Annotated in this window: 51 protein-coding genes, 5 tRNA genes and 1 pseudogene; 54 read left to right on the top strand and 3 right to left on the bottom strand. The window is 57.9% G+C overall.

The features are described from left to right. The 13 genes from FGQ67_RS07015 to FGQ67_RS07075 form a co-directional block, all read left to right on the top strand. The coding region (locus FGQ67_RS07015; RefSeq protein WP_138340921.1) for an SDR family oxidoreductase at nucleotides 1-542 on the top strand (542 nt) is incomplete at its 5' end. Then, nucleotides 539-1,651, top strand: coding sequence for a glycosyltransferase (locus tag FGQ67_RS07020; RefSeq protein WP_138340923.1), 1,113 nt, complete (start codon nucleotides 539-541; stop codon nucleotides 1,649-1,651). The genes FGQ67_RS07015 and FGQ67_RS07020, both read left to right, overlap by 4 nt. 1 nt (nucleotide 1,652) lies before the next feature. After that, the gene (wecB, locus tag FGQ67_RS07025) at nucleotides 1,653-2,786 is read left to right on the top strand and encodes a non-hydrolyzing UDP-N-acetylglucosamine 2-epimerase (protein WP_138340925.1); all 1,134 of its coding nucleotides are present in this window, start codon (nucleotides 1,653-1,655) and stop codon (nucleotides 2,784-2,786) included. Further along, nucleotides 2,783-4,120, top strand: a complete 1,338-nt coding sequence (locus tag FGQ67_RS07030) for a glycosyltransferase WbsX family protein (protein WP_171025238.1) — start codon at nucleotides 2,783-2,785, stop codon at nucleotides 4,118-4,120. The genes wecB and FGQ67_RS07030 overlap by 4 nt, the downstream gene beginning before the upstream one ends. Further along, nucleotides 4,117-5,472: a glycosyltransferase family protein gene (locus FGQ67_RS07035; protein WP_138340929.1), complete on the top strand. Its 1,356-nt coding sequence runs from the start codon at nucleotides 4,117-4,119 to the stop codon at nucleotides 5,470-5,472. Before FGQ67_RS07030 ends, FGQ67_RS07035 begins: the two co-directional genes overlap by 4 nt. After that, a complete protein-coding gene (locus FGQ67_RS07040; RefSeq protein WP_138340931.1) occupies nucleotides 5,469-6,755 on the top strand; it encodes a hypothetical protein in 1,287 nt (428 codons plus the stop codon). Before FGQ67_RS07035 ends, FGQ67_RS07040 begins: the two co-directional genes overlap by 4 nt. An 8-nt stretch (nucleotides 6,756-6,763) precedes the next feature. Beyond that, nucleotides 6,764-7,843 (top strand): polysaccharide pyruvyl transferase family protein, encoded by a 1,080-nt coding sequence (locus tag FGQ67_RS07045; protein WP_138340933.1) that lies wholly within the window; start codon nucleotides 6,764-6,766, stop codon nucleotides 7,841-7,843. Next, nucleotides 7,836-9,341: a lipopolysaccharide biosynthesis protein gene (locus tag FGQ67_RS07050; RefSeq protein ID WP_171025239.1), complete on the top strand. Its 1,506-nt coding sequence runs from the start codon at nucleotides 7,836-7,838 to the stop codon at nucleotides 9,339-9,341. The genes FGQ67_RS07045 and FGQ67_RS07050 overlap by 8 nt, the downstream gene beginning before the upstream one ends. Nucleotides 9,342-9,350: 9 nt before the next feature. After that, nucleotides 9,351-10,562 (top strand): Coenzyme F420 hydrogenase/dehydrogenase, beta subunit C-terminal domain, encoded by a 1,212-nt coding sequence (locus FGQ67_RS07055; RefSeq protein WP_138340936.1) that lies wholly within the window; start codon nucleotides 9,351-9,353, stop codon nucleotides 10,560-10,562. Next, nucleotides 10,563-10,850: an acyltransferase family protein gene (locus FGQ67_RS10395; RefSeq protein ID WP_138340938.1), complete on the top strand. Its 288-nt coding sequence runs from the start codon at nucleotides 10,563-10,565 to the stop codon at nucleotides 10,848-10,850. It abuts the gene before it with no gap. Nucleotides 10,851-10,989: 139 nt separating this feature from the next. Beyond that, on the top strand, nucleotides 10,990-11,511 hold the full coding sequence (locus FGQ67_RS07065; RefSeq protein ID WP_138340940.1) for an acyltransferase family protein: 522 nt from the start codon (nucleotides 10,990-10,992) through the stop codon (nucleotides 11,509-11,511). A gap of 360 nt (nucleotides 11,512-11,871) precedes the next feature. Beyond that, nucleotides 11,872-11,994, top strand: coding sequence for a hypothetical protein (locus FGQ67_RS10400; RefSeq protein ID WP_271735689.1), 123 nt, complete (start codon nucleotides 11,872-11,874; stop codon nucleotides 11,992-11,994). A 459-nt stretch (nucleotides 11,995-12,453) separates the two neighbouring features. Then, complete coding sequence (locus FGQ67_RS07075; RefSeq protein WP_271735716.1) at nucleotides 12,454-12,768, top strand: sugar nucleotide-binding protein; 315 nt, start codon at nucleotides 12,454-12,456, stop codon at nucleotides 12,766-12,768. Between the two features lie 234 nt (nucleotides 12,769-13,002). Here the strand turns inward: FGQ67_RS07075 and FGQ67_RS10285 are convergent, their stop codons facing one another. Beyond that, the gene (locus FGQ67_RS10285; protein ID WP_212746022.1) at nucleotides 13,003-13,341 is read right to left on the bottom strand and encodes a transposase; all 339 of its coding nucleotides are present in this window, start codon (nucleotides 13,339-13,341) and stop codon (nucleotides 13,003-13,005) included. Between the two features lie 223 nt (nucleotides 13,342-13,564). Between FGQ67_RS10285 and FGQ67_RS07085 the strand changes: the two genes are divergently transcribed. The 41 genes and pseudogenes from FGQ67_RS07085 (at nucleotide 13,565) to FGQ67_RS07295 (ending at nucleotide 49,617) form a co-directional block, all read left to right on the top strand. After that, the gene (locus tag FGQ67_RS07085) at nucleotides 13,565-14,023 is read left to right on the top strand and encodes a Panacea domain-containing protein (protein WP_171025241.1); all 459 of its coding nucleotides are present in this window, start codon (nucleotides 13,565-13,567) and stop codon (nucleotides 14,021-14,023) included. Then, nucleotides 14,020-14,964, top strand: a complete 945-nt coding sequence (locus FGQ67_RS07090; protein WP_138340946.1) for an MnhB domain-containing protein — start codon at nucleotides 14,020-14,022, stop codon at nucleotides 14,962-14,964. The genes FGQ67_RS07085 and FGQ67_RS07090 overlap by 4 nt, the downstream gene beginning before the upstream one ends. Before the next feature lie 370 nt (nucleotides 14,965-15,334). After that, the gene (locus FGQ67_RS07095; RefSeq protein ID WP_138340948.1) at nucleotides 15,335-15,907 is read left to right on the top strand and encodes a hypothetical protein; all 573 of its coding nucleotides are present in this window, start codon (nucleotides 15,335-15,337) and stop codon (nucleotides 15,905-15,907) included. Nucleotides 15,908-16,240: 333 nt separating this feature from the next. Next, nucleotides 16,241-18,037, top strand: a complete 1,797-nt coding sequence (locus FGQ67_RS07100; RefSeq protein ID WP_171025242.1) for a P-loop NTPase fold protein — start codon at nucleotides 16,241-16,243, stop codon at nucleotides 18,035-18,037. Nucleotides 18,038-18,312: 275 nt separating this feature from the next. Beyond that, nucleotides 18,313-19,158: a hypothetical protein gene (locus FGQ67_RS07105; RefSeq protein WP_138340952.1), complete on the top strand. Its 846-nt coding sequence runs from the start codon at nucleotides 18,313-18,315 to the stop codon at nucleotides 19,156-19,158. Nucleotides 19,159-19,169: 11 nt separating this feature from the next. After that, complete coding sequence (locus FGQ67_RS07110; protein ID WP_171025243.1) at nucleotides 19,170-20,378, top strand: AAA family ATPase; 1,209 nt, start codon at nucleotides 19,170-19,172, stop codon at nucleotides 20,376-20,378. Nucleotides 20,379-20,667: 289 nt separating this feature from the next. Continuing rightward, entirely contained in the window at nucleotides 20,668-21,819 is a 1,152-nt protein-coding gene (locus FGQ67_RS07115) for a hypothetical protein (RefSeq protein ID WP_138340956.1), read from the top strand. Between the two features lie 189 nt (nucleotides 21,820-22,008). Further along, nucleotides 22,009-22,284 (top strand): type II toxin-antitoxin system RelB/DinJ family antitoxin, encoded by a 276-nt coding sequence (locus FGQ67_RS07120; RefSeq protein ID WP_055310766.1) that lies wholly within the window; start codon nucleotides 22,009-22,011, stop codon nucleotides 22,282-22,284. After that, on the top strand, nucleotides 22,281-22,580 hold the full coding sequence (locus FGQ67_RS10405) for a type II toxin-antitoxin system RelE/ParE family toxin (protein WP_117641041.1): 300 nt from the start codon (nucleotides 22,281-22,283) through the stop codon (nucleotides 22,578-22,580). The genes FGQ67_RS07120 and FGQ67_RS10405 overlap by 4 nt, the downstream gene beginning before the upstream one ends. A 476-nt stretch (nucleotides 22,581-23,056) precedes the next feature. Then, complete coding sequence (locus FGQ67_RS07130) at nucleotides 23,057-24,169, top strand: hypothetical protein (protein ID WP_171025244.1); 1,113 nt, start codon at nucleotides 23,057-23,059, stop codon at nucleotides 24,167-24,169. Next, nucleotides 24,102-24,914 (top strand): Abi family protein, encoded by an 813-nt coding sequence (locus tag FGQ67_RS07135; RefSeq protein WP_171025245.1) that lies wholly within the window; start codon nucleotides 24,102-24,104, stop codon nucleotides 24,912-24,914. The genes FGQ67_RS07130 and FGQ67_RS07135 overlap by 68 nt, the downstream gene beginning before the upstream one ends. Before the next feature lie 353 nt (nucleotides 24,915-25,267). Beyond that, the gene (locus FGQ67_RS07140; protein WP_138340962.1) at nucleotides 25,268-25,579 is read left to right on the top strand and encodes a hypothetical protein; all 312 of its coding nucleotides are present in this window, start codon (nucleotides 25,268-25,270) and stop codon (nucleotides 25,577-25,579) included. Further along, nucleotides 25,576-25,875 carry a nucleotidyltransferase family protein gene (locus tag FGQ67_RS07145; protein WP_138340964.1) on the top strand — a complete coding sequence of 100 codons (300 nt, stop codon included), beginning with the start codon at nucleotides 25,576-25,578 and terminating at the stop codon, nucleotides 25,873-25,875. The genes FGQ67_RS07140 and FGQ67_RS07145 overlap by 4 nt, the downstream gene beginning before the upstream one ends. A 198-nt stretch (nucleotides 25,876-26,073) precedes the next feature. After that, the gene (locus FGQ67_RS07150) at nucleotides 26,074-26,742 is read left to right on the top strand and encodes a DUF3990 domain-containing protein (RefSeq protein WP_138340966.1); all 669 of its coding nucleotides are present in this window, start codon (nucleotides 26,074-26,076) and stop codon (nucleotides 26,740-26,742) included. Next, nucleotides 26,723-27,412 carry a helix-turn-helix domain-containing protein gene (locus FGQ67_RS07155; protein WP_138340968.1) on the top strand — a complete coding sequence of 230 codons (690 nt, stop codon included), beginning with the start codon at nucleotides 26,723-26,725 and terminating at the stop codon, nucleotides 27,410-27,412. Before FGQ67_RS07150 ends, FGQ67_RS07155 begins: the two co-directional genes overlap by 20 nt. Nucleotides 27,413-27,608: 196 nt before the next feature. Then, nucleotides 27,609-28,121, top strand: a complete 513-nt coding sequence (locus tag FGQ67_RS07165; protein ID WP_171025246.1) for a Fic family protein — start codon at nucleotides 27,609-27,611, stop codon at nucleotides 28,119-28,121. Nucleotides 28,122-28,166: 45 nt separating this feature from the next. After that, nucleotides 28,167-28,955: pseudogene (locus tag FGQ67_RS10290) on the top strand (DUF3825 domain-containing protein). Between the two features lie 138 nt (nucleotides 28,956-29,093). After that, a tRNA-Val gene (locus FGQ67_RS07180) sits at nucleotides 29,094-29,168 on the top strand. Nucleotides 29,169-29,547: 379 nt separating this feature from the next. Further along, nucleotides 29,548-30,705, top strand: coding sequence for a hypothetical protein (locus FGQ67_RS07185; protein ID WP_138340976.1), 1,158 nt, complete (start codon nucleotides 29,548-29,550; stop codon nucleotides 30,703-30,705). 544 nt (nucleotides 30,706-31,249) lie between these two features. Beyond that, nucleotides 31,250-31,322: transfer RNA gene (locus FGQ67_RS07190), tRNA-Ala, on the top strand. Nucleotides 31,323-31,520: 198 nt separating this feature from the next. Continuing rightward, nucleotides 31,521-31,596 (top strand) — tRNA-Ile (locus FGQ67_RS07195). A 623-nt stretch (nucleotides 31,597-32,219) separates the two neighbouring features. Continuing rightward, a tRNA-Ala gene (locus FGQ67_RS07200) sits at nucleotides 32,220-32,292 on the top strand. A gap of 75 nt (nucleotides 32,293-32,367) precedes the next feature. Continuing rightward, nucleotides 32,368-34,401, top strand: a complete 2,034-nt coding sequence (locus FGQ67_RS07205; protein WP_138340978.1) for an ABC-F family ATP-binding cassette domain-containing protein — start codon at nucleotides 32,368-32,370, stop codon at nucleotides 34,399-34,401. Then, nucleotides 34,388-34,684 carry a hypothetical protein gene (locus tag FGQ67_RS07210; protein ID WP_226802852.1) on the top strand — a complete coding sequence of 99 codons (297 nt, stop codon included), beginning with the start codon at nucleotides 34,388-34,390 and terminating at the stop codon, nucleotides 34,682-34,684. The genes FGQ67_RS07205 and FGQ67_RS07210 overlap by 14 nt, the downstream gene beginning before the upstream one ends. Nucleotides 34,685-34,693: 9 nt before the next feature. Further along, nucleotides 34,694-35,377 carry a site-2 protease family protein gene (locus tag FGQ67_RS07215; RefSeq protein ID WP_138340980.1) on the top strand — a complete coding sequence of 228 codons (684 nt, stop codon included), beginning with the start codon at nucleotides 34,694-34,696 and terminating at the stop codon, nucleotides 35,375-35,377. Nucleotides 35,378-35,461: 84 nt separating this feature from the next. Beyond that, entirely contained in the window at nucleotides 35,462-36,274 is an 813-nt protein-coding gene (locus FGQ67_RS07220) for a segregation and condensation protein A (protein ID WP_138340982.1), read from the top strand. Between the two features lie 11 nt (nucleotides 36,275-36,285). After that, nucleotides 36,286-37,014 carry an SMC-Scp complex subunit ScpB gene (gene scpB / locus FGQ67_RS07225; protein ID WP_138340984.1) on the top strand — a complete coding sequence of 243 codons (729 nt, stop codon included), beginning with the start codon at nucleotides 36,286-36,288 and terminating at the stop codon, nucleotides 37,012-37,014. Continuing rightward, entirely contained in the window at nucleotides 37,001-37,978 is a 978-nt protein-coding gene (locus FGQ67_RS07230; RefSeq protein WP_171025247.1) for a pseudouridine synthase, read from the top strand. Before scpB ends, FGQ67_RS07230 begins: the two co-directional genes overlap by 14 nt. Nucleotides 37,979-38,044: 66 nt before the next feature. Then, the gene (cmk, locus tag FGQ67_RS07235; protein ID WP_138340986.1) at nucleotides 38,045-38,731 is read left to right on the top strand and encodes a (d)CMP kinase; all 687 of its coding nucleotides are present in this window, start codon (nucleotides 38,045-38,047) and stop codon (nucleotides 38,729-38,731) included. Between the two features lie 3 nt (nucleotides 38,732-38,734). After that, nucleotides 38,735-39,463, top strand: a complete 729-nt coding sequence (locus FGQ67_RS07240) for a lysophospholipid acyltransferase family protein (RefSeq protein ID WP_138340988.1) — start codon at nucleotides 38,735-38,737, stop codon at nucleotides 39,461-39,463. 2 nt (nucleotides 39,464-39,465) lie between these two features. Continuing rightward, nucleotides 39,466-40,365, top strand: a complete 900-nt coding sequence (locus FGQ67_RS07245) for a 4-hydroxy-3-methylbut-2-enyl diphosphate reductase (RefSeq protein WP_138340990.1) — start codon at nucleotides 39,466-39,468, stop codon at nucleotides 40,363-40,365. Nucleotides 40,366-40,367: 2 nt separating this feature from the next. Next, nucleotides 40,368-41,810, top strand: a complete 1,443-nt coding sequence (locus FGQ67_RS07250) for a DUF512 domain-containing protein (RefSeq protein ID WP_138340992.1) — start codon at nucleotides 40,368-40,370, stop codon at nucleotides 41,808-41,810. Nucleotides 41,811-41,820: 10 nt separating this feature from the next. Next, entirely contained in the window at nucleotides 41,821-43,155 is a 1,335-nt protein-coding gene (gene der / locus FGQ67_RS07255; RefSeq protein WP_138340994.1) for a ribosome biogenesis GTPase Der, read from the top strand. After that, nucleotides 43,148-43,831: a glycerol-3-phosphate 1-O-acyltransferase PlsY gene (plsY, locus tag FGQ67_RS07260; protein ID WP_138340996.1), complete on the top strand. Its 684-nt coding sequence runs from the start codon at nucleotides 43,148-43,150 to the stop codon at nucleotides 43,829-43,831. The genes der and plsY overlap by 8 nt, the downstream gene beginning before the upstream one ends. A 9-nt stretch (nucleotides 43,832-43,840) precedes the next feature. Further along, the gene (locus FGQ67_RS07265; protein ID WP_138340998.1) at nucleotides 43,841-44,848 is read left to right on the top strand and encodes an NAD(P)H-dependent glycerol-3-phosphate dehydrogenase; all 1,008 of its coding nucleotides are present in this window, start codon (nucleotides 43,841-43,843) and stop codon (nucleotides 44,846-44,848) included. Nucleotides 44,849-44,866: 18 nt separating this feature from the next. Beyond that, nucleotides 44,867-45,538: a ribulose-phosphate 3-epimerase gene (gene rpe / locus FGQ67_RS07270; protein WP_138341000.1), complete on the top strand. Its 672-nt coding sequence runs from the start codon at nucleotides 44,867-44,869 to the stop codon at nucleotides 45,536-45,538. A 6-nt stretch (nucleotides 45,539-45,544) separates the two neighbouring features. Beyond that, complete coding sequence (locus FGQ67_RS07275) at nucleotides 45,545-46,723, top strand: cysteine desulfurase family protein (protein ID WP_138341002.1); 1,179 nt, start codon at nucleotides 45,545-45,547, stop codon at nucleotides 46,721-46,723. Next, on the top strand, nucleotides 46,720-47,529 hold the full coding sequence (locus FGQ67_RS07280; protein WP_138341004.1) for a Nif3-like dinuclear metal center hexameric protein: 810 nt from the start codon (nucleotides 46,720-46,722) through the stop codon (nucleotides 47,527-47,529). The genes FGQ67_RS07275 and FGQ67_RS07280 overlap by 4 nt, the downstream gene beginning before the upstream one ends. Beyond that, entirely contained in the window at nucleotides 47,526-48,245 is a 720-nt protein-coding gene (locus FGQ67_RS07285; protein ID WP_138341006.1) for a zinc ribbon domain-containing protein, read from the top strand. The genes FGQ67_RS07280 and FGQ67_RS07285 overlap by 4 nt, the downstream gene beginning before the upstream one ends. A 3-nt stretch (nucleotides 48,246-48,248) precedes the next feature. After that, nucleotides 48,249-49,460: a bifunctional phosphopantothenoylcysteine decarboxylase/phosphopantothenate--cysteine ligase CoaBC gene (gene coaBC / locus FGQ67_RS07290; RefSeq protein ID WP_249934422.1), complete on the top strand. Its 1,212-nt coding sequence runs from the start codon at nucleotides 48,249-48,251 to the stop codon at nucleotides 49,458-49,460. An 80-nt stretch (nucleotides 49,461-49,540) separates the two neighbouring features. Beyond that, nucleotides 49,541-49,617, top strand: a tRNA-Pro gene (locus tag FGQ67_RS07295). Nucleotides 49,618-50,145: 528 nt separating this feature from the next. Here FGQ67_RS07295 and FGQ67_RS07300 read toward each other — a convergent pair. Beyond that, on the bottom strand, nucleotides 50,146-51,117 hold the full coding sequence (locus FGQ67_RS07300) for a DUF6273 domain-containing protein (protein ID WP_138341008.1): 972 nt from the start codon (nucleotides 51,115-51,117) through the stop codon (nucleotides 50,146-50,148). Between the two features lie 496 nt (nucleotides 51,118-51,613). Then, nucleotides 51,614-52,319, bottom strand: a 706-nt coding sequence (locus FGQ67_RS07305) for a DUF6273 domain-containing protein (protein ID WP_212746021.1), incomplete at its 5' end; no start/stop codon positions are given.

A 52,319-nucleotide genomic window follows, 5' to 3' on the forward strand; every position in this document is an offset into this window, starting at 1 on the left:
CACTTTCCGTCTACGGCCAGACCAAGGCCGCCGGCGACATCGCCGTGGCCGGCTGCCCGCGCCACTACATCATGCGCTCCAGCTGGGTCATCGGCGAGGGCCACAACTTCGTGAAGACCATGAAGGGCCTGTCCGACCGCGTCGCCGACCCGGGCGACAAGCTGGACAAGATCACCGTCGTGGACGACCAGCTGGGCCGCCTGACCTTCACGCGCGACATGGCCGAGGCCGTCTTCCACGTGCTGGGGACCCACGCGCCCTACGGCACCTACGGCTGCACCGGCTCCGGAGCCGTGAAGAGCTGGGCCGACATCGCCCGCGCCGTCTTCGAGGCCGCCAACGGCAACGGTGACAGGGTGGTCCCGGTCAGCACCGCCGACTACTACGCCAGCGCCGAGGGCCCCATCGCCCCGCGCCCGATCCATTCCGCGCTCGACCTGTCCAAGCTCGAGTCGGCCGGCTTCCACATGCCCGACTGGGAGGAAGAGCTCGAAGAATACCTGTTTAGCTCTTCTGAAAAAGCAAATATGGAGCAGCTGTGAAAGTACTGATGCAGACCCGCCAAAACGTTTTTGATCTAGCGGGCGGTGACACGACACAACTTGTAAAGACGAAGGAGGCCCTTGAATCAAAGGGTATTGATGTCGACCTGTCCTTGGACTTGCGACCCGATGTTTCTGGATACGATGTGGTCCACTTGTTCAACCTCACGCGGGTCCAGGAAACTTTCATCCAGTCGAAAAACGCCAAGGAGGCCGGAAAGCCTGTCGTGCTCTCCACGATTTACTGGCCGACTGACAGCTTCGAAAAAAGCGCAGCAAACGGCCTGAGAGGTTTTTTGGGAAAACATCTTAGCGTCGATGGAATGGAGCGCCTCAAGGCCTTCGGAAAGTACGTCTTGCGCGGGGAGCGCAGCGAGGGTGCACGCTACCTTATGACACATAGCTTCCAAAAGATGCAGCTCGAGATATTGGACAACTGCGATGTGTTCCTGCCGAATGCAAAGACCGAGATGGACCAGATAGCGGCTCATCTCGGCTTTCGCACCGACAACTATGTGGTCGTCCCCAACGCCGTCGACGTCGAGAGCATTAAGGCCGCGAAAGAGGTTGAATCAACAGGATACGAGCGATTCAGTGGATGGATTGTTTGCATCGGCCGCATCGACATTCGCAAGAACCAGCTCAACCTAATCAAGGCGGTGGAGGGGTCGGATTACAAGGTCGTCTTTGTGGGAAAGAAGTCTCCCGGGCATATCGAGTATGCGAACAAGGTTGTGTCGGAGATAGAAGCCAATCCGAACATGGAATGGATTAAGCAAATTCCCAACGAAGACATCTACAAGCTGTGCCGCGAGTGCCGTGTGAGCGTGTTGCCTAGTTGGTTCGAGACGCCGGGCCTCGTGAGTCTGGAGGCAGCCGCTATGGGGTGCAATATCGTGGTATCTCCCAAAGGAACGACGCGGGATTATTTCGGTGACAGCGCGTTTTATTGCGATGTCAGCAGCCCTTCCTCCATCAGGGCTGCGCTGGATGAGGCTTACGCCGTCAATTACGACGAGGTTTTCGGCCGAAAGGTAATTACGGAATACACGTGGGAGAAGGCTGCTGAGAAAACTCTCGACGGCTATCAACTTGCTTTGAAAGGCTGATATGAAAAAAGTTATGCTCGTCTTCGGCACTCGCCCGGAGGCCATTAAGATGTGCCCGCTCGTGAACGAGCTGAGGTCGCGCCCCGACGAGTTCGACACGGTTGTGACGGTCACCGGTCAGCACCGTGAGATGCTGGACCAGGTGCTTCGCGTGTTCGACGTCAAACCCGCCTACGACCTAGCCGTCATGAAGCCGGGACAGACTCTGTTCGACGTTACGTGCGACGTGCTGCTCAAGCTCAGGGCCGTCCTCGAGGACGAGAGGCCCGACGTGGTCCTGGTTCACGGCGACACCACGACCAGCTTTGCCGCCGCACTCGCATGCTTCTACCTGCAGATCCCGGTGGGCCACGTAGAGGCGGGCCTGCGCACGCACGACATCTACAGCCCCTGGCCGGAGGAGTTCAACCGGCAGGCCGTCGATATCGTGAGCGAGTACTACTTCGCCCCCACGGAGGCCAGCAAGAAGAACCTCCTCGCCGAGGGCAAGCCCGAGTCCAAGATCTGGGTTACCGGCAACACCGGCATAGACGCCCTGCGCACCACCGTACGCGAGGGCTACTCCCACCCCGAGCTCGAGTGGGCGGAGGGCTCCCGACTCATCCTCATCACGGCGCACCGCCGCGAGAACCTGGGCGAGCCCATGCACCGCATGTTTCGCGCCATCCGCCGCGTGATGGTGGAACGCCCCGATACTAAGGCTATCTACCCCATCCACATGAACCCACTCGTCCGCAAGGCCGCCCACGAGGAGCTCGACGGCTTCGACCGCCTGCACATCATCGACCCGCTCGAGGTGCTCGACTTCCACAACTTCATGGCGGCGAGCCACCTCATCCTCACCGACTCGGGCGGCATCCAGGAGGAGGCCCCGAGCCTGGGCAAGCCGGTGCTCGTCATGCGCGACACCACCGAGCGCCCCGAGGGCGTGGCCGCCGGCACGCTGAAGCTCGTCGGCACCGAGGAGGAGGCCATCTACCGCGAGTTCAGTAGGCTTCTTTGCGACGACGAGGAGTACGTCGCCATGTCCCGCGCCTCCAATCCCTACGGCGACGGACATGCGAGCGAGCGGATCGCGGAAGCTTTGGGTCGTTCATCTCTCGAGGCTGGAATACGTGATGGTGAATGTCGATGAATCTTTTTAACTGCGGACAAATCAACGAGAAGCTTAAAGGTTTGTTTTGGAAACTCCCGTTGAGCGCTGAATTTAAAGAAAACCTCAGAGTCAGGCGTTATGAGCGTATTCTCGAACGCGAAGCGGCAGCCGATGCGGGCTCCTTGCGTATTGTGGCTGATAATGACCTTTTGAGCTCTTACGCCGAGTATGTCCTAGAAAGTTATGATGCGCGTGCCGAGGGCTACGTCGGCTATCGAAGGCATGATGAGGCTAAGTCGGACGTGCTGTTGGTGGCATATTATTTGACGCAATTCCACCCCAATGCTCAAAATGACTCCTGGTGGGGACGAGGAACCACTGAGTGGAACAATGTTTGCAAGGCCGTCCCTCAGTTCACGGGGCATTATCAGCCAAGGAAGCCCGGCGAGCTCGGCTATTACGATTTGCGCTTGAAATGCAATATGCAAAGGCAGATTGAGCTTGCGAAGAATTATGGCGTAGGAGCTTTCTGTTTTTACTACTACTGGTTCGATGGTGGTCAGAGACTTCTCGAAGGACCTTTAGATATGTTTCTGGATGACTCAAACCTTGACATGCCTTTCTTTTATTGCTGGGCGAATGAAAACTGGACAAAGCGATTCAGCGGTACGAGCAACGATGTCTTGATGGAGATCACCCAGAGTTCCGAGAACTACACCGCCTTCATGAGGGATGTTGTCCATGATTTCAGCGATGAGCGATATCTCCGAATAGACGGCAAGCCCGTCCTATCCGTGTATCGCCCATCGCTTATTCGAGATCCGGAGCATGTGATTTCTGAGTGGCGCCGCATTTGTAAGGACGAATGCGGCTCAGAACCCTATCTTATTGCCGTGCAAGAGCGTGATACCAACATTGATTGGTCGGCAGTTGGCTTTGATGCCGAGAGCGAGTTCCAACCCAAGCAGGTGCAGCACAACTGTCGCAACATAACCAAACAGGTGCGTCCGTTGCGCGAAGATTTCGGCGGCACCGTCTACGACTATGCGGATTTGGTCGAGAATAAGCGATATGCGACTTGGAGCCGCGATAAGAAGGTCTATCCCGCCGTTATGCCCATGTGGGACAACACGGCCCGAAGGAATCACAGAGGAACGATTTTTCACGGGAGCACGCCTGAGCTATATGGACGATGGCTTGCGGACACGATTGACGAGGTGCGCCGTAGGCGCGACTTAGACAAGAAGGTGGTCTTTCTAAACGCTTGGAACGAGTGGGGAGAAGGTGCCTACCTGGAACCTGATTCACTGTGGGGGTATGCATATCTTGATGCGACATTGCGGGCCATCATGCAGGATGGGCCGAACGAATGAAAAAGAAGAAACTGTTCATTGCCATAACGCTTTCGAACTATCTTATTGACCGTACGGGTACGCCGAAGGTCGTTATGAGTCATCAGGTTGCTGCCAATGACGCTGGCATCAAGTATATTGCCTTATTTCCCATTGGCGGTTCTTCTAAATTTGCAAAGAGGCTTTTCAGCAACTCATTCGGTGTGATATGCGATGGTAAGTTCGCAGGAGTTTTCAGCCTTGAAGCTTTCTTGGCTAGGGTAGGACGTTTGCTCGATGGCGAGTATGAACTGGGATGCATTTACATCCATCACTTCATGGGATGGAACCTTGAATCGATTGCTGGCATAGTATCTTCGTATCCCAAGGTCCAGCTGGTCGTATATGCGCATGACTACTACCTGTGCTGCACAAACTATAATTTGATACAGGATAGTACACAATTATGCGGATCTGCTAGATTGGGCGACGCACAATGCGTGGGATGTGCCTATTACGCTGACAGCATTATTCGTGAAGATTGCATCTGGAGGCTTCTGCACAACGAGCTTCATCGCATAGTATTTGCTTGCCCTTCAAGCGTTGTCGAAAGAATGGTGCAATCTTTCCATCCGGAAGCAAAGGGGCATTGCACGGTAATTCCACATCAAAGATACGTCGGGATTTATCTTGACAACAAGGAGATGCTTCCTCCCAATCATGCAATCAAAGTTGCATATCTTGGGAAACAACAGTCTATAAAAGGCTGGGACTGTTGGTGTCGCCTTGTTGACGCGTTTCGTGGCCAGGGAAAATATGAATTCGTTGTGTTCAACAACGAGACGAAGCCTTTACCTAGCGGAATGAGACGGGTCTTCGTCGAATTTTCACCAGGAAAACCCAATGCTATGATTGACGAGCTGCGACGCGAGAATGTGGATGCTGCTTTACTTTGGTCTCAATGCCTAGAGACGTATTCGTACACCTGCATGGAGGCATATGCCTCAAATGCTTTTATCATCACTTGTCCATCAAGCGGTAACATAGCTGAGTTTGTGAGTATGACGCATTGTGGCCAGGTTCTTTCTTCGGAGCAGGAGCTGTGCCAGCTGCTCGACGAGCCTGATAAGTTGCTGGAGTTGTTGAACGGGTTCCGCGCTAATCACGATGGGGGCGCGATGGCCCTCGCGACCAATGACGCATTCATTGCTTTGGCGAAACCGAGCATTCCAACTGCGCAAAATGCCATCGAAAATGAGAGGCAATGCCGAACCTACAGATTCCGGCTAGACAATTGCTTCTCTTTGCCGCTGCGTATTTTCTATTCATGTCGGGAGCGAAAAAAAATCGAGGCTGCAAATTCACGGAAACGAAAACAAGAGTTCACCATATGAGTATTCTTGAGAAAAAAACAGGGTCGGGGATAGATGCACTGATAATCAGTCTGATTATGGCTAAGGTTTTTCTGCTTGAATACCTTGGTATGGCCGGAATCGTAAATAACGTTATCTTTCTTCTCATTGGAGTTCGCCTTATCTTCAGTGGCTGGAAGATTCCGAAGAAGCTGCTTTTCCTCGTCTGCCTAATTACGATGCTCCTTGTTTTGAGTTACTCTGCTGGGAGCATAGTTCCCGGTAAGACCTCATACAACCTTAAAGCCATACAGACCTTCTTTTTCTATGCGCTCTTCATCGTGATGCTGAAGACCAACAGGTCAGATTTGCTGGATTTCGGCAAGCAGCGATGGATTGTTTTCTTTAACGTTGTCTATGCCGTCAACTGTATAGTTATTCTAATTCAGGTCTATTACCCATATTCTCTTATGGCGGCCGCCCCCATGACGGGCCAAATTCCCTTCTATGAAGACCTGATTTCAGGTCTTTTCATGTATGCTTCGACCCATGCCGTTGCGTTGTTCTCGTGCTTCGTTTTGCTCATTGATTTGAACAGGATACGGGATGGAAGCGGGGAGTTGCGAATCCCCGTCGTTTGTTGCGCGGCGGCGGTTCTTGCTAGCTCACTTGGTATTGCCGCCTTGAACGACAACAAGGCTTTGTTCGCCTTGATGCCCATCGTTCTTCTGCTTTTCTATGCCGAAGGTTTGTCATCGATCAATTTCATGAGAATCGCCAAGGGCCTGATGTTTCTTGCTGTCCTGCTGGGAATTGTCTTCTTGCTGTACATATGCAATTCATCGTTCGCAAACTTTTTTGATGACAATGTCCTGTCGTTATTTGACCTTGTGGAAAGCTCTAGTTCGATAGGAACCGATGCGGTGGGCAGTGGAGAAAGAATTGCAATAATCGGTTATGCCTTAAATTTGGCGTCAAGCTGGCTTTTTGGTATCGGTTTGGGCGCAGCAACATTCCACGAGGGCGCCTTCTGCGGGTTTACTCATTTCGGCCAAGCTGATTTTGGATCGCTGGTCATCCTTCTGGGCGTTTGGTTCCTTATTGCCCTGTTTGCTTTCTATGTCTTCTGCGTGTCTTGCGGGTGTCGGGGGCGCAGGCCATACGTTCTTTATCTTTCCCTTGTTGCGCTTGCGGCAACTGCGACAATCTACACTCAGTGTTTTACGAGGGCAAATAATGCCTTGCTGTTCTTGCTTATAGGGCTTGCGCTCGTCGAAAGGTGGAAGTCCATTGCTCAGAGTACGTCGGCCCTTTCTAAGGAGTGACTGGTAATATGAAGGTCGGAATTGTTACTTTTACATTTGGGGACAATTATGGTCAGCGTCTACAGAATTATGCTGTTCAGGAGCTGCTTCAAAGAAGGGGAGCGGATGCGAGCACGATTCGCCAAAGCGAGCCACGTTGCAGCCTAAAGCACCAGGTTAAAGTTTTTCTTGTCGATAGCTTCGCTGGAAAGAGGGGGGCCAAACGAGCGAGGCATTCAGCGTTTCTTCGATTCGATGAGGAACATATTAAATATGAGCCGAATTATTCTTTGCCGGATTTCCCGCCGAGAAAATCCGATGGTTTCGACGCTTTTGTAGCGGGAAGCGATCAGATTTGGTCCCCTTACATTCCTGATAGCAATGGTGCTATGTTTCTTTGCTTTGCCGAAAGTGTCAAGAAAGTGTCTCTCTCGGCTAGCATTTCTGCACCTGAGCTGCCCATGGAGAAAAAAAGCGCATACAGGGAAAGACTCGCTGCGTTTGATTTCATATCGGTTAGGGAGAAGAACGCCGCAAGATTGATTAGGGAATGCGCTGGGTTGGACGCGGAGGTTTTGATCGATCCAACCCTTATGCTTGACGCTGCAGATTGGGATAAACTCGCCGAAGCGCCTGCGGCTTTACTTCCTAGGCGCTATGCCCTGAAGTACTTTCTCGGTAGTGATTCTCCCAAGGTTGCGATGTTCGACGAATATTGCAAACGAGCGGGATTGGAGGTCGTAGATCTTCTGGGGGATCCTCGGTTCTTTGCCTGTGGACCTTCTGAGTTCATCTACCTCATAAGGAACTCCTCGCTTGTTGCTACTGATTCTTACCACGGAAGCATCTTTACGCTCCTATATCGTAAGCCGCTTCTGATGTTCGAACGCGCAGGTTCGCAATTCGACATGAGCGATCGGTTCGATACCTTGGCTGAGAAGCTTGGCCTAGGTAATTGGCGTGAAGCAAATTGGAATTACCTCGAAAGCGGGGAGCCAAAATCCTTTGATGTTGAGGATAAGCTTCGAATTGAGCGCGCAAAATTCGATTCGTTCCTTAATCGATCCCTGTTCAGCAAATCGAGAAAAGAAATTGTCTATCATGGTTAGCCAACGTAAGACCGGTGCGATACTCGGCTATGCAAACATCATAGTCAAGAACCTGGTCAACCTCGTCTATACGCCCATGCTGCTGGCATTCGTGGGCCAGGCTGACTACGGCGTATACCAGACGTCCAACTCGTTCGTATTCTCGCTTACACTTCTAACCTTCGGCTTTTCCGAGGCCTACATCCGCTTCTATACGCAGGAACGAGCGAAGGGTAGCGAGGGCGACATTCGCAGGCTCAACGGCATGTATCTCATGCTTTACATTGCGGTCTGTGTCGTGGCCCTTGCGCTGGGCCTACTCTTTTCTGCTAATGTTGGGACATTTTTCTCAGATAGTTTCACGGACAACCAGGTGGGACTCGCGGGTAAGCTCATGGTGATAATGTCGTTCAACGTCGCCGTGACGCTTTTTTCAACCGTCTTCGATGCGTACATTCTTGCCCATGAACAGTTCAAGTTTCAACAGTCGAGGCAGATGTTCACATCTTTGGCGACTCCTGGCGTGGCTTTCGTGCTGCTCAATCTTGGGATGGGGGCGGCGGGCGTTGCGACGGCGCAGCTTGCAGTTGCATTGACACTGTTGGTTCTGAACGCCAGGTTCGCAGTCTTAAAGCTTGGCATGAGATTTGATATTTTCCACTTTGACGGGTCTCTCTTCCTCTCGATTGCCGCGTTCAGCGCGTGGATATTTGGTAATCAGATTTGTGAACTGGTTAACCAGAGTGTTCCAAATATGTTACTTGGCGCTCTTACGAGTGCCGTCACCGTATCAGTGTTTGCAATTTCAATTCAAGTTCGTAGCGTCTTCGTTTCCCTTTCAACGGTGATGTCGAATGTCTTTGTTCCAATGATCAATCGTATCGTAGCCACAAGCGATGACAACACTAAACTCACCCGACTCATGACGCGCGTGGGACGCTACCAGATGTTCCTATTCTGCTGGGTGTACTGTGGATTTGTCCTTCTCGGGCGCTTCTTCATTGCCAAGTGGGCGGGCGAGGGCTTCATGGACGCGTACTGGCTTATCTGCGCCATGGCGCTGCCACTGGGAATTCCCCTGTGTCAGAACACAGGAATCGAGATTCAGCGCGCCAAGAACATGCACAAGGCTCGCTCCGTCGTTTATCTCTGCATGGCGGGCATCAACGTTGTGTTCACTTGGGCTCTGTCACCTGTTCTGGGTTATTGGGCTCCGGCCATCGCCTACATTCTGAGCATTTCGTTGGGCAACGGCCTCTTTATGAACTGGTATTACCAGAAGAGGATTGGGCTCGATATGGTTTTCTACTGGCGCCGCAACCTTCCCGTGCTGTTGGTCTCCGCTTGCGTCCTCGCAGCATGCCTGCTTGGATCAGCCTTCGTGCCCGTCACTGGATGGGCGTTGTTCCTCTGCTGGGGTGCTGTCTACACCGTCCTGTTCATGGCCGCTATGTGGGCGTTCGTACTCGATGCCGACGAGAAGAACATGCTCGCTGCTCGCCTGCCGTTCCTTCGTTAGGAGTTCGCTGTGTCTTATGACGAGATGAAGATATCCAAGCTCGGCGATGCCTGTTGTGGCTGTAGTGCATGTGCCGCGAAGTGCCCCAAGTCGTGCATCTCCATGCAGGAGGATAAGTTTGGCTTCCTACATCCCGTTATCGATGCAGGCGCCTGTGTGGGGTGCCATTCGTGCGATTCGGTATGTCCCGCGCTTGGCGGGGGCAAGTGCGACGAAGCTCTCGGGATCCGCTGGGCCAAGGGCAAGTCCAGTGAGCTGTTGGAGGCTTCCTCCAGTGGCGGCATCTTTGGCCTCCTAGCAGAAAGCGTGATCGCGGGCGGCGGTGTTGTCTGCGGAGCCGCCTGGGCCGACGGTTGCCGCCACGTCGAGCATGTGCTGGTCGAGGACGCTGTCTCTCTCGATCGTGTCATGCGCTCCAAGTACGTCCAGAGCCGCGTAGGCAGGGAGGTCTACGCGGGGGTTCGCGATGCAATCCGCTCTGGTCGCCGTGTGCTCTTCGCTGGTACCGCGTGCCAGGTCGCGGGCCTCAAGCGCTATCTGGGAAAGACGGGGGAGAGCGACCTACTCCTGACTGTCGACGTCATCTGCCACGGCGTCCCGGCGCCGCGTCTGTGGTCGAAGTGGATTGACTACAAGAATGCGCTCCGCGGTTCGAACGTCTGCAACGTTAATATGCGGAGTAAGAAAGCCGGATGGCTGTCTTACTCCGCTATGTACGAGTACATAGTGGAGAAAGACCCATCTCCTACTTGTGAATCCACCATTTTCAATCAGGACTGGTACATGAAAGCATTTCTGGCCAACGCGTCGCTGAGGCCCTCGTGCTTCGTATGTCCGGCCAAGAGGGGCTGCGGCTCCGACGTCACTTTGGGTGACTTCTGGGGATTCCAGGGCATCCATCCCGAGGTCGACTATTCCAAGGGTGTCTCAGCCGTTCTCTGCAACACGCTGAAGGGTGAGCGCGCTTTTAATGTAATTTCGAGGCTCACCTGGAACGGTCCGGCAACCCTCGAGGAGGTCATTGCCGGTAATCCTAGTCTTGTCTCTTCCGTTGCGCCGTATCCGAAGCGCGATGAGTTCCTCAAAGACGTAGCCTCTGGAACTTCTATTCCTAACCTTATGTCTAAGTGGGACTTTCGTCCTACACTTATGCAGCGAATTCGCGGTAAGCTTGGTGGTATCAAGCGTCGTCTCAAGAAGATTATTGTAAGGGGCGCTTAGATGGCAAGGGACCGATATCTCCAGGCCCTTCGTGGGCTCGCGATCGCCGCAGTCGTGCTTATTCACTGTCTTCCGCAGTGCCCCGCGACAGTCGCATTGCGACTGCTTCTTAATTTCTCGGTTGCTTTATTCCTTTTCCTGTCCGGTTTTCTGACTGACGAGGATAAGATCAGGGGGGTGCTTCAGCGTCGCGTTCGCAAGGTCGCCGTGCGTATGCGCTTTGGAGTATCGTTTACCTCATCGTGTTTCCGCATCATTCACTGGCATCTGGGATTGTCGCGTTCATAATTGGTTCTGCTTCTGCTCAGATGTACTACCTGCTTGTATACGTTCAGCTGGTATTGCTTACACCGTTGCTGTTCAAGCTCCTTTTACGACATAGGTACTTTGTCTACGCCATAACTCCAGTCTGCTTGCTATTTAGGGAATGTGCTGCTTTGCTGGAGTCGCATTGCCGCAGATACAGGTTCTTTGCCCGTTATGGCTCATCTTTTACGTAGTCGGTCTTGATTGGAAACGTTGGGACAAGTTAATTAGAAAACACACTTTTCGGGTCTTTATAGTTTTCTGCACTTGTCTGGCCTTTCAGGAGATAGCGTCTTTCTGGTGGTATGCTGCTGGTGATTTCAATATGGCAACGACCCAGCTTAAAATCAGTTCACTCGCTACCTCGCTAGCCGCCATTGCCCTATTCATGACAATTCCGGCCTCATTCAAGATGAAAGCATCGACCTCTCCATTTGTTGGACTGGGTAATGCTTCTTTCGGCATCTATCTCTGCCATATCCTTGTGCTTGCTGTTGTGGGGAAGCTGGTCGGATTATTGGCCATGCCGCCAGAGGTTTTGACATTTGCACTTTGGGCGCTAACGCTTATCGGGTCATATTTATTTGTTTCAACTTTAGGACGCCTGTTGCCCAAACAGATTCGCGCTCTCATAGGCATCTAGTTTGACCGAGGGTCGCAGTGGATCTTCGCCGTGCGATGAAGAGTTTACTCGACGATTCCACCGCTTGGTTGCACTGCGTGGGTGGCGACGGCATTTATTGAGAAGCTTGTCTCTTCCTATTGCCCAACGTTGTTGAAGTTCGTTTTATACACTGTTCATAGGTTATGTCACTTCGGCTTGCCCGCGTCTACGAGGGCAAGCCGAAGCCGGTCGTGGGCGTCTACCGCCTGACGATAAAGTCGAACTCCAACAACTTCCGCGCGAGCTCCATCCAGGGCGTCTTGAAGCGCGTGAAGGCCAAGGGCGTGCCCGTGGTGGTCTACGAGTCCACGCTGGACGCTGGAGTTCTTCGGCTCCGAGGTGACCCACGACCTGGAGGCCTTCAAGGCCGGCTGCGACGTGATCGTCGCCAACCGCTGGAGCGACGAGCTCGCGGACGTGGCGGACAAGGTGTACACGAGGGATTTGTTTAAGCGGGACTAGGGAGAGGGACGGCCTGCGACTCTAATCATACGGATTTTACTGATCGTCAAGGAAGAGGGTATATTAGCCCCATCAACCATTTAATATGCTTCGACCCGTAAAGCACAGAGACCTTAAATGCATATGGAGTTCATGCACGTGAGACAATTGTTTCAGCCAAAGAAAGCAAGCTATAAAAATAGAATTTATGACCTGTTTTAGATAGTGGGCCTCTCTGATGAGAAGCAATCGATTGGCTTGGGTGTATTTAAATCAAACTACATGATGCTGATTTGCGGTTACGATGCTTCGAAAAATCATTTTGGAAAATTGGATAAGGACAAGTTGGCTGCATCTGATTTCATTTATTGGATTGATTGAAGGTTGAACCAGTTGCGTCTTCTTCGCTGTGCTCACGGTCTTCTGTCCGTCTCGGCTGCATGGTGAGGCTCGACGGTGTAGAAGCGCGCGAACGAGATCCTGACCTTCACGCGCGACATGGCCGCGGCCATCTTCCACGTGCTGGACGCGAAGACCCCCTACGGCACCTACGGCTGCACCGGCTCGGGCGCCGTGAAGAGCTGGTCCGACATCGCCCGCGCCGTCTTCGATGCCGCCAACGGCAACGGCGGGAAGGTCGTGCCGGTGTCGACCGCCGACTACTACGCCAGCGCCGCCGGTCCCATCGCCCCGCGTCCGGGCCACTCCGCGCTCGACCTGTCCAAGCTGGAGTCCGCCGGCTTCCACATGCCCGACTGGGAGGAAGAGCTGGGGGAGTACCTCAAGATGCTCTAGGCGCTCTTAAATATGCCAGGCACAAGAAAAGCCGCCGTTCCTTAACGGCGGCTTTTCTTGTGCCTGGCGTAAAGTCCTGCGTCGACAAGCGCGGCGTCGGTCGCCAAGCTTATTGGGAGTCTTGCAGATCACTACGGGCGGCAGTGTCCCGAATGTTGGTGTAGGGCTCGGTTCCCCGGGTAGCCGCAGGCTGCCTGGGGAACCGAGAATCACCTGGAATGCCGTCAATCAAGTTCATGTCACGCCGTCTTCCTGCAAAGAACAAAGAATCGGGTTGTCGGCCACGACAGGCGCGATGATCCCGACCGCGTGCTCCGCGGCGATGCCCTCGCAGACGGGCGCGGGCGCGTTGGCCTCGGCGCCTTCCACGGCCCTGCCGATGGAATCGTCGTCGAACCGGCGGCGGCAGGCCCACTCCTCGTCCGTCTCGGCGTACACGGCGCCCATCATCCAGATGGGCGGCTTCCCGCCAGGGAACGCCTGCGTCGCGCGGCTGCGGCGCTTGAGCCCGCGGTTGGCGCGCTCCTGCAGGTTCGAGCGGAAGGAGGTGGTGTGAAGGGCAAGACGTGAAATGGGCGTTGGGCATTGCGGTCACGACGCTCGCGCTCGTGGCGTTCCTGCCGCTCGTGCCGGTCGTCCTGGTGCTGGGGCTGTTAAGGACTAGTGGCGCGTCCGAGACAGAAGTCACCTCTGGAGGGGCCGTCCGTTTATTGTCCGGACGAGCTGAGATGCTTTTATCACAATAAGCACAGATGGGAAGCACATCACTGGTATGATTTGGAAAAGGAGGAAACAGATGAAAGTCCAAATCGGGACAGAGTACTGCGCGATGGAAATCGCCGAGTACGCCGTCAGCAGGCGATATCGCCACAACACGCCCATCAGCAATCTTCAGCTTCAGAAGATTCTTTACTTCCTGCAAGTCATACACGCGAGCGAGACCGGCGAGCTGCTATTCGCCGACCAGTTTGAGGCATGGCCCTACGGCCCGGTCATCAGAGATGTCTACGTTGAGTTCTCTGACTGCGGCGGCTTCCCGATAAAACGCGAGTTCGACACCGAGATAAATGACTCCATCCGCCCGTTCCTAGATGCGGGGGTGGACACGCTCGCCGAGAAATCCCCATGGGAGCTCGTCAGGATCTCACACGCCGAGGGGTCCCCGTGGGACATCATCTACAACCAGAAGCGCCTACACAAAGGAATCATCCCAAATGAGCTGATCATGCAGTGCGCTAGCGAGGTCTATGAGTGACCGAGCAAGACTATGCAAAGGCGGCCGAAAACTTCGGAAGGGTCCTCTCTCTGCTCACCAGCAAAATTGGGACTCTTTCGAAGCCGCCCCTGAAAGTTCCCCCAATAAACGCAGGCAGCGACGACGCACAGAAACGCAAGGCTCTCCGCGACATGCTCGAATCCCTCGCCAGCACGGATGATGCCGCGGCGCTCTCCCAAGAGGACATCCGCCGAGCCTCGAACTTCTTCGCAAAGCTATATGGGGGGAGCGAGCCCTATCGCCATAGATATGCCGACATCTGCGACCTGGTATTTAACGCACTCGGGCAGTCCTCTGGGGACTTGGACGAAGGGGTCCCCTATTCGGTCAACTGCCTCGCCGAGAACATTCGCATCATCCATGAGTACCTGACGACGCATGGACTTTGTGACCAGGCGAAAAGTGTCCTCAAACTCGCCGACCACATCGACCTGGAAAAGACGAGGCTGAGCCACGATATCGAACAGCAGCAGGCCATGCGCGCATTCAAAGCGGCAATCGCCGAAGTGAAAGCGGAAAGGGATGAGGCGGACCAGAAACGCGCAGAGCTGGAAAGGGAGTTTGACGAGCGCCTCGACAAGACGAGGATGGAGTACATCGCGATCCTCGGCGTGTTCGCGGCGGTCGTGCTCGCCTTCAACGGCGGCATTGGGTTCTCGACCTCCGCGATGGGCGCGCTCGGCATCGACGGCGGCATACGCGCCATCGTGCTCCTCGCCGCGCTCGTGGGCTTCGTGCTCATCAACACGGTCTGCATCCTGCTGGTCTTCATCTGGAAGATGTCCTTCAACCACAGGAAGGTGGAACTGGGCAACTGGCCGAGGAACTGCCTGATCGCCGCAGACGTCGCCCTCGTGTTCATTATGGCTACGATGATGGCGCTCTCCCACCCTGGACTCAGGGGGTTCATCGGGCTGTAGTCCGAACGCGACGTCAAGGGCCGCCCTCCGGGGCGGCTTCCCGCTTTTCGCGGCGGGGCGCGATTGATTGGAGGTGGCGCTTGGACGCCGACGAGCCGATGGCGAAGGTAGTGTCGCGATTGTTGGTGTAGGGTCTCCATAAGGCGGAATCTGTAGAAGAAGGAGACTGTAATATCGTGCGCTCCGATGATGATATGCCTGGAGAAGGGTTATACGAGCTCTACTGCGTGCTCTTTTGCCACGGGCTTCACGAGAGGCCTGCGGTCAGAATGCGAGATGTGCGAAGGGAGCGGCGATCCGTTCGCCAAGTAGCGCCCGATGACTGGAAGCCTCTTCTTGAGGCGGCTGCACTCGCGGATGGGTTGACCAAATGATCCCGAATGGCGTTGTAATTAGCTTCAACGGTCAAATCGATTTCGGCACGGTTGTTGCTCTCCTAGCTCTGGCGCTCACTCTCCTCCAGTGGATTGTCTCACTGATACGAGGTCGCCGGGCGACCGCGCGGAGCCAGGCGTCGGCTATCTGTGCCCGTGTGATCAGGATGCCCGAGAGGGAGACGACCACGATTGGCAGGATCAGGGTTGATTTCGGGACACAGTTCGGCCTAGAAGTGATGAACAATAGCAACGACATCGTTTACCAAGTTATCCTCACTGCCGTGCTCGTCCAAGGTGCCGGACCTCAAGACGGGAGGGACGTCGAGGGGAGCGACGGCAGAGTTCTGCTCTCGTCCGTTGCTCCGGGCAAAACCGTGAGGTGTATCGGGCATCTCGATTGCTCGATGCATAAGGCCCTCGGTTGCGAGGTGGCTTTCACCGATCGCTACGGACGCAGTTGGGTGCGCAAGAGCGACGGTCATTTGGGCAGGATTCGATTTAAAACGCCCGTCGATTATTACGGTCTAATGCAGCCTGTAGAGTGGATGGACTTCGATGATCAGTAATCGACATGCTCTGGTTTTGAACGAAAAGTCCCGGAGACGATCGATAGCGATTCTTCTTTGATGATGTAAGCGGCGCTACCATTGGCAGCGCCGCTTCTTTTCTATTTCGCTCGCAGATAGGCCTGCCACGTTGACCACCGATCGCATCCTGACCGATGTGCTCGCGTCGCATCGGCGTCGCCTCAAAACACATAGAGCGGACTGAGCATGGCTCGACTGCCAGCTTTCAATCAAGCTTGTGACATCATTGTTGTGGACGGGGCGGCCTCGGTTGCGGTTTGATCTAGCGCGGCGAAGGAAATCTTTCGCTCTAAGTTTATGCAGGAGGGAATAATGGAGACATGCCGGTCAAAAGAACCTGCTGATCAGCTCATCTGTCATATCGATTCCTATCTCAAGGATAAGGACAATCAATATGCAATTGCACTTGAGGGAGATTGGGGGTCGGGAAAGACCCGATTCATTGAAGAGAAGCTCGCCGAGCATCTTAAAGATGGCGAATACGAACTTGTCCGCGTTTCTATGTTCGGAATTGCTACTGCTGATGATCTATACGAACGCATTGTGATGGCGCTCGTACACCTTAGCGACAAGAGCATGAAGACGCAATCTGCTGCCAAAATGATGGGGGGCGCCCTCAACGGCATTTCGAGAGCTTTTATTAAAAGAACGGGATTATCCTTGAATCTCGCCGTCGAGATACAATCCGTTGCCTGCCTAATGCTCAGAAAGAAGCACTTTCTTGTATTCGATGATGTGGAGAGGCGTTCTGAACATGGCGACGATTTGGCGCTCTTCGGAACGATGAACGATCTTATCGAAAGACTCGGGATGAAGGTCATGCTGGTTTCAAATGCCTGGGGAGGCAGCGATGGGCAACCACTGCGAGCGTTCGATAGGGACGTACGCGAAAAACTAATTTGGAAAGTCTATTCGTTCAGACCTTTCCCGTCGGCATTGGCAAAAGAAATTCTCATGGGAGACTGCCGCCCATCGGAAGACCTTGATATGTATGGTGCCATACTTGCGGGAGTAAAGGCCAGCGGATGCGTAAATGCTCGAGCAATGATACGTGCTCATGAGTTAATCGGAAGAATTTGCAGTCTTGAGGTGGTTCAAGATACAGGAATTGCACCCCAAAACCGGTTTAATGCTCTGCGAGACGCAGTCCATTTTGCTTTGTTGACCTCCATGGGGAGCGCACCCGACATGCCGAAAAACGACGCGCCGGCGGAATTGCTCAGTCCGAAAGCTCTTGAATACGAGCGTGGCGTGGCTCTTTACGAGCAATACTCTGATTTCTCCGTGATAGGTAGGGCTTTCGACCCTTCAGGCGAAGTAACAAAGGATGATCTTGAGCAAGGGTTTAAAGCGTACATTGGAAAAAGGTATCCGAGCAACTGCGATACCCTCGAAATTAGAGAGATCGCTAAAGAGATGCGGGGCGCGTACGCTCTTGATGACGATGATGTAGATGCACTCGCGCAGCATTATTTTAATTTAGTTTCCAGGGGGCATTATTCAGTCGATTGTTTGCACGACGTGTTCGATGTTTATTACCTGCTATCCGATCTCGAATGGGAATGTCCATTTTCGCAAGATGACTTTATCGAATATTGCAAGAAAGTGATCGATGCCGATCCAGACAAAGCTATTGAGCACCTTTCTGGACCAGTATTTTATACAGACGAGAGGCGGGAGAGACGGGAGCTCGCTGAAGTACTTAAGCGTTATGCTCAGACAGAGTTGAATAAAAGGATGTCGACTCAGTTGATGATATCTGAGAGAGCGGAGGAACTGACGGGCAGAGAGCTTGCTCGTCGTCTCAACGATGCAGTGAAACGCGATGTCAAAGTGTTAGTTAATGCTACTCCGAGAGTCATTGTCGAGACATTTTGCAGAGAGGATGCGTCGAATCAGGAAGCGCTTCGCATGTTCTTTGTGCATCTTAATAACGTTCAGATTCCGGGCGGGGCGCCATCGGCGGCTTTAGTTGAATGGATACTTGAGATAAAGAATGCACTGAAAGAAACGAACGTTGAAACGAAAACCGGCGCGATGAGAAGGTGTTGGTTCTTGAGAAATCTTGAGGAGCTTGAGAGCCGATTTGGGCATTCCAGACAGGAGTAACACCGATGCGCCACTTGTCGTGCGCTTCAATGCCAGCGGTCTTGATTTACGCTTGCGCGGTGCCAGCTTGATTTCATTTGTTGCATAGATCGAAGTATGAGCCGGTCGCGCCTTCTTCGCTGTGACCATGGTCTTCTATCCGTCTCGGCTGCATGGTGAGTTCGATTGCTTTTTCGGAGTGGCAATGATACGTATGGTGTGAAACGGATGGTACGCGGATAACGAGGGGCGAAAACAACGACAGCCCCACGCTAAAGGAAAGGAGCGGAGGAACTATGCCAGAAAATAAAATACCAGGCCTCTTCACCGTCTACTACATGAATCAGCAGAAGGTGTTCGAGACGAGGATGCTCCTGGACAACAAGCTCAAGACTACAAGCTCCAAGGAAAACCAGAACGGGACGACAAAGAGAGCATCATTGAACGCCGAAGCGGAGCTCAACCCTCCCTTCCTGACGAAACTCAGGGCAAAACTCGAAGGAAGCGTCAGGCACGAAAAACAAGAGAAGATCGTGGACACCCTCGAATACGTGAACACAAATAGCCGGATGCTCGCCGACATAATGGAGCACTGCAAAGCCCCCGAAAGCGGAACAACGCTTGCAGAAGGCGACCTCGCATACATTGGCGATGTCTCGCTGAAGCTCATCAATGAGGACGAGATTCGAGGCATCATGGCGATCATGAGCGGGACCTTTGACGGAATCACCGTCCACGATGCCGGAGACCTCGACATCGGCCACATGATGCAATCCTTCATAGGAGACGGCGCAGCCTTCAAGCTCAGAGGAAACCGCGCAAGAAGAAGAACGCCGCTGTACGCGAAGATTCCCCTCGACGGAGAAGAGATGTTCGAAAGCGGGTACACAATCGACGACCTGCTCATCGGAAAGGTCGGCATCGTCGGGATATGCAAAGGGAAAATCACCCCGGCTCAGATGAAGAGCCCCTTTGATTACTTCCAGCAGCCAGGCGACCCAAAACGCACGCCGCAGAACGACATTGTTATATGCGGAAAGAACCCGTCACCCACAGCCATGACCGTCGGCGGCAATCGGGCAGAACAGGGCTATTACATAGACATCCTTGCTGTCATTCAGGCAGTGTCCTTCGAGGCTTGATAGGCAACGCCATGCGCAAACTCGTCACATACAACAAATCCCAGTATAAAGCCCTGATCGACCAGCTCGGAGTAGACGGCTTCAAGTTGATGTCACTTCTCGAACTACACGGAAGCGACCAAATCTCCGAGCTCCTTTCCGAGAAAAAGCTCGTCGTGGACGTTTCATCATTCATGGGCTTACTATCGGGCGATCTCCAGCTGGCATCGAAATTCGAGCTCCTCGTCCACCAGCTACCCTTTGGCACCCTCTTCATCGGAGACGATAAAACCGTGAACGAAGGAGCATACCAATTGAGAACCATGTTCGACGACATAATAGACTGCGACATCGAGGTCGATGAGGGCACCCAGAAGGACAAAAGAGGAAAGAGAACACTCGTATCCCTCGACGAACTCGAATTCATGCAAGTCCTCACCACCCTCGAAAGCGAGCTCATAGGCCAGATCGAATTCAAACGCTCCTTCGAATCCCGATCGCGCAGCTTCAGGCTCTTCAATGCGCTCGGCGAGCAGCCAGTATTCTCGCTGCTCCTTCTTGGCCCTTCGGGTGTCGGGAAAACAGAAGTTGCCAAGATCCTCTGCGAGGCAATCGCGCCATGCCAGCCCCTCCCTAAGGTCAATCTCGGGAACTACAGCAGTAAGGACTCTCTCAACTCCCTGATCGGCAGCCCGAGAGGATACATGGGAAGCGAAGAAGGCGAGCTGGGAAAGAAGATCGACTCATCCGATGCCGGAATTCTCCTGGTGGACGAGTTCGAGAAAGCTGAACCCGCCGTCTGGAACTTCTTCCTCGATCTCCTCGAGACAGGATCGTTCACGGACTCCCAAGGGATGGAGCATGATCTCCACGGGTTCATCATCGTGTTCACGACAAACTGCCCCCTCGGGAAGATCGATGAAACTTTCCCGGCGGAACTCCTCTCCCGCTTCAGTTTGATGAGCCTCTTCTCCAAGCTAAGCATAAGCGACAAAAAGCTCTTTGTCGAAAGATACGTCTCCATGTTTGCCAAGAAGTACAGGGAGACTGATCTCAAGGGTTTGCCGACATTGCCGGACGACATCGCCGACAAGGCAAAGGTGGAAATCGACATTGAAGCGACCGAAAACATCCGGATCCTCAAGAACACAACAAGATCCTGGATCAGCGAATTCGTGGAGAAGGCCCGAAAGAGCAGTTCAATCACGACGCCGTCCTCCATCATCCACACCCAAATTTAACGAATATATATTCTTATTGCATCGCATCTACATTACCAAATCCAGATTGCTTGAGATGTCATGACGCAAGTTCAGATTCACTTCGGAGTATCATGCTGTCAATTTGAAGGATGCTACCTGCTTTTAAAGAATCGAAACGGAGGTTGTAAGTCGATTCTTCCTTTCACCGACTGACAAAACGATTTACACCTAATTGTGCACATTGCTCACGCGATTTCTCTTTGCCCCCGCATCGATCTCGCTAGACTAATAAGTGCTGCCACCAGGGCATTTTCTGGTGCACATTCTATTGGCTCCTGCGAAGATCGGAGCGGGTATGTTTGCCGCCGAGTCCCACACCAGCCGTCATCACATCGCGATCGCTGCCATGGCCTGCCTATGCGTCTTGCTGGGCGGGCCTTCCTATGCCGCGGGCGCGGAGAGCCTGCTCATCGCGGGCGCGACGTACCGCGAGCCGGGCGTGTCGGGTCCCGGCTGGGCCTGGACCGATGCCGGCCACCTGGAGCTCGACGGCTACGCGGGCGACGCCATCGGCGCCGACGGCGACCTGGTCGTGACGCTTTCCGGGCAGAACACGGTGACGGAGTCGCATGCGCCCGATGCGGACATCTCACAGTGCGGCATGGAGGTGTGGGGCGACCTGACGCTCCGCGGCACCGGTTCACTGTCGGCATCGGGCTCGCAGTGCGCGATCCACGTCTCGCGGGCGCTCGCGGTGGACGGCTGCGCCGTCGATGCCCGGGCGGACGGGGCAAACGTCACGGACGAGGCCGTGGCCGGCGTGATCGCCGGCGACATGGCCGTGCGCGGCGGCGGGCGCGTCGTCGCCGTCGGTGCCGCGCCCTCCGCCGGCGTGCGTGCCTACGGCGTGTACCTGCAGGATGCGGGCCTGAGCGATGGTGCAGCTGGCTGTCAGCTTTCCGTTGACACCTCGTGGCTCGATGCGACCGGCGCCGACGGCGGCGCTGCGTGCACGGGCGGGTCGCTTGTGTCCGCGCGCTTTGTGTCGCCTGCTGGCGGAACCTTTGGTGCTAGTGGCGTGGTGGATGCCTCCGGTGCGGTGGCACCGCATGTGGTGGTTGAGCCCGATGTCGTCACGCCTCCGGCGGGGGAGAACGATGGGTCCGATGTGCCGGGCAGCGGGACGGGCGCGCCTGATGGTGGCGCCGGTCCCGCTGCAGAGCAACCCGGTACGGAGCCAACGACGGTTGCCGCAATGAAGCCTGCGGCTACGTCGCCCAAGACAAACATAACGACCAAGACGAGGGTGACCAAGACCACGGTGCCTGCGCCGTCCAAGCCTAAAGCCACCAGCGCGACCGCAGCGACACTCCCCAAGACCAGCGACAACAATTGGATCGCCGCATCCTTTACGCTACTCCTGTTGGGACTGGGGCTTCTAGGTGCCGCATATCGCTGTTGGGGCGTGCGGCATACCTAGCTGCAATACAAGAGCCCTGTAGAAGCTTTAAAGGCAACGCTTTCCGAAAGGGAGCGTTGCCTTTTTACTGCATGCAATGTATGAGGTGCCGTACCACTAAAAGGCTTAGTTAATTGATTGTAATTACATAATCTACTAGTGTATGTGCTTTATACTAAGGTTGCACTCACACGATTGGAGGGTCCAAAAATGGCAAGCTCAACATTAACCATTAGGGTTGACGATGACCTCAAACGCGAGGCAGCAGAAGTGGCTGATTACTATGGACTTGATTTGTCGTCCGTGACGCGCGCATTCTTCAAGCAAATGGTCAACACCCATCGCATCCCGTTGACTTTTGCCCCTGAGGAGCCCAATGCCGAAAGCCTTGAGGCCATTCGCGAGGGGGACGCGTTTCTTGCATCTGGCAAAAAAGGACGTTTTGACAATGGCGCCGATCTTATCGCTGCGGCGATGGCACAATGAGCACGTTAACCGCAGAGTTCTCTGCAGCCTTCTCCCGCGATTTAAAGAAAAAAGCAAAGCGCCGTAAATGGGATCTATCCGAGCTTCAAAAGCTAATTGACCTGGTGCTACAGAATACACCCGAGTCAATGGACATATTAAAACGACGTCATAATATGCACCGGCTAAGCGGCAACTGGGCAGGGCGAAACGAATGTCACGTAGCAAACTCTGGCGACTGGCTTGTCATATGGTCATCAAACGAAGAGGTAGCTTTCTTTGAACGCACCGGCAGCCATGATGAGCTGTTCCGATAGCTCCCTTAATATCGACACCACCAAAGCTATCCGGATTTCAAGCAAATGACATCCTATTTGTTCAACATTGTTGGAGATTTAGCTGCGCAATGATGATTGCCTCCCATCCTAGGCTGGAATATCGTCTCCAAACCAGGCCCTGGCAGCGGTTTGCTCTGCAAAAGGTTGCGCAATGTGCTCGCCGGTAGATCCTGCGTGTGGCCATACGCTACCAGACTCTTCCTTTTCATCGACAGGTTCCTTAAAGCGATGGCCCAACACTGTCGATGAGCGGAATGCGGCAAACTGCGCCCCCGCGTTCTCTATCGAGGTGCGTCGATCCTAGGTACGAGGGGTTCGCCCAGATCGAGACGACCTATTAAGGCATCTCTGTCCCTGTCGTCTCGATGAACACCTTCGACCTGACTCATGCCTTACGCGATGTTCGGACAAACTCGGTTATAGCGATTTGCTTTCTCATTAAAAGGGACTGCAAGATGTTTACCGCCATGGCCTGCCTATACATTTTGCTGGGCGGGCCTTCTTATGCCGCGGGCGCGGAGAGCCTCATCATCGCGGGCGCGACATACTACGAGCCGGGCGTATCGGACCCCGGCTGGGCCTGGACCGATGCCGACCACCTGGAGCTCAACGGCTACGCGGGCGAGGCCATCGGCGCCGAAGGCGACCTGGTGCTGACGCTTGCCGGGCAGAACTCCGTGACGGAGTCGCATGCGCCCGATGCGGACATCACGCTGTGCGGCATGGAGGCGTGGGGCAACCTGACGCTCCGCGGCACCGGGACCCTGACGGCGACGGGCTCGCAGTGCGGGATCCACATCTCGCAGGCGCTCGTGGTGGACGGATGCACCGTCGACGCCCGGGCGGACGGGGCCGATATTACGGACGAGGCGGTCGCCGGCGTGATCGCAGGCGACATGGCCGTGCGCGGCGGCGGGCGGGTCGTTGCAGCGGGCGCCGGGTCCGGAGCGGGCGTGCGCGCCTACGGCGTGTATCTGCAGGATGCGGGCCTTGGCGCTGGCGCGGCCGGCTGTCGGCTTTCCGTCGACGCCTCGTGGCTTGATGCGGCCGGTGCAGATGGCGGGGTTGCTTGCACGGGCGGGTCGGTTGTGTCCGCGCGGTTTGTTGCGCCTGCTGGCGGGGTCTTTGGTGCTAGTAGCGTGGTAGATGTCTCCGGTGCGGTGGCACCGCATGTGGTGGTTGAGCCCGATGCGGCCACGCCTCCGGTGGGGGAGACCGGTGGAGAAGGCGTGCCAGGCGGCGGGACGGGTGAGACTGTTGGTGATCCTGCTGCGGGGCAGCCCGGTGCAGAACCCGCGACGGACCCCACAGTGAAACCCGCAGCTGCGATTCCCAAGACAAACATAACGGCCAAGACGACGGTGACCAAGACCACGGTGTCTACGCCGTCCAAGCCCAAGAGCATCGCCGCGAACACAACAGCGCTCCCTAAGACCGGCGACAGCAACTGGATCGCCGCTTCCGTGACGCTTTTCCTGCTTGGTACAGTATTTCCCGGTCGTGAACGGTTACCAGTCGTTTTTCCGCGACCCGAGCACCCGGGTATACCGCGAAGGCGCCACTTTTGAAGACATCCTAGCGCTTTACGAGTTCGACGTAGAGCTCAGGGAGATAATGCTCGATGCACTGCTCAAGGTCGAGGCGAAGATCAGGTCGGCGCTTGCCTACAAGTTCTGCGCTACATATGGCGAGTCCCAGAGTAAGTATCTAGACGCTCGCTGCTACGCGACATCGAAGGGCGCGAAGCGTGTTCTCCCAAAGCTGCTGAACATGCTTGAATATATCGCCAACAAGGATACCAGCCATGAATACCTCGCCTACTACCGCAGGGCAAATAAGAACGTGCCGCTATGGGTCGCCGTGAACGCCATGACCTTCGGACAGATTTCGAAAATGCTCACGGCACTTAGGGACAACGAGAAAACCAAGATCGCCAAGAGGTTCGGGGTCGGAAACCCAAAGGAACTCTCTTCGTTTATCCGTGTGCTCGCCCTCTACAGGAACGTCTGCGCGCATGGCGAGCGCCTCTTCTCCCACAGGTGCCACTTTGAGATTCCTGACACGGCCTTACACGCCAAGCTCGGCATCGAAAAGATTGGGCCGGATTGCGTTTGTGGCATGGTAGACGTCTTCTCGGCAGTGATCACGCTTCGATACCTCCTGCGCGACGACGAGTTCAAAGCATTCAAGGCTAAGCTCGTCAAGTGCGTTAACGGATACTTGTCATTGGATGAGAGCATCGGCGAGGAGCGCCTCCTTGAGGCCATGGGTTTCCCGGCCGAATGGAAGAAGATAACCAGGTATAAAATTTAAGATCGACCCACCTAAAAGCAAAATGGCTTAGGATCTATCTAACATGAACCACGAATCGGTTCATACAGTTGAGGCTGCCAAGAACGTAATAGACGCCGGCCTTCTTGAGCTGTTCGAACGCCTGCAAGCCGTTAAGCATGCAGGCGTTCGAATCTAGGCACGATCCATGACATAAAGCCCGACCAACGCACAACGACAGTTTTCCATGTCAAAAAGACACTGAAGTGTGAGGTGGTTCGAGTCTCGCTAATACAAATAATCAGCAGTTCAGGTCTTATGGGAATAATTCAATTCGCATCACGCTGCATCTAATCTGTTCTTTATACGCGGATGTAGACACTAAGGAGGCAAACATGCTTTGGAGCTATGTTCAGCTTGATGATGGCACCCAGTTTGCCTACTCAGAGAAAAGAGAAAACGGAACCGTTCGCGTAGCCGTCGAACGCCCGGTTGACTTTGGCTTTGACCATGCGAATTGCTTCTTGCCTGCGATCAAATGGTTCAACGTCGAAGAATTTACTGCTGATGACCTCAATTTCTTGACAGAATTTATTAGATCAAACGCCCCGTTTATCTTCGAGCTCGCCGAACGACAAAAAGCCGGCCTGGCGGTTTCGGCGCTGGCCCTCGGACGTTCTACTGTCAATCGCCCAATTGAGACATGATTTCACTTGATTACATATCATCCGCGGTATGCCGCGTGCTGGCTCAATACGACGTCAGCGAAGCATATTTATTTGGCTCGTTTGCCCGAGGCGAGCAAACGCCCGATAGCGATATTGACTTGCGCCTAGTCTGCGGCAACACCATGACGTTCGGCACGCTTTACGAACTCTCCTATAAGCTCGAGAAGGAACTTGGGCGAAAGGTTGATATCGTCACCAACCCACCAGAGCACATGCGCCCGGCATTCCGCAAAAGCATCGAGCAAGATGAGGAGCGTGTCTATGAAGCTCTGTAAGCAGGACGAAGCGTTAGTGTGCTCCGGCGTGATCAGCAAGTCTGAATTTTGTCGCATACTTCCGGACTCGGCGAGCCTTAGAAGCCAGTATTGAACTCAAACTCGGTTCCAGACACCCTCTTGCTATTTGAATACAGGTATCGCTCTAGCGATAGCATGTTATACTATCGCTAGAGCGATACCTGTTAGGAGACTCGCGTGGAACTGTGGCATGGTTCTCAGAAAATCATTGAGACTCCCCAGCTTGGCCTGGGGAAAATCCATAACGACTATGGACAGGGATTCTATTGCACAGAGAGCCTCGACCTTGCAAGGGAATGGGCATGCTCGCGAGATGCCGATGGCTTTGCGAATCGCTATGAACTCGATATAGCCGATCTCAAAGTTCTCGACTTGCTATCGCCGCAATATTGCGTCCTGCATTGGATAGCGTTGCTCGTTGAGCATCGTTCTTTTCGCAAAGATACCGCCATTGCCGCGGGGGCGTGCGAATATCTCCATGATCACTTTCTACCTCAGACGAGCACTTGCGACGTAATAAGGGGGTGGCGTGCGGACGACTCGTACTTTAGCTATGCCAGAGCTTTTGTAAACAATACGATCACCGTCGATCAGCTTGGACGATCTGTGAGGCTCGGTAACCTGGGGGAGCAGATTGTGCTCAAAAGCGAGCGTGCGTTTAAGAGCATTCGTTTTGCTGGATTTGAACGTGCGCAGCAAGCTCTGTATGGTCCATTGGCCAAGGAACGAGATGAAGCGGCAAGGGCGCAGTATCGGGAGCTCCTTGCCGAAAACCCGTTTGAGGGAATACGTATCGTCGATATCATTCGAGAGGGGATGACGGGCGATGACCCACGCCTACAGTGAGATGTATCTCGAGGATGCAATGAGAACGCTGGGCGAGGCGGTCGATTTTGCTCTCTGTGACCAAGGGCTGACTCCAGCCGAGTTGACGGCGATCATGTCGAACGCTCTTGAGATGAAACAGTTTGAGCGCGGTATGCCTCGCGTCGTCTGCGGCATGGCGGGCGACGAGCTCGCGCGCGATATTATCGCCCATGCGGGACTGACCCCCGTCAAATGTAGGGAGACCTATCCGTTCGACCGTTCGCCTCAGTATTGGGCGGGGTGGGTTATGGCCTATACGCAATGGGTGAGCAGCTTGGGCTTTAATAAGCTACTCGAAGTCGCTCCGCTCGATTGGATCATCGGCTCGTACCATCCGCTCCACGAGGCCTCCGAAGATAAATTCGCCCAGATTGTCATCGAAAAATGGAACAACGCCCAGGCAGACAAAAAGGGCCTCAAGGCGGCACGAAAGGCTGCCGGACTAACGCAAAAACAGCTCGCCGCCCAATCGGGGGTTAAGCTTCGCGCCATACAACTCTACGAGCAGAACCAGCTCGACCTACGCCGCGCCTCGGTTTCCTCGGCATTGGCGCTTGCAGACACCCTAAACTGCACCATCGAAGACCTCGTCTGGCAACCGATTGCTCTGGAGTACGACTCGCAGGCTATTTCGTCTGTAAAGCTATAGAGGAGTCAGACATGCCTTGGAGCTATGTTCAACAAGATGACGGCGCTGATTGCGTTGCTCAAGAAGATCATTCAACTGCGCACGTGGCAAATTCAGCATCACCGATTTTGCTCGGCGGCACCACGTCAATCGACGAAGCTATTCGGCTGACCATTTCGAACATGCCCAACGCGCTCAGGCTCTTGGAGAACTCATGATGGCGGACACGAAGCGGGGAGCGCATCCGTTCGCGCCGCTCGTGCTCGATGATACCGGTTCGCTCGAAGATATGGCCGCAGCCGTGATGCGCCTGCACAGCACGCTGATGACGGTCGGGCGCTGCTATACAACCGACGCCACAGGCGACCGGGCCGCGCTTGAGCTTGGACGCGTCGAGTCCGTGCTTGCAGGTGCATTCTGTACGATATTCGGCCAATCGCCGGCTGATCGCTTCGCAGACATCTTTGACCAGGTCACTTATGTGGCCGATCACATGGTCAAGGACCACATCTTTGAGGACGGCAACAAACGCACCAGCCTTGTCTTTGCGTTGTCCGTCCTAAGATTCACCGGCACTCCGGTCGTACTGTCCGACAGCCCCGAGCCCAAAGACAACCAGTACCACGCGTGGATCCAGGACCTCGTTTCCAGTCGCCGCACGAACAGCGAGCTAGCCGAAGAGCTGCGCCGCGGTTGCGTTGTGGACACGGGCTACCCGTCGCACGTATAGAATCTAAGCATCCGCACGCCAGTTATTGAATGGATTGGACGCCACATGGAACTCCCTAGCACCCTGTGCAGCAATGTCTATGACTTTGCGTTTTGCCCCGAGCCCTGCTACGACCGCCTAGTCGACCTCGCCGATCCCGAGGACTGGGGTCCCGGGAACCGCATCCTCAGAAACTACTTGTCGTTTTCGTTTAGCCGCGCGGTGTTCCTGACCGAGCGCGACGTGGACCAGACCGCGCCGTCCAACCTGCCGCTGGTGTTCGACGACGACCGCTGCCTATTCAACACCGGCCTGTACACGCGCCGCTACGAGACCATCTACGGTCTGTTTGAGCCCAACACCAAGCCCGACGCGCGCTAGCGCTGGTTTTTGAAGGGCTTCTTTAAGGAGAGCGACCCCATGCTGGTCTCGTTTGAGTACCTGCCGTGCCGCGTGCGCTTTGCCGAGGACCCCTCCGAGCTAGTCTTTGACTACCGCCTGCCTATCCGCTCCAACATCGACCACATTCTGGGCGATGAGGAGAACCTGACGCGTATTCCCGCCAGTCTGATGGGGGAGGGTAACTCGTTGCTGCTGCGTCGCGCCTTTGAGGGCGCCGTCGTCGAAGCCGCCCGCCGCGCCGCCGCCAACTACACGCTCGCCGTGCCGCAGTTCTACGGCGGCCGGATCCAGCTGCTCTTGCCGCTGTGCCTGACCGGCGACAAGCCCGAGCTGGCGCTGACCATCCAGCGCGAGGACGGTTTCTACGCCGCGCGCACCTGCCTCACGCTCGACATGGCCTACAACAACGCGCGACTTATCTGCCGCCCCGAGACTTCGTGGATTAAGCGGTAAATGGTGGTTTAGCTGCGGTTTTGTCGATTGCTTTGGTTGCTTTGGCTTGGCTAGCACCCACGAATTTAAAATCGGAGGCAAAAAGTTCTTGGTAAACCACGTACGGCTATGTTAGTATCTCTTTTGCCGAAAGGCGACGGGCGATTGGCTCAGGGGTAGAGCATATCCTTCACACGGATGGGGTCACAAGTTCGAATCTTGTATCGCCCACCATCAAAAGAGCAGGCCAGAGGTGTTAAGCCTCTGGCCTTTTTCTTTTTGACACTAAATCTGACACCAAAACCAATCGCAGTCGTCTAAGGCGAGATTTTTATTCCACCCTTTTTGCTGACGCCATTGCACGTTTTGCATAAAATGCATGCGTATTTTCATTGAATTCCCCGTGTGATCCAAGCGCAAATGTGAAGAAAGAGATCACACGCCCAGAGCGCCTTCCAGCGGATTTCTATCACACGAAGGTTTTTCGGCGGAACTCGTCAAGTATTTGGTCAGTATTTGGTCAGCCTCCCGTACTTACCCGCATGATGCCCCGTTAGATAATCGTCCACGACCACAACCGCATGGTCTACGGCCGATACCAGGGGAGGCGCAAATGGACGAAATCGTCTGCGCAAACACCGCATTCCGCTATTGGCGCTGCCCACCGCAGGTGCGCGACCTCTACCCGTGCCTACCCAACTCCGAAGAAGGCTGGCGAGCTCTATCCCAAGCCCCTTTCGTAACCGACGTCCTCAAGACCCCGATTATCGCTGTTGCTTCGCCAGGTTGTTGTAATCACCACTCGGGATTGCGCTCCACTATTCGCTGGGAAGGGGCATCGGATGTCAGCACAACAATCGACACTCATTTAGGCTTTTGTGTCACCAATCCGCTTAACACGTTATTTACTATGACGCGCTTTGTGTCCCAAATAGATCTCGTACTGGCTATGTACGAACTTTGCGGCTGGTTTTCTGTATTCGAGCCGGCTCCCGCTGCCGAAATGCAGCTAAAAATGGCGGTAGAGGAGAATCGCAATTCCAGCACGCAGGATTTGTTCGAACTTGGAGAGGGCGAAGACGAGGTTCCATGGAAACGAGTTTATGCCCGCGCAACCGTAAAGGACCCAGATAATGATGGCCAAACGAGCAAGCGTAAGGATGAAAGAGAGGTTACGAAACTCAAAGGTACTTCTCTTTGGATGAGAAAGCCGCTCATCGAGCTAAGCGATCTGCATCGATTCGCCGACAAGATCAAAAGTCAAATGTGGGGAAAGCAGTTTTATGATGCCACTCAGCAGGTTATCGGCATTGCTGCGTCTCCGCTCGAGGTCGCCGGGGTCCTGCTTCTAAGTCGTTCTCGACGTCTAGGTGGTGCAGGATTCAGATACGTGTACCTCAACGATTTAACCCCTCTATCCGTGGCAGCCCAAAGCATCGCAGGTCAAAAGGTTTGCTACGGCGACATCGTGATTGTAAACCCAATCCTAATGAAGGCAGTAATTATCGAGATCCAAGGTGAAGTCATCCATGGCTCAGGCGCGGTACTTGATCACGATGCGGAGCGCATGACTGCGCTCCAGAGCATGGGATTCGATGTATTCCTGGTGACTCACGATATGCTCAACGATTCAAAGCAGTTAGACACCATAATCAAAAGCGTCTGCAGTCGTTTGGGGATTCAATATAAAGCCAAATCCGAGGCAATGAAGTGCGCCGAGACGCGACTGCGAGCAAATGTTTTGTGCAACTGGTTGGAAATCGGAAATTAGCCGGCGATAAGGAACTAGAAAGATCTAGTTTGCCTGCTAGCGAATTATTGCCATTTCAAAACTATGCCGGATTACGGGGCTGGACCCGGACCGGCCGTCCATACCCTGCATTTCACGGAATGCGCAAGCCGTCTACCTGCGGTTTTGATTTTACCGATGACGGCATGCTCGGGGGTTCCCGGCCTGGCCCCGTAAACCGGCATGGTTTTGAGATCGCCGGGTGGGCGGGGGCGCTATTGGTCCCGATAATGGGCCTGGCGCCGGCAGGATGGCCGTTGGCGGATGGTGGCCCGCGTCGCGGAAGCGAAAAACGGCGGTCGGCGGGACTCGAGATGTCCCAAGGGCGCCGGAGAGGAGGGCGGCGGCAACGCCGCCGCCCTCGGGGCGCGCCCCCGCGGGCGGATAAGGGCATCGCGGGGCCTCGCGGCCCGTTCCCGCGCCTGCGTCCGCGGCCAGGCTGCGTTCCCTCGCCGCCGCCCGCAAAATATTTTCCAAAATTGTCCTTGCATCGGCGGGGGAGTTCCCGTATAGTACTTCTTCGCACGGGGGCGTAGCTCAGCTGGGAGAGCGCTTGACTGGCAGTCAAGAGGTCAGGGGTTCGATCCCCCTCGTCTCCACCCGAGCATTGAATGAGGCTCCAACGCAAGTTGGGGCCTTTTTTCATATAGGCACACAAGGTCAAAGGCGGCACCATGATCCTCCTGGTCGACAAGATCTTGCGTTGAACGGGTGCCGCGTGCATGATAGTATTTCACGTCGTGGTTCAAGATGGTTGGCCTGCTCTGACGGGCTCTATCACATCCGCCACTCTACAAGGGCTCTTGGCGCAACGGTTAGCGCAGGGGACTCATAATCCCTGGGTTCTGGGTTCGAATCCCGGAGGGCCCACCAGAGAATCAAGAGGCCGGGCAAATAGCCCGGCCTCTTTTTGTCAAAGTTCCCACTTCACATGCCTGCCAAATTGCTTTGATAAACGTTTCCGGTTCAAATCCACGCAATAGTTAATGCTGGTTGACAAGAACCATTTGAAAACTATGCCGGATTACGGGGCCGGACCCGGACCGGATGTCCATACCCTTCATTTCACGGAATTCGCAAGTCGTCTACCTGCGGGTTTGATTTTACCGATTGCGGCATGCTCGGGGGTTCCCGGCCTGGCCCCGTAAACCGGCATGGTTTTGAGATCGCCGGGTGGGCGGGGGCGCTATTGGTCCCGATAATGGGCCTGGCGCCGGCAGGATGGCCGTTGGCGGATGGTGGCCCGCGTCGCGGAAGCGAAAAACGGCGGTCGGCGGGACTCGAGATGTCCCAAGGGCGCCGGAGAGGAGGGCGGCGGCAACGCCGCCGCCCCCGGGGCGCGCCCCGCGGGCGGGAAGGGGCATCGCGGGGCTTCGAGGCCCGTTCCCGCGCCCGCGTCCGCGGCCGGGTTGCGCCCCCTCGCCCCCGCCGCCGAAAGATTTTCCGAAATTGTCCTTGCATCGGCGGGGGAGTTCCCGTATAGTACTTCTTCGCACGGGGGCGTAGCTCAGCTGGGAGAGCGTTTGACTGGCAGTCAAGAGGTCAGGGGTTCGATCCCCCTCGTCTCCACCCGAGCATTGAATGAGGCTCCAACGCAAGTTGGGGCCTTTTTTCATATAGGCACACAAGGTCAAAGGCGGCACCATGATCCTCCTGGTCGACAAGATCGAAAAAAGCTTCGGCGCGCGCGTCCTCTTTAGCGGCGCGTCCTTCCAGATCAACCCCGGCGAGCGCTTTGCGCTCGTGGGACCCAACGGCGCCGGCAAAACCACCATGCTCAAAATCATCATGGGCATCGACAGCCCTGACGCCGGCCAGGTTCAGTACGCCAAGGACTGCCAGGTGGGCTACCTAGAGCAGGAAACCAACCTGGAACAAAAGGGCACCACCATCCTCGCCGAGGTCATGGCTGCCGCCAAGGAAATCCGCCGCATGGGCGAGCGCGCCAACGAGCTGCAGGCCCAGATCACCGAGCTCTCCGAGCAGGGCAAGGACGTCGACGCACTTCTTAACGAGTACGGCCAGGTCCAGGACCGTTTTGAGCACCTGGGCGGCTACGAGCTCGAGAGCAATGCTCGCAAAATCCTGTCCGGCCTGGGCTTTAAGGTCACCGACTTTGAGCGCCCGTGCTCCGAGTTCTCGGGCGGCTGGCAGATGCGCATCGCGCTCGCAAAGCTCTTCCTGCGCCATCCCGACCTGCTCCTTCTGGACGAGCCCACCAACCACCTGGACCTCGAAAGTGTCCAATGGCTGCGCGGCTTTATCGCCAACTATGACGGCGCCGTCCTCATCGTCAGCCACGACCGCGCCTTTATGGACGCCTGCGTTGACCACGTCGCCGCCCTCGAGAACCGCCGCGTGACCACCTACACCGGCAACTACAGCAGCTACCTCAAGCAACGCGAGGACAACCTGGAGCAGATGCGCGCCAAGCGTGCTGCCCAGGAGCGCGATATCGCCCACATGCAGGTCTTCGTCGACAAGTTCCGCTACAAGCCCACCAAGGCCGCCCAGGCGCAGGAACGCATCCGCAAGATCGAGCAGATCAAAAAAGAGCTCGTCATCCTGCCCGAGGGCCACAAGCACATCGACTTTAAGTTCCCTGACCCGCCGCGCTCCGGCGACATGGTCGTCGGCCTGGAGGGCGTGTCCAAGTCCTACGGCAACAAGCACATCTACAGCGACATCGACCTCAAGCTCTACCGCGGCGAGCACGTGGCACTCGTCGGCCCTAACGGCGCCGGCAAGTCCACGCTCATGAAGATCCTCGCCGGTCTGGAGCCGCCCACCACCGGCACCCGCGACCTGGGAACCAACGTCGGCGTCGCCTACTATGCCCAGCATGCGCTCGAGGGCATGACCGAGTCCAACACCGTCCTGCAAGAGATCGACACCGTCACGCCCAAGTGGACCGTACCGCAGCAGCGCAGCCTGCTGGGCGCCTTCCTGTTTAGCGACAACGATTCCATCGAAAAGCAGGTGCGCATCCTCTCCGGCGGCGAAAAGGCGCGTCTGGCGCTCGCCAAGATGCTTGTGGCCCCCGAGGCGCTCCTGTGCCTGGACGAGCCCACCAACCACCTTGACATCGACTCGGTGGACATGCTCGAGAACGCCCTGCAAAACTTCCCCGGTACCATCGTGCTGATCAGCCACGATGAGCACCTGGTACGCGCCGTGGCCAATCGCATCATCGACATCCGCGATGGCAAGGTCACAGTCTATGACGGCGACTACGACTACTACCTCTACAAGCGCGAGGACCTCGCAGCCCGCGCCGCCGCCGAGGCGGCAGGGGATAGCGCACCTGCCGCGGCCAAGTCCACCAAAGCCAGCGCCGCCCAGGCCGACACCCCCGCCGCGGCGCCTAAGCCTGCCGAGGGCAAAAAGACCAAGGAGCAAAAGCGCGCCGAAGCCCAGGCCCGCGCTGCGCTCAACAAAAAGCTCAAGGGCGTGCGCAACCAGCTTAAGAAGATCGAGACGGAGCTCGACAAAAAGCGCGCCCGCTATGACGAGCTTATGGAATTGATGGCAAGCGAAGAGCTTTATGCCGATCAGGATAAGTTCAACGCCGCGCTGGGGGAATATAACGGCCTTAAGCAAGAGCTACCTAAGCTCGAGGACGAATGGTTGGAGCTTTCCACCCAGATCGAAGAGGAGACCGCGCGTGAATTCTCGTAAGGCCGCTGCCGTGGCGATGAGCGTCATCGCCATCGCCTGTCGCATCTGCGGCATCTTTATGAGCGCGATGACCGTGCTGCTGTGCTTTAGCGGCCTCACCGCCAAACTGCAGATTGTCGGCTTTGTCGTTGAGCTTTCTCGCGCGCTGCCGAGCGCCATCGCCGGCTACGGCGTCATCACCTCACCCTTTGGCGGCGTTTTCCGCTTGGATTACGCCATCGTGGCCGTCATCCTGTTTGTAGCTGACTACCTGCTCACGCGCGCCTCGCGCCGCGTCCGCTAGGGAAGCGCCATGTCCAGCAGCTACATCATGAACCTGCTCGCCAGCGCCGTCGCCGTCATCGTGGGCATCGTCATCCACGAAAGTGCGCACGCCGCCGCGGCCTGGGCACTCGGCGATAAGACAGCCCGTTCGCGCGGCCGCGTGTCACTCAACCCGCTCAACCATATCGACCCGTTCGGCACCATCATCCTGCCACTGCTCATGCTCGCAGCCGGTGGCCCGGTGTTCGCCTTTGCCAAGCCCGTGCCCGTCTACCTCAACAACCTCAAGCACCCCAAGCGCGACGAGGTCCTGGTGAGCGTGGCCGGCCCCGCGTCGAACATCGCACTCGCATGCCTCGCGGCCGCCCTCATGCACGCAACGTACGGCAATCTCTACGCCAGCATGTCCTTTGCCGTGGCGTCGCAGATCATGAACTTCGGCGCCACGTTTATCGTGGTCAACCTGTCGCTCGCGTTCTTTAACCTCATTCCGATTCCGCCGCTTGATGGCTCGTCGATCATCGTGCCCTTCCTCAAGGGCACGGCGCTCAACAACTATTACCGTCTGCAGCAATACGCTATGCCCATACTCATCCTGGTTCTATACCTGCTGCCTATGTGGACCGGCATCGATGTAATCGGCCGCTATTTCGACGTTACCGTGTATCCGCTTGCTGAGCAGCTGCTCAACTTCGCAATCGCCGGCATCTAAGGTAAACTTACAGGTCGACCGTGTAAAACGGTCGCAACATGCACCCAAACCGCGCCGCGAAGGCGCCGTCAAAGGAGGTCGAAGATGTCGTATCGCGTGTCGACGCAGGTCTACAGCGGACCGTTCGACCTGCTGCTGCAGCTGGTAACCCGCCAAAAAGTAGATATCGGCGCCATCTCGATCAGTGAGGTGGCCGAGCAGTACCTTGCCGAGGCCGAGCGCATCGAGGCGCTGGACCTGGACGTGGCGAGCGACTTTTTGCTGGTCGCGGCAACCCTTTTGGACATCAAGGCCGCCTCTCTGGTGCCGCAGGAGGCCCCGCGCAAAGTCGATGACGACGATGACGAGTTCGACGAAGACCTTGAGGAGCTCAGCACGCTTGACGGCGATGCCCTGCGCGAGGTCTTGATCCAGCGCCTGATCGCCTACAAGCAGTTTAAGGGCGCGGCGGCAGCCCTTGGCGCGCGCATGCAGGCCGAGAGCCGCATGCATCCGCGCGTGGCCGGCCCCGACCCCGAGTTTTTGGGCCTTATGCCCGACTACCTGGCCGGCATCACGCTGCGCGGCCTGGCCGTCATCTGCGCCGACCTGGACGGTAAGCGCCAGACCTTCCTGCTGGAGGCCGAGCACGTGGCACCGCATCGCGTGCCGCTCGACCTGACGGTGGCCTCGGTCGACCGCTTTACCATAGCGCATCAAACCTGCACCTTCCGCGAGCTGTTGGACGGCGACGCCACCACCGAGCAGCTCGTCGTCACCTTCCTGGCCATGCTCGAACTCGCCAAGCGCGGCTCGCTCATGCTGAGCCAGGACGAGATCTTTGGAACCATCTGCATCAACCGAGTCGAGGGGGCCGAGGCATACGTGCCCGGCGAGGGCCCCGAGCTCACCGAATAGGAGCGGCAACCATGTCAACCCTTTCCACGCTGGAGGCCAACAGCCTCAAAGGAGCCCTCGAGGCGCTGCTGCTGGTGTCGAGCGACCCCGTGAGCGCACCCGCCCTGGCAGGTGCGCTGGATATCGCCCCCGGCGAGTGCGCGTCGCTTTTGGCCGAGCTCAAAGTTGAGTATGAGGAGGCCAACCGCGGCTTTCAGCTGCGCGAAGTCGCCGGTGGCTGGCGCCTGTTCACGCACCCCGCCTACCACGATGTGGTCGAGGCCTATGTGCTGAGCTGGGACACGCAAAAACTGTCGCAGGCGGCGCTCGAGACCCTGGCCGTTATCGCCTACCACCAGCCCGTCACGCGCGAGGTGGTCAAGGGCATCCGCGGTGTCAACTCCGACGGCGTTATTGCGTCGCTCGTGGACAAGGGCCTGGTGCGCGAGTTCGGCCGCGACCCCGAGCGCGGTCAGGCCATCATCTACGGCACGACCAACGCCTTCTTGGAAAAATTCGGTCTGCGCTCCACCCGCGACCTGCCCGATCTAGAGCAGTTTGCCCCCGACGAGCAGTCGCGCCAGTTTATACGCGAGCGCCTGAGCGGCCGCAGCATTCAGTCCACGCTCGAGGAGCAGGCCGAGGACCTGGACGAAGAACGTGAGCTGCTCGATACCGATATTGATGATGTCGAGGCAGTCGGCGGCGAGGAAACGCTGTCCACCGACGACACTGCGGAGGATACGCATGACGAAGACTAACGAGACAGGGGAGATGCGCACCGGCGCTGCGGCGCCCAACGCGGATGTGCACAAGTCCGACGCCCAGCCCGTCTATCCGCACACCATGCGCCTGCAGCGCTTTTTGGCGCGCGCAGGCGTGGCGAGCCGCCGCGGGTCGGAGGACCTGATGACCGCCGGTCGCGTGACCGTCAACGGCGAGGTCGCGACCGAGTTGGGCACCAAGGTCGATGTCGACCGCGATCATATCGAGGTCGACGGCATGCCCGTTAAGCTCGACCAGGGCGCCGTGTACCTGATGCTCTACAAGCCGACCGGCTATCTCACCACCATGAGCGACCCGCAGGAGCGTCCCTGTGTGGCGGACCTGGTTCCCCGCGACCGATTTCCGGGCCTGTTCCCGGTGGGCCGCCTGGACCGCGACACCACGGGCCTTTTGCTCTTTACCACCGACGGCGACCTGTCGCAGGACCTGCTGCACCCGAGCAAACACGTCTACAAGACCTACCAGGCACTCGTGGACGGCGAACTGTCCGACCGCGACCTCACGCCGCTGCGTCGTGGCATCGAGCTCGACGACGGCCTATGCCAGCCGGCAATCTGCCGCGTCATCACCGCTCGCGAAGCCGAGGCCGTGGCTCCGCAGGGCGTCAAGCCCGGCACCACCGCCGTGGAGGTCATCATCCGCGAGGGTCGTAAGAACCAGGTCAAGCGCATGCTGGGCAAGATCCACCACCCGGTGATCCGCCTGCATCGCAGCAACTTTGCCGGCCTGGAGCTCAAGGATGTGGCCAAGGGCTCGTGGCGCGAGCTCACCGACCGCGAGGTGCAAATCCTCAAGGCCGGCGGCATCCCGCCTAAGCAGGCCAGCTCCAAGCGCGACAGCGGCAAGCCCCAGGGCACGCCCGCGGCACGCACGCGTCACCACGGCAGCCACGGCTCCGCGCCCAAGCGCAACACCTACCGCGAGCGCTACACCGGCTAGGCAGACCGCCAAGCCGCAGCGCCCGCGTCCCATACCAGCACGTCAACCACCGAAAGGAAGCATTGCATGATCGTCGCCATCGACGGCCCCGCCGGTTCCGGCAAGTCCACCATCGCCAAGGAGATCGCCCGCCAGCTGGGCTTTAACAAGCTCGATACGGGCGCCATGTATCGCGCCGTCACCTTCGCCGCGCTCGACCGCGGCATCGACCTGGACGACGAGGCTGCCATCGACGCCCTCGCCGAGCAGATCGAAATCCGCTTTACCAACGGCACCGGCGAGGACACACGTCTGACCATTGATGGCCAGGACGCCTCGGCTGCCATCCGCACCCCGCAGGTCGACGCCAACGTGTCCAAGGTCTCGGCCTACCCGGGCGTGCGCGCGGCCATGCTCGTCCATCAGCGCCGCGCCGCCGAGGATCGCGACATCGTGGCCGAGGGTCGCGACATCGGAACCGTCGTGTTCCCCAACGCGCAGGTCAAGGTGTTCCTGACCGCCGACCCGCGCGAGCGCGCCCGTCGCCGCGTGCTGCAGCGCCACCAAAACGACGCCCAGCCGCTCACCAGCGAGCAGCTCGAGGCCGAAGTCGACGAGACCCTCGATGCCCTCAAGCAGCGCGACAAGCTCGACAGCAGCCGCGAGGTGGCGCCGCTCGTGCCCGCCGAGGACGCCGTGCACGTCGACTCCACCGCACACACCATAGACGAGGTCGTCCACATTATCGAGGACCTCATCAACCAAAGGAGGTAGCCCATGCGCCTGTTTAAGCAGACGCCCGAGGATTACTACAACGCCCCTTATGCCGAGTTCCCCGTGCTCATCCGCGGCACCGTCTTCGTGGTCATGGCAATCCTTTGGGCCTTCTCCAAGCTCATGTGGCGCTGGAAGGTAGAGGACGCCGATCTGCTGTTTGAGCGCCAGGAAGGCCGCGGCAGCGTGGTCATCTGCAACCACACCTCGATGGCCGAGCTTTTGGCTGTAGAGACGGCGCTGTTCTTTGGCGGCCGCCGCATTCGCCCCATTTTTAAGTCCGAGTTTGCCAAGAGCAAGATCGTACGCTGGGCCTTTAGCCGCGTTGGTGGCATCCCCGTGGAGCGTGGTACTGCCGATATGAAGTGCCTGCGTGCCGCCCAGCATGCGCTGCAGCGCGGCGAGGACGTCCTGATCTTCCCCGAGGGCACGCGCATCCGCTCGCGCGAGATCAAACCCGAGGTCCACGGCGGCTTTGCGCTCATCGCCCAGATGGGCAAGGCACCCGTGAACCCGCTCGCCATCTGTGGCTGGTCCGACATCACGCCTGCGGGCAAAAAGATCATGCGCCCCAAGAAGTGCTGGATCCGCGCCGGCAAGGCCATCTCGCTTTCCGACGCGCCAGCCGGGCTTAAGCGCACGGAGCGTCTGGCCTGGTTTGAGTCCGAGGCCATGAACCGCGTCTACGCCATGCGAGACGAGCTGTGCGCCGAGCATCCGGGCAGGTTCTAGCCATGGACGAGAACGTTATGGGCACCACCGCGACCGCGTCCGACCAGGGCGGCGCGCCCACCATCGAGATCGCAGCCCATGCCGGCACCTGCTACGGCGTGCAGCGCGCGCTCGACATGGCACTGGCCGCCGCGCCGCAGGCAGGGGAGAGCGCTCAGGTCCACACCCTGGGCCCGCTCATCCATAACCCCATCGTCGTGCGCGAGCTCGCCGAGGCCGGCATTGGCTTGGCCGAGACCCTGAACGACGCGGCATCGGGCACCGTAATCATCCGCGCCCACGGCGTGGTGCCGCAGGTGATCGAGGCGGCTCACGATCGCGGTCTTACCGTGGTCGACGCCACCTGCCCCTACGTGAAAAAGGTCCACATGGCGGCGGAACGCCTGGTACGAGAGGGCTATCACGTGGTGGTCGTGGGCGAGCCGGGCCACCCCGAAGTCGAGGGCATCCTGGGCCACGCCGGCGATGATGCGCAGGTCGTAAGCTGTGCCGCCGATGCGGACGCGCTGCCGCTCAAGGGCAAGGTGGGCCTCGTTGTACAGACTACCCAGACCGCACAGAACCTCGCCGACGTCGTAGCTGCCATCACCCCGCGTGTGCAGGAACTGCGCGTGATCAACACCATCTGCGCCGCCACGAGCGAGCGCCAGCAGGCCGCCGCCGCACTTGCCAACCGCTGCGACTGCATGGTCGTCGTGGGCGGCAAAAACTCCGGCAACACCCGCCGCCTGGCGCAGATCTGCGCAGACGCCTGCGAGCACACGCATCATATCGAGGAGGCAAGCGAGCTCGAGGCCGCATGGTTTGCCGGCGCGCGCCACATCGGTATCACCGCCGGCGCTTCCACACCGCAAGAACACATCGAACGCGCCGTCGCGCGCATCAAGGAGCTTTGCCGCTAATCATGGACCAGACCGTACCCGCATACGCCGCCGAGGTGGCCGATTACGGGCGCAGCCGCGACCCCGAGCCGGGTGAGGGCGCGCTCGTTAAGAACGTGCGTCCCGAATCGCCCGCATGGGATGTGGGTATCGAGCCGGGCATGCGCGTGCTCACGGTCAACGGTGAGCAGCTTACCGACATGATTGTGTGGCTCTGGGAGGCCGACGATGATACCGTCGACCTCGAGGTTTTCGACCCGCGCGACAACACCGTCACCCCCGTCGAGCTCGACCGCTTCCCGGGAGAGGACTGGGGCCTTGAGTTCGATGGCCCCATCTTCGATGGCATGCGCACCTGCGTGAACGCCTGCGTGTTCTGCTTTATGACGATGCTCCCCAAGGGCGGCCGCTCAACGCTCTATATTCGCGATGACGACTACCGCCTGAGCTTTTTGCAGGGCAACTTCGTCACGCTCACGAACCTCACCGACGAGGACGTGCAAAACGTCATCCAACGCAACATGAGCCCTATGAACGTGTCGGTCCATGCCGTGAGCCCCGACGTCCGCCGTCGTATGATGGGCCGCAACGCCCAGCGCGGCATGGACGTACTCGAGGCCATCATGGCCGCCGGCATCGAGATCCACGCGCAGATTGTGTTGTGCCCCGGCATGAACGACGGCGAGGAGCTGGAAAAGACCCTGCGCTTTTGCGAGGAGCACGAGCAAATTACAAGCCTGGGCATTGTGCCGCTCGGTTTTACCAAGCACCAAAACCGCTTTAGCTGGTCCTACAGCGACAAACCCGAGCTCGCGCGCGAGACCATTGCCATGATCAGGCCCTTCCAGGACCGTGCCTTCGAGCGCTTTGGCCGCCACACCTTCCAAATGAGCGACGAGTTCTACCTGGATGCCGGCATCGAGCCTCCCGAGGCCGACTTTTACGACGGCTACCCGCAGTACTACGACGGCATCGGCATGATCCGCTCCTATCTGGACGAGACCGACAACGTGCTCGCCGCCGACGCCGAGCGCCTGCGCCGCGTTCGCGAGGCAATCGCCGCCCGTGGCCAGCGTCTGCAGTGCCTCTCGGGCGCCAGCGCGCGTGATACGGTGGCGCGTTTTGTGGAATCGCCGCACGGCCTTGCCGGTACCGTCACGGACATCAAGAACCGCTACTTTGGCGGCAACGTGGACGTGACCGGCCTCATCGTCGCGTGTGACATTCTGGAGCAGCTGCCCCAAGATCTGTCGGGGGTTATGCTCTTTGTGCCTAAGCTCATGTTCAACGCTGACGGCATGACGCTTGACGAGTATCATCGTGACGATTTACTCGCAAGCCTTACCGGTCGCGGCGCCGAGGTTCATGTGGTGTCGACCATGCCGCATGAGCTGCTCGATACCCTGGAGCACATCCTTGGCATAACGCCCGCCAATTCAACTATTCCCGCTGACCCTACCCATTAAAGGAGAGCAGATGAAACCTATCGTCGCCGTCGTCGGACGCCCCAACGTGGGCAAGTCCACGCTCGTTAACCGCCTGGCCCAGACCTCGGACGCCATCGTCCATGAGTCCCGCGGCGTCACGCGCGACCGCTCGTATCACACGGCCGATTGGAACGGCCGCGAGTTCACCATCGTCGACACGGGTGGTATCGAGCCGCTCAAGAGCGACGACGTCTTTGCCACGTCCATCCGCGACCAGGCACTTGCCGCCGCCGAGGAAGCCGCCGTCATCCTGTTTGTGGTCGACGGCCGCACCGGCGTCACTGAGGAGGACGAATCAGTCGCTCGCATGCTCAAGCGCTGCGACAAGCCGGTCTTTTTGCTGGTGAACAAGCTCGACAACCCCGATCGCGAGAATGACAACATCTGGGAGTTCTATTCGCTCGGCATCGGTGAGCCCACGCCGCTCTCGGCCCTGCACGGCCATGGCACGGGCGACCTGCTCGACGACATCGTGGCCCTGTTGCCCGAGGAGGAGGACGAGATCGCCGACGAGTTCCCCGATGCGCTGAACGTGGCCATCATCGGCCGCCCCAACGCCGGTAAGTCCTCGCTGTTCAACCGCATCCTGGGCGCCGACCGCTCCATCGTGTCCAACATCGCCGGCACCACGCGCGATGCCATCGATACCGTCGTCGAGCGCGACGGCAAGCACTACCGCATGGTCGACACCGCGGGTATTCGCAAGAAAAGCACCGTGTACGAGAACATCGAGTACTACTCCATGGTCCGCGGCCTGCGCGCCATCGACCGTGCCGACGTGGCGCTGCTCGTCGTCGACGCCTCCGTGGGCGTCACCGAGCAGGACCAGAAGGTCATGGGTTTGGCCATCGAGCGCGGCTGCGCCATCGTGGTGCTGCTCAACAAGTGGGACCTGCTCGACGACGATCGCAAACGCGAGGCCTGCATGGAGACCATCGACCGCCGTCTGGGCGTTATGGCTCCCTGGGCCCAGTACCTACGCATCTCGGCCCTGACCGGCCGCAGCGTCGAGAAGATCTGGGCAATGGTAGACGCCGCCGAAAAGACGCGCTCGCAAAAGATCAGCACCTCGCGCCTCAACACGTTCCTCACCGACCTGCGTGAGTTCGGTCATACCGTGGTGGACGGCAAGCGCCGCCTGCGCATGCACTACGTGACCCAGACGGGCGTCAACCCGCCGACGTTCACGTTCTTCGTCAACCACAGCGACTTGGTCAACGACACCTACCAGCGCTATGTGGAGAACCGCATGCGCTCGACCTTCGACTTTGCCGGCACGCCCATTCGACTCTTCTTTAGGAAGAAGGAGCAAAAGGATGCATAATCCGATTCTGCTGACCGCCATCTGCGCCGTGGTCTCGTTCTTTATCGGAGCGATTCCGTTTGGCCTGATCTTGGGCCGCGTGTTCAACCACACGGACATTCGCAAGGCGGGCTCCGGCAACATCGGCACCACCAACGCGCTGCGCGTGGCCGGCCCCAAGGTGGCCGCGCTCACGCTGCTGCTCGACTGCCTTAAGGGCGCCATCTGCGTTGTCATCGCCCGTCCGCTCATCGCGAGCGTGGGCTATGGATTTCCGCCGAACATCATGGCGCCCGGAGCCCCCGGCGACTGGATGCTCGGCGTCATCTGCCTGGCAGCGGTGTGGGGCCACATCTTCTCGCCCTACCTCAATTTCCATGGCGGCAAGGGAATCGCAGTTGGCCTGGGCGTCATCCTCGCCTGGTATTGGCCAATTGGCCTGTCGCTGCTGGGCATGTTTATCGTGGCCGTCGCCATCACCAAGTTTGTGTCGGTGGGCTCGCTTGCCGCGGCCATCGGTCTTCCCATCGCTGCTTGCGCGGTCTTTCCGTACAGCAGCCTGGGCCTCAAGTTCTGCATGGCGATAATCGGCATCACCGTGGTGTGGGCCCATCGCGCGAACATCAAAAAGCTCATGACCGGTAAGGAGTCCAAGCTCTCGTTTACCAAGCGCGTCACCGAGCCCGACGATAAGTAGGAGAGAGTCATGAATGTTGCGCTGATTGGCTCTGGCTCGTGGGGAACCGCCGTCGCCGGCCTTGCCGCCGCGCGAGCCGTGCGCGTAACCATGTGGGCCCATAGCGAGCAGACGGCCGCCGGCATTAACGGTGAGCACCGCAACCCCCGCTACCTTGTGGGCTACGAGCTGCCGGACAACGTGGTAGCAACGACCGAGCTCGCCCAGGCGCTCGACGGTGCCGATGCGATCATCTTTGCCGTGCCCTCCACGCACTTGCGCGACGTGTGCCATCGGGCAGCGCCCTTTATCGCCGCCGATACCCCGGTGCTCTGCCTCACCAAGGGCATTGAGCCCGAGTCCGGCCTGCTCATGAGCGAGGTCATCGCCAGCGAGATCGGCAACGAGGCGCGCGTGGCGGCGCTCTCGGGTCCCAACCATGCCGAGGAGATCTGCCGCGGCGGTCTTTCTGCCGCCGTCATCGCCAGCAAAGATCCGCAGATAGGGGAGACCTTTAAGGACCTGCTCCTATCCACGGCCTTCCGTATTTATCTGTCGCAAGACATGACCGGTGTCGAGGTCTGCGGCGCCATGAAAAATGTCATCGCCATCGTATGCGGCATCTCCGCCGGTACCGGTGCGGGCGACAACACGCTTGCCCTCATCATGACGCGCGGCCTGGCAGAGATCAGCCGTCTGGTGCACGCCCGCGGCGGTCAAGCTATGACCTGCATGGGACTTGCCGGCATGGGCGACCTCATTGCCACCTGCACCTCGGAGCACTCGCGCAACCGCACCTTTGGCTACGAGTTTGCCCACGGCGTGTCGCTCGACGAGTATCAGACGCGCACGCATATGGTGGTCGAGGGCGCCGTCGCGGCCCGCAGCGTCAGCGAGCTTGCCCGTTCGCTGGGCGTAGACATTCCGCTCACCTTTGCCGTGGAGCAAACGCTCTACAACGGTGTTACTTTGGATAGGGCGCTCGAGATTCTTACCGATCGCGTCCCTTCTCAAGAGTTCTACGGACTCACCGACTAGCGCAGAAAGGCTACTACCATGGGTTCCATCAAAATCGCTCCGTCCGTCCTTTCGGCCGACATGGCCAACCTCAAGGGCGAGCTCGACAAGATCGCCGGTGCCGACTACGTACACTTTGACGTTATGGACGGTCACTTTACCGGCAACCTCACCTTTGGCGTTGACATCCTTAAGGCCGTCAAGCGCTCCACCGATGTACCGGTCGACGCGCACCTCATGGTGTCGAACCCCGACGAGACGGTCGATTGGTATGCCGACGCCGGTGCCGACATGATCACCGTGCACTACGAGGCTTCCACGCACCTGCACCGCACGCTCACGCATCTGCAGCAGCGCGGCGTCAAGGCCGGCGTGGTGCTCAACCCCGCCACCCCCGTGTGCGTGCTCGAGAGCATCATCGACGTTGTCGACATGGTGCTGCTGATGAGCGTGAACCCTGGCTTTGGCGGCCAGAGCTTTATCCCTGGTACAATCGCCAAACTGCACGAGCTTACGGCCATGTGCGAGCGACATGGCGTGTCGCCCATGATCGAGGTCGACGGCGGCATCTCTTCCAAAAACATCGCCGAGGTCGTCAAGGCCGGCGCAAATGTCCTGGTGGCCGGTTCCGCCGTATTTAAGTCCGAAGATCCCGCCGCCGAGGTTGCGCTGCTGCAGAAGCTGGGCAACGAGGCTGCACAGGAGGCATAAACCCTTATGACCGCAGGTCAAAACCGCATACCCGTGAATCTTGACTATGCCGCCTCGACGCCCATGCGCGCCGAGGCGCTCCTTGCGCAGCGCGAGTACGACGACAGCGAGCTTGCCGGCGTCAACCCCAACTCGCTGCACTCGCTCGGCCGCAAGGCTGCCGCGCGTCTGGAGGTTGCACGTCGCGAGATCGCCCGCAGCTTTGGCGCGCGCGTTCGCCCGTCTGAGATTGTTCTGACCAACGGCGGCACCGAAGCCAACCAGCTGGCGCTACTCGGTCTTGCCGAGGGTGCACGTCAGCGCGACCGTAAGCGTAACCGCGTGATCGTATCTGCCATCGAGCACGATTCGATTCTGGACAACCTGCCGCTGCTGCGTGCCGCAGGCTTTAGAGTCGACCTGGTGCAGCCCTGCCGCATGGGCTACATTGAGCCTGCCACGCTTGTCGAGCTACTAGGCGACGACGTGGCGCTCGTGAGCATCATGGTTGCCAACAACGAGACCGGCGTGGTGCAGCCCATCCGCGAGCTTGCCGCGGCCGCGCATACCGTGGGCGCCCTGTTCCACACCGATGCCATCCAGGGGTATCTGCATATTCCGCTCGATGTTACCGAGCTGGGAGTTGACGCCATGACCGTTGCTGCGCACAAGATCGGTGGCCCCGTGGCATCCGGCGCGCTCTACCTTAAGAACCGCACGCCGCTGCGCCCGCGCATCTTTGGCGGCGGACAGGAAGCCGGACGTCGCGCCGGCACGCAGGATCTGCGCACGCAGCTCGCCTTTGCCGCTGCCGCCCGCACGCTGACGCTCCATGTGGCCGAGGAGCGCGAGAAGCTGCAAGCCCTTTCCGACAAGCTCTACGCCAAGCTTACGGCCCATCCGCGCATTCACGCCACCATGGGCGACTATGCGCATGCCGACCGTCTGCCCGGCATGGTATCGATCTACATTGACGGCATGGACTCCGAGGAGCTCATCATCAAGCTCGACGCCGCCGGCTTTGAGGTATCGGCCGGTTCTGCCTGCTCGAGCGGCAGCATGGACCCGAGCCATGTTCTCAGCGCCATGGGCATTGGTCGCGAGCAGGCATTGGGCGCTCTTCGCATCTCGTTCGATGACCGCGTGAATCCGGACGATCTGGACGAGTTTGCCCAGACGCTGCTCTCGATCGTAGGCGCCGCATGATCGTCGCCGAGCTTGAGCGCGCGCTGCTGGCACGCTATCCCAAGACTGATGCCGAGAGTTGGGACCATGTTGGGCTATCTGTGGGAGATCCGGCCGCGGAGATTACCGGCGTTGTCTGCGCGCTCGATGCGACCGAAGCCAATGTGCACCGCGCCCAGGAGGCCGGCGCCAACGTGCTGCTGACGCATCATCCCATCTATATCAAGGCGCCCGAGGCGTTTTGTCCGGCGGATGCCGCACGCCCCCAATGCAGCGCGGCGCTCTACGAGGCAGCGCGTTGCGGCGTGAGCATCATATCGCTCCACACCAACCTGGACCGCTCGCACGAAGCCCGTGTCTGCCTGAGCAAGCTGCTGGGTGCCGCACCCGTGAGCTCACTGGAGCACGTGGACGACCCCGAGGCCACCGGCCTGGGCGCGCTTGCAACGCTCAACGACCCGTGCACACTGCGCGATCTTGCTACCCGTGCTGCCACGGCCTTCGGCAGCGACCCGCGTGTGTGGGGCGAAGCCGAGCACGCATGCCGTACCGTCGCTATTTTGGGCGGCTCCGTGGGCGACTTTGGAGAGCTCGCCATCGACGCGGGCGCAGATGTCATCGTAACCGGCGAGGCGGGCTACCACGTGGCGCAAGACCTTGCCTTGCGCGGGCTGCCGGTGATTTTGCTCGGCCACGACCGCTCCGAAGAGCCGTTCGTTGATATATTGATGAACTCAGCAGTTGACGCCGGGGTCGACCCCCGTCATGCGATTAAAATACTGAACCCTTGCCAATGGTGGACTGTGACAAAAGGAGAGAACTTATGAGCGCCGGCGCTACGCTACTCAAGCTGCAACAGATCGATTTGGAGCTCGCCCGCAACAAGAGCGAACTTGCCAATATGCCGGAGCTCAAGGAGCTCGCTTCCAAGCGCAAGACTTATGTGAAGCTCAAGTCCGAGATGACCAAGCTCTACGCCCAGCGCAAGGACCTGGACATTGAGCTCGACGATCTCAACACCACCGAGATACAGACCAACAACGCCATCGAGGCCGCCAAGAAGCGCCACGTCGACGGCTCCGACTACCGCGAGGTTCAGGACCTAGAGAATGAACTCGCCACCCTGGCCAAGCGTCTGGACAAGATTGAGCACACCCGCAAGGACGTCGTTGTCGCCCACAAAGAGGCACTCGACCGCGAGACCCGTGCGCAGGCAATCATCGCCAAGTTCGAGGAGGGCGTGAAGGCCGATACCAAGGCCGCCCGCGCCAAGGCTGCCGACCTGCAAGCTCAGATCGAAGCCGCCACGAAGGAGCGCACCGCTCTTGCCGCCACGCTGCCGACCGAAGTACTCACCGACTACGAGCGTCTGCTCAAGCAGTTCCGCGGCCTGGCCGTCGAGACCATCCAGGGCAACATCCCCACGGTCTGCCACACCGCGCTGCAGGCATCGTCCATGAGCGACCTCAACCACGACGGTAGCGAGATTACGCACTGCCCGTACTGCCACCGCCTCCTGGTGCTCCTGAGCAAGGAAGCTTAAACGATGGCGGCACCCACCAATTCAATGCAACTTGAGGGAAAAACGATCCTGCTGGGCATTACCGGCGGGATCGCCGCCTATAAGTCGTGCAATATCGTGCGCCTGCTGCAAAAGCGCGGCGCGCACGTCAAGGTCGTTATGAGCGAGCATGCCACCGAGTTTGTGGGCCCGCTCACCTTTCGTGCACTCACCAACGAGCCGGTCGCCGTGGGCCTATTCGACGATCCCTCCGACCCCATCCACCACATTTCGCTGGCGCAGGAGCCCGATCTGGTGGTCGTGGCGCCCGCGACGGCCAATATCATCGCCAAGATGGCCAACGGCATCGCCGACGACCTCATCTCCACCACGCTGCTTGCGACGCCGCGACCCATCGTGATCGCGCCGGCCATGAACAACGGCATGTGGAAAGCGCCGGCGACGCAGGCCAACATGGCCACGCTGCGCGAGCGCGGTGTCCATGTGGTGGGTCCGGGCAGCGGCTACCTTGCCTGCGGCGACGTGGACACGGGACGCATGAGCGAGCCCGAGGACATCGTCGAGGCTGTCTGTGAGGTGCTCAACCCCGCGCCTCAGGACCTGGCGGGCAAGCGCATCGTCATCACCGCCGGCCCCACGCACGAACCGATCGACCCGGTGCGTTTCATCGGTAACCGGTCGTCGGGCAAGATGGGCGTCGCCCTGGCAGGGGAGGCCGCACGCCGCGGTGCCGAGGTCACGCTCGTGCTGGGACCGACATCGCTCGATGTTCCCCGCGGCGTGGCGTGCGTACGCGTGCAGACCGCCGCAGAGATGCTGCAGGCGGCGCTGAGCGCCTTCCAGACGGCCGATGCGGCAATTTGTGCGGCTGCCGTCGCCGACTACACCCCGGCGGCCCCTGCGGACCACAAACTCAAAAAAGCCAACGAACACCTGGATCGTATCGACCTTGTCGAGACGATCGATATTTTGGCCGAGCTCTCGCGCCAGAAGGACGAACGATGCGTGATCGGGTTTGCGGCCGAGACCGATAACGTTGTCGAGTACGCCGAGCGCAAATTGGCCCGCAAGGGTTGCGACGCCATTATCGCTAACGATGTCTCGCGCGCCGATTCGGGCTTTGGAACCGACACTAACAAGGCCTGGATTGTGAGCACAACGGGCACGCAAGAACTTCCCGTGCTAACAAAACCCCAGCTCGCAAATACAATTTTGGACTTGCTTCAAAATTTGTAAAAAAGTTCTTGCACAAGTCTAAAGTTTCGGGTTAATATACTCCCTGTTGCGAGCGAGAGCAGAGCAACAAACAAAAGCTTCGGGACGTGGCGCAGCTTGGTAGCGCACTTGACTGGGGGTCAAGGGGTCGCTGGTTCGAATCCAGTCGTCCCGACCAGAAGTTTGCAGGTCAGGCACCTAGTGCCTGACTTTTTTGTTTTAAGCAATTGCTTAATTTTGATTAAGCAACAGGGTGCCAATAATCTACCTACGCGATAATCGCCTTTTGCGGCTACTTGCGCGTTTTGCACACGCTTGAGCCGATTTATTAACGCGATTTGAATCTACATACGCGTAGCTGGTATACAGCCGAGTACAGGCTGTATTTATCGCGGCGATTTACACAGATATAGCGACTGTAACGAACAAGCGTGTCGCTGTATTTATTCCAGCAGTTCACTTGATCGGTGGACAAGTGGGCGATTGCAACGATATGCCAAACGGGATAGTCTCTATACGAGAACGCAGCAGAGGCAATGGGGGAGGAGTGCGGCAGGCGCCCTGAGAGCCGCTGTATGACCCCATTTCTCCTCAACTCGATAACCTGTGCTATGAACCTCAAACCCCTTCGTTCTGCTGCTAAAAGAAAGGCCCGCGCAGGATAGCGCGGGCCTTTATCCATATGTCAGCTTATAGGACAAACTGTCTAGAAACACCAAGCGGGAAACACGAAGTCGGTTGCCGTGTAGCCGTGGTTGCTCCAGTCACCGTTGCTATGGACATAGCGGAAGTACTGGGAGCCATCCAGACATACGGAGCGAGTCCAGTGGCTAGAGCCGGACGAAGCCCCGGAAAATTTTTCCTGCGTCACGCCCTTGAAGGCGTAATGCTCGTACTGGGAGCCGTCGGACTGGAGGTGCCCATTGGCCTGGAGGTTTCCGTAGACCTCGGTCGTCGAGAGCAGGAAGACCTTGTCGGTCGTGGCCGTCACGGTGCCGGGGTATGTGTCCAACTTGTTGTCGGTCATTTTCGTGACGGCTTTCGCCCTAGATTGGATCTCAGCCGGCAGGAGCGCCCAGAGGTCGCCGGAGTTGAGGCGGCCGCGCAGCTCGGACTGCTCCCATCCGCCGAAATTGTAATATGAGTCACTCATGCGCTGCTTGCCCATTGCGCCGTTGGTCGCCTCAAATGTGAGTCCCGCCTTGCCGGTGCCGTCCGCGAGGTCGTCGTGGTTGATGCCGACGATGCGGTACTCGAGCGTCTCGCCATTGGTCAACTTGACGGAGAATTTCGTCCCCGCATCCATCGCTGCCTTCGCCTTGGCGTATGCGGGAGAAGCCGTGCCATCCTTGGCGATGTCCTCGGCCACGGCCTTCTGCTCCTCGAGCGTCCAGTCCTTCGCGTCCTTGGCGACGGCCGCTTGGACGGTCGCGGAATCGGCCCCGGCGGAACCGCCGCCGGACGCTCCTCCGCTCTCGACGCCGCCGGTCGTCCCGCTGTTCACCGTGTTGCCGACCAGGTTGAACTGGTTGCGGATGTCACCGGCCACGCCGGGTCCCGCGAACACGATCACCAGGCCGATAACCGCGATGATCAGGACGTACTCGATGATTGACTGTCCTCGGAGAAGAGTACCTCTAGGAGATACCCCCCCCCCGAAGGTTAATTGCCGCTGCATGCATATGCGGCTCCCTTCGCTCAGGGTTAACAGATACATCGCCGAGCGTAGGGCTATTCCAAGTATTTGCACTGGTCTTGCCGCAGCGGCAACGGAGCTCGTGGGGGAGTGCAGTAGACGCTCTGAGAGCCGCTGTAGGGCCCCATTTCCCCTCAATTCGATTACCTGCGCCACGTGCCTCAAACCGTTCGCTCGGTTGCCAAAAGAAAAGCCCGCGCGGAATCGTGCGGGCTTTTCACTAACCATGCTAGAAGACAGGCTAGAAACGCCAAGCGGGGCAGACGCATAACGAATCCGATGCATACATGCTATACGAGGCGTGGCCGGAGCCACTCCAAACAGAGCTAAAGGTACTTTCACTGTTGATTTAGACCGTACGCTCCCACCAAGAAACGCCGATGTTCAGGCAATCGTTGGTCGTCCCGCTGCCAGACACCTTGTCTTTAAAGGCCTCGTACTGGAAGCCCTCAGAGAAAGTCCATGGATAGTGAGTGCCTCAGCCATAGGATTGCGGCACGATCTCATAGCAGCTGAGCAGAAATAACCTATCGCTTGTTGCGGTGACATTCCTACCGGTGTAGTCACCATTGATGTTGTTTGTGAGCTTCGTCACAGGCTTCACTTTGGACTTGAACTCGGAGGGCATTAGATTCCAAATCTCGCCGGAATTCATTTTCCGGCGCAAGTCGGACTTCTCCCAGCCGCCTTCGTTCATTTTCGTTGCGTTCATTTGAGACCGAATGCCTGTTGATGTCGTAAGAAATGTCAGTCCAGCCTTACCAGACCCGTCCGCCAAGTCATCATGGTTGATCCCGATGATTCGGTACTTGAGCGTCTGTCCGTCGGTGAGCTTCATCGAGAACTTCGTCCCTGCATCCATTGCGGCCTTAGCTTTCGCGTAGGCGGGCGACGCCTCGCCCTTCGCGGCGATGTCCTCGGCCACGGCCTTCTGCTCATCCAGCGTCCAGTCCTTCGCGTCCTTGGCGATAGCCGCCTGGACGGTCGCGGAACCGGCCCCGGCGGAACCGCCGCCGGACGCTCCTCCGCCCTCTACGCCGCCGGCCGTCCCGCTGTTCACCGTGTTGCCGACCAGGTTGAACCGGTTGCGGATGGCACCGGCCACGCCGGGTCCCGCGAACACGATCACCAGGCCGATAACCGCGATGATCAGGACGTACTCGATGATTGACTGTCCTCGGAGG

Origin of the sequence: Collinsella aerofaciens (genome assembly GCF_005845035.1) — a bacterium.
Classification (GTDB): Bacteria; Actinomycetota; Coriobacteriia; order Coriobacteriales; family Coriobacteriaceae; genus Collinsella; species Collinsella aerofaciens_I.

Coding starts and splice junctions, on each gene's coding strand:
- FGQ67_RS07120 (WP_055310766.1), top strand. CDS start 22,009: ATGGCAAGCTCAACATTAACCATTAGGGTTGACGATGACCTCAAACGC.
- FGQ67_RS07065 (WP_138340940.1), top strand. CDS start 10,990: ATGTGCTGCTTTGCTGGAGTCGCATTGCCGCAGATACAGGTTCTTTGC.
- der (WP_138340994.1), top strand. CDS start 41,821: ATGAAACCTATCGTCGCCGTCGTCGGACGCCCCAACGTGGGCAAGTCC.
- FGQ67_RS07245 (WP_138340990.1), top strand. CDS start 39,466: ATGGACGAGAACGTTATGGGCACCACCGCGACCGCGTCCGACCAGGGC.
- plsY (WP_138340996.1), top strand. CDS start 43,148: ATGCATAATCCGATTCTGCTGACCGCCATCTGCGCCGTGGTCTCGTTC.
- FGQ67_RS10405 (WP_117641041.1), top strand. CDS start 22,281: ATGAGCACGTTAACCGCAGAGTTCTCTGCAGCCTTCTCCCGCGATTTA.
- wecB (WP_138340925.1), top strand. CDS start 1,653: ATGAAAAAAGTTATGCTCGTCTTCGGCACTCGCCCGGAGGCCATTAAG.
- FGQ67_RS07165 (WP_171025246.1), top strand. CDS start 27,609: ATGGCGGACACGAAGCGGGGAGCGCATCCGTTCGCGCCGCTCGTGCTC.
- FGQ67_RS07105 (WP_138340952.1), top strand. CDS start 18,313: ATGCCAGAAAATAAAATACCAGGCCTCTTCACCGTCTACTACATGAAT.
- cmk (WP_138340986.1), top strand. CDS start 38,045: ATGATCGTCGCCATCGACGGCCCCGCCGGTTCCGGCAAGTCCACCATC.
- FGQ67_RS07035 (WP_138340929.1), top strand. CDS start 4,117: ATGAAAAAGAAGAAACTGTTCATTGCCATAACGCTTTCGAACTATCTT.
- FGQ67_RS07085 (WP_171025241.1), top strand. CDS start 13,565: ATGAAAGTCCAAATCGGGACAGAGTACTGCGCGATGGAAATCGCCGAG.
- FGQ67_RS07030 (WP_171025238.1), top strand. CDS start 2,783: ATGAATCTTTTTAACTGCGGACAAATCAACGAGAAGCTTAAAGGTTTG.
- FGQ67_RS07285 (WP_138341006.1), top strand. CDS start 47,526: ATGAGCGCCGGCGCTACGCTACTCAAGCTGCAACAGATCGATTTGGAG.
- FGQ67_RS07050 (WP_171025239.1), top strand. CDS start 7,836: ATGGTTAGCCAACGTAAGACCGGTGCGATACTCGGCTATGCAAACATC.
- FGQ67_RS07140 (WP_138340962.1), top strand. CDS start 25,268: ATGCTTTGGAGCTATGTTCAGCTTGATGATGGCACCCAGTTTGCCTAC.
- FGQ67_RS07215 (WP_138340980.1), top strand. CDS start 34,694: ATGTCCAGCAGCTACATCATGAACCTGCTCGCCAGCGCCGTCGCCGTC.
- FGQ67_RS07265 (WP_138340998.1), top strand. CDS start 43,841: ATGAATGTTGCGCTGATTGGCTCTGGCTCGTGGGGAACCGCCGTCGCC.
- FGQ67_RS07100 (WP_171025242.1), top strand. CDS start 16,241: ATGGAGACATGCCGGTCAAAAGAACCTGCTGATCAGCTCATCTGTCAT.
- FGQ67_RS07280 (WP_138341004.1), top strand. CDS start 46,720: ATGATCGTCGCCGAGCTTGAGCGCGCGCTGCTGGCACGCTATCCCAAG.
- FGQ67_RS07130 (WP_171025244.1), top strand. CDS start 23,057: ATGTTTACCGCCATGGCCTGCCTATACATTTTGCTGGGCGGGCCTTCT.
- FGQ67_RS07040 (WP_138340931.1), top strand. CDS start 5,469: ATGAGTATTCTTGAGAAAAAAACAGGGTCGGGGATAGATGCACTGATA.
- FGQ67_RS07220 (WP_138340982.1), top strand. CDS start 35,462: ATGTCGTATCGCGTGTCGACGCAGGTCTACAGCGGACCGTTCGACCTG.
- FGQ67_RS07110 (WP_171025243.1), top strand. CDS start 19,170: ATGCGCAAACTCGTCACATACAACAAATCCCAGTATAAAGCCCTGATC.
- FGQ67_RS07205 (WP_138340978.1), top strand. CDS start 32,368: ATGATCCTCCTGGTCGACAAGATCGAAAAAAGCTTCGGCGCGCGCGTC.
- FGQ67_RS07300 (WP_138341008.1), bottom strand. CDS start 51,117: ATGCAGCGGCAATTAACCTTCGGGGGGGGGGTATCTCCTAGAGGTACT.
- FGQ67_RS07185 (WP_138340976.1), top strand. CDS start 29,548: ATGGACGAAATCGTCTGCGCAAACACCGCATTCCGCTATTGGCGCTGC.
- FGQ67_RS07155 (WP_138340968.1), top strand. CDS start 26,723: ATGACCCACGCCTACAGTGAGATGTATCTCGAGGATGCAATGAGAACG.
- scpB (WP_138340984.1), top strand. CDS start 36,286: ATGTCAACCCTTTCCACGCTGGAGGCCAACAGCCTCAAAGGAGCCCTC.
- FGQ67_RS07145 (WP_138340964.1), top strand. CDS start 25,576: ATGATTTCACTTGATTACATATCATCCGCGGTATGCCGCGTGCTGGCT.
- FGQ67_RS07250 (WP_138340992.1), top strand. CDS start 40,368: ATGGACCAGACCGTACCCGCATACGCCGCCGAGGTGGCCGATTACGGG.
- FGQ67_RS07045 (WP_138340933.1), top strand. CDS start 6,764: ATGAAGGTCGGAATTGTTACTTTTACATTTGGGGACAATTATGGTCAG.
- rpe (WP_138341000.1), top strand. CDS start 44,867: ATGGGTTCCATCAAAATCGCTCCGTCCGTCCTTTCGGCCGACATGGCC.
- coaBC (WP_249934422.1), top strand. CDS start 48,249: ATGGCGGCACCCACCAATTCAATGCAACTTGAGGGAAAAACGATCCTG.
- FGQ67_RS10395 (WP_138340938.1), top strand. CDS start 10,563: ATGGCAAGGGACCGATATCTCCAGGCCCTTCGTGGGCTCGCGATCGCC.
- FGQ67_RS07240 (WP_138340988.1), top strand. CDS start 38,735: ATGCGCCTGTTTAAGCAGACGCCCGAGGATTACTACAACGCCCCTTAT.
- FGQ67_RS07230 (WP_171025247.1), top strand. CDS start 37,001: ATGACGAAGACTAACGAGACAGGGGAGATGCGCACCGGCGCTGCGGCG.
- FGQ67_RS07095 (WP_138340948.1), top strand. CDS start 15,335: ATGATCCCGAATGGCGTTGTAATTAGCTTCAACGGTCAAATCGATTTC.
- FGQ67_RS07275 (WP_138341002.1), top strand. CDS start 45,545: ATGACCGCAGGTCAAAACCGCATACCCGTGAATCTTGACTATGCCGCC.